At 62.0% G+C, this 56352-nt stretch carries 56 protein-coding genes, 1 tRNA gene and 1 pseudogene (1 of these 58 only partly in view); 32 read left to right on the plus strand and 26 right to left on the minus strand.

Annotated features, from left to right (window positions below):
• Positions 1-122, plus strand: a pseudogene (locus GR212_RS12795) (electron transfer flavoprotein subunit alpha/FixB family protein); the annotation flags it as partial.
• A 144-nt stretch (positions 123-266) separates the two neighbouring features.
• Entirely contained in the window at positions 267-1145 is an 879-nt protein-coding gene (locus GR212_RS12800) for a 3-hydroxybutyryl-CoA dehydrogenase (protein ID WP_163986956.1), read from the plus strand.
• 231 nt (positions 1146-1376) lie between these two features.
• On the opposite strand, the gene tlpA is transcribed toward GR212_RS12800, so the two are convergent.
• Entirely contained in the window at positions 1377-2042 is a 666-nt protein-coding gene (tlpA, locus tag GR212_RS12805; RefSeq protein ID WP_163986957.1) for a thiol:disulfide interchange protein TlpA, read from the minus strand.
• 23 nt (positions 2043-2065) lie between these two features.
• Between tlpA and argH the strand changes: the two genes are divergently transcribed.
• From argH to GR212_RS12825, 4 genes are all read left to right on the plus strand, one after another.
• A complete protein-coding gene (argH, locus tag GR212_RS12810) occupies positions 2066-3466 on the plus strand; it encodes an argininosuccinate lyase (protein WP_163986958.1) in 1401 nt (466 codons plus the stop codon).
• A 209-nt stretch (positions 3467-3675) separates the two neighbouring features.
• Entirely contained in the window at positions 3676-3870 is a 195-nt protein-coding gene (lptM, locus tag GR212_RS12815; RefSeq protein WP_163986959.1) for an LPS translocon maturation chaperone LptM, read from the plus strand.
• 13 nt (positions 3871-3883) lie between these two features.
• Positions 3884-5155, plus strand: a complete 1272-nt coding sequence (lysA, locus tag GR212_RS12820; protein WP_163986960.1) for a diaminopimelate decarboxylase — start codon at positions 3884-3886, stop codon at positions 5153-5155.
• Positions 5156-5515: 360 nt separating this feature from the next.
• The gene (locus GR212_RS12825; RefSeq protein WP_163986961.1) at positions 5516-8260 is read left to right on the plus strand and encodes a TIGR02302 family protein; all 2745 of its coding nucleotides are present in this window, start codon (positions 5516-5518) and stop codon (positions 8258-8260) included.
• Between the two features lie 75 nt (positions 8261-8335).
• Here GR212_RS12825 and GR212_RS12830 read toward each other — a convergent pair whose 3' ends face one another.
• The 3 genes from GR212_RS12830 to GR212_RS12840 all read right to left on the minus strand — a co-directional run bounded on the left by GR212_RS12830 (position 8336) and on the right by GR212_RS12840 (position 10154).
• Positions 8336-8695 carry a response regulator gene (locus tag GR212_RS12830; protein WP_163986962.1) on the minus strand — a complete coding sequence of 120 codons (360 nt, stop codon included), beginning with the start codon at positions 8693-8695 and terminating at the stop codon, positions 8336-8338.
• A gap of 159 nt (positions 8696-8854) precedes the next feature.
• A complete protein-coding gene (gene hpt, locus GR212_RS12835; protein WP_163986963.1) occupies positions 8855-9403 on the minus strand; it encodes a hypoxanthine phosphoribosyltransferase in 549 nt (182 codons plus the stop codon).
• 85 nt (positions 9404-9488) lie between these two features.
• On the minus strand, positions 9489-10154 hold the full coding sequence (locus GR212_RS12840; RefSeq protein WP_163986964.1) for a hypothetical protein: 666 nt from the start codon (positions 10152-10154) through the stop codon (positions 9489-9491).
• A 210-nt stretch (positions 10155-10364) separates the two neighbouring features.
• Between GR212_RS12840 and ftsE the strand changes: the two genes are divergently transcribed.
• From ftsE to GR212_RS12860, 4 genes are all read left to right on the plus strand, one after another.
• Positions 10365-11024 (plus strand): cell division ATP-binding protein FtsE, encoded by a 660-nt coding sequence (ftsE, locus tag GR212_RS12845; protein ID WP_075853762.1) that lies wholly within the window; start codon positions 10365-10367, stop codon positions 11022-11024.
• Positions 11017-12060, plus strand: coding sequence for a cell division protein FtsX (locus GR212_RS12850; protein WP_204326561.1), 1044 nt, complete (start codon positions 11017-11019; stop codon positions 12058-12060). Before ftsE ends, GR212_RS12850 begins: the two co-directional genes overlap by 8 nt.
• A gap of 69 nt (positions 12061-12129) precedes the next feature.
• Positions 12130-12852: a YdcF family protein gene (locus tag GR212_RS12855; RefSeq protein ID WP_163986965.1), complete on the plus strand. Its 723-nt coding sequence runs from the start codon at positions 12130-12132 to the stop codon at positions 12850-12852.
• 98 nt (positions 12853-12950) lie between these two features.
• Positions 12951-13754 (plus strand): lysophospholipid acyltransferase family protein, encoded by an 804-nt coding sequence (locus tag GR212_RS12860; protein WP_163986966.1) that lies wholly within the window; start codon positions 12951-12953, stop codon positions 13752-13754.
• Positions 13755-13789: 35 nt separating this feature from the next.
• Here the strand turns inward: GR212_RS12860 and GR212_RS12865 are convergent, their stop codons facing one another.
• Positions 13790-14323, minus strand: coding sequence for a gamma-glutamylcyclotransferase (locus GR212_RS12865; RefSeq protein ID WP_163986967.1), 534 nt, complete (start codon positions 14321-14323; stop codon positions 13790-13792).
• 50 nt (positions 14324-14373) lie between these two features.
• Between GR212_RS12865 and GR212_RS12870 the strand changes: the two genes are divergently transcribed.
• Positions 14374-15387 (plus strand): DUF2125 domain-containing protein, encoded by a 1014-nt coding sequence (locus GR212_RS12870; RefSeq protein WP_163986968.1) that lies wholly within the window; start codon positions 14374-14376, stop codon positions 15385-15387.
• Between the two features lie 4 nt (positions 15388-15391).
• On the opposite strand, the gene GR212_RS12875 is transcribed toward GR212_RS12870, so the two are convergent.
• From GR212_RS12875 to GR212_RS12890, 4 genes are all read right to left on the minus strand, one after another.
• Positions 15392-15820 carry a GNAT family N-acetyltransferase gene (locus GR212_RS12875; RefSeq protein WP_163986969.1) on the minus strand — a complete coding sequence of 143 codons (429 nt, stop codon included), beginning with the start codon at positions 15818-15820 and terminating at the stop codon, positions 15392-15394.
• Positions 15821-15846: 26 nt separating this feature from the next.
• Complete coding sequence (locus GR212_RS12880) at positions 15847-16776, minus strand: prephenate/arogenate dehydrogenase family protein (RefSeq protein ID WP_163986970.1); 930 nt, start codon at positions 16774-16776, stop codon at positions 15847-15849.
• Positions 16773-17882 (minus strand): histidinol-phosphate transaminase, encoded by a 1110-nt coding sequence (gene hisC, locus GR212_RS12885; RefSeq protein ID WP_163986971.1) that lies wholly within the window; start codon positions 17880-17882, stop codon positions 16773-16775. Before hisC ends, GR212_RS12880 begins: the two co-directional genes overlap by 4 nt.
• A 102-nt stretch (positions 17883-17984) precedes the next feature.
• A complete protein-coding gene (locus GR212_RS12890) occupies positions 17985-18764 on the minus strand; it encodes a class I SAM-dependent methyltransferase (protein WP_163986972.1) in 780 nt (259 codons plus the stop codon).
• Between the two features lie 53 nt (positions 18765-18817).
• On the opposite strand from GR212_RS12890, the gene gloB reads away from it, so the two are divergent.
• From gloB to GR212_RS12905, 3 genes are all read left to right on the plus strand, one after another.
• Entirely contained in the window at positions 18818-19588 is a 771-nt protein-coding gene (gloB, locus tag GR212_RS12895) for a hydroxyacylglutathione hydrolase (RefSeq protein WP_163986973.1), read from the plus strand.
• Positions 19588-20013 carry a cupin domain-containing protein gene (locus GR212_RS12900; protein ID WP_163986974.1) on the plus strand — a complete coding sequence of 142 codons (426 nt, stop codon included), beginning with the start codon at positions 19588-19590 and terminating at the stop codon, positions 20011-20013. Before gloB ends, GR212_RS12900 begins: the two co-directional genes overlap by 1 nt.
• 175 nt (positions 20014-20188) lie before the next feature.
• Entirely contained in the window at positions 20189-21304 is a 1116-nt protein-coding gene (locus tag GR212_RS12905; RefSeq protein WP_204326562.1) for an esterase, read from the plus strand.
• Positions 21305-21337: 33 nt separating this feature from the next.
• Here GR212_RS12905 and yddG read toward each other — a convergent pair whose 3' ends face one another.
• Positions 21338-22237: an aromatic amino acid exporter YddG gene (yddG, locus tag GR212_RS12910; protein ID WP_163987353.1), complete on the minus strand. Its 900-nt coding sequence runs from the start codon at positions 22235-22237 to the stop codon at positions 21338-21340.
• A 39-nt stretch (positions 22238-22276) separates the two neighbouring features.
• The gene (locus tag GR212_RS12915; protein WP_163986976.1) at positions 22277-23053 is read right to left on the minus strand and encodes a DUF3108 domain-containing protein; all 777 of its coding nucleotides are present in this window, start codon (positions 23051-23053) and stop codon (positions 22277-22279) included.
• A 236-nt stretch (positions 23054-23289) separates the two neighbouring features.
• Between GR212_RS12915 and rpmB the strand changes: the two genes are divergently transcribed.
• Together rpmB and GR212_RS12925 are read left to right on the plus strand one after the other, a co-directional pair.
• Positions 23290-23592: a 50S ribosomal protein L28 gene (rpmB, locus tag GR212_RS12920; protein ID WP_163986977.1), complete on the plus strand. Its 303-nt coding sequence runs from the start codon at positions 23290-23292 to the stop codon at positions 23590-23592.
• Between the two features lie 115 nt (positions 23593-23707).
• Entirely contained in the window at positions 23708-24343 is a 636-nt protein-coding gene (locus GR212_RS12925; protein WP_163986978.1) for a queuosine precursor transporter, read from the plus strand.
• 90 nt (positions 24344-24433) lie between these two features.
• Here GR212_RS12925 and GR212_RS12930 read toward each other — a convergent pair whose 3' ends face one another.
• The 4 genes from GR212_RS12930 to GR212_RS12945 form a co-directional block, all read right to left on the minus strand.
• Complete coding sequence (locus tag GR212_RS12930; protein WP_432444367.1) at positions 24434-25438, minus strand: esterase-like activity of phytase family protein; 1005 nt, start codon at positions 25436-25438, stop codon at positions 24434-24436.
• Between the two features lie 101 nt (positions 25439-25539).
• Positions 25540-27441, minus strand: a complete 1902-nt coding sequence (cobT, locus tag GR212_RS12935; protein WP_163986979.1) for a cobaltochelatase subunit CobT — start codon at positions 27439-27441, stop codon at positions 25540-25542.
• Between the two features lie 17 nt (positions 27442-27458).
• Complete coding sequence (gene cobS, locus GR212_RS12940; RefSeq protein WP_163987355.1) at positions 27459-28448, minus strand: cobaltochelatase subunit CobS; 990 nt, start codon at positions 28446-28448, stop codon at positions 27459-27461.
• 308 nt (positions 28449-28756) lie between these two features.
• Entirely contained in the window at positions 28757-29377 is a 621-nt protein-coding gene (locus GR212_RS12945) for a J domain-containing protein (RefSeq protein WP_163986980.1), read from the minus strand.
• Between the two features lie 108 nt (positions 29378-29485).
• Here GR212_RS12945 and GR212_RS12950 point away from each other — a divergent pair, with 108 nt between their 5' ends.
• The gene (locus GR212_RS12950; protein ID WP_163986981.1) at positions 29486-29773 is read left to right on the plus strand and encodes a BolA family protein; all 288 of its coding nucleotides are present in this window, start codon (positions 29486-29488) and stop codon (positions 29771-29773) included.
• 18 nt (positions 29774-29791) lie between these two features.
• Here GR212_RS12950 and GR212_RS12955 read toward each other — a convergent pair whose 3' ends face one another.
• The 3 genes from GR212_RS12955 to GR212_RS12965 are packed head-to-tail and all read right to left on the minus strand — an operon-like array spanning position 29792 to position 32822.
• Positions 29792-31102: an HlyC/CorC family transporter gene (locus GR212_RS12955; protein ID WP_163986982.1), complete on the minus strand. Its 1311-nt coding sequence runs from the start codon at positions 31100-31102 to the stop codon at positions 29792-29794.
• Positions 31102-32232, minus strand: coding sequence for a 3-dehydroquinate synthase (gene aroB / locus GR212_RS12960; RefSeq protein WP_163986983.1), 1131 nt, complete (start codon positions 32230-32232; stop codon positions 31102-31104). The genes GR212_RS12955 and aroB overlap by 1 nt, the downstream gene beginning before the upstream one ends.
• Positions 32229-32822, minus strand: a complete 594-nt coding sequence (locus tag GR212_RS12965; RefSeq protein WP_163986984.1) for a shikimate kinase — start codon at positions 32820-32822, stop codon at positions 32229-32231. Before GR212_RS12965 ends, aroB begins: the two co-directional genes overlap by 4 nt.
• A gap of 160 nt (positions 32823-32982) precedes the next feature.
• On the opposite strand from GR212_RS12965, the gene GR212_RS36815 reads away from it, so the two are divergent.
• The 6 genes from GR212_RS36815 (at position 32983) to GR212_RS12990 (ending at position 37347) form a co-directional block, all read left to right on the plus strand.
• Positions 32983-33150 (plus strand): hypothetical protein, encoded by a 168-nt coding sequence (locus GR212_RS36815; protein WP_204326564.1) that lies wholly within the window; start codon positions 32983-32985, stop codon positions 33148-33150.
• On the plus strand, positions 33147-34136 hold the full coding sequence (xerD, locus tag GR212_RS12970) for a site-specific tyrosine recombinase XerD (protein WP_163986985.1): 990 nt from the start codon (positions 33147-33149) through the stop codon (positions 34134-34136). The genes GR212_RS36815 and xerD overlap by 4 nt, the downstream gene beginning before the upstream one ends.
• A 63-nt stretch (positions 34137-34199) precedes the next feature.
• The gene (locus GR212_RS12975; RefSeq protein ID WP_163986986.1) at positions 34200-35153 is read left to right on the plus strand and encodes an acetyl-CoA carboxylase carboxyltransferase subunit alpha; all 954 of its coding nucleotides are present in this window, start codon (positions 34200-34202) and stop codon (positions 35151-35153) included.
• A gap of 332 nt (positions 35154-35485) precedes the next feature.
• Positions 35486-36811, plus strand: coding sequence for a L,D-transpeptidase family protein (locus tag GR212_RS12980; RefSeq protein WP_163986987.1), 1326 nt, complete (start codon positions 35486-35488; stop codon positions 36809-36811).
• The gene (locus GR212_RS12985; RefSeq protein ID WP_163986988.1) at positions 36804-37037 is read left to right on the plus strand and encodes a sulfurtransferase TusA family protein; all 234 of its coding nucleotides are present in this window, start codon (positions 36804-36806) and stop codon (positions 37035-37037) included. The genes GR212_RS12980 and GR212_RS12985 overlap by 8 nt, the downstream gene beginning before the upstream one ends.
• 157 nt (positions 37038-37194) lie before the next feature.
• Positions 37195-37347, plus strand: coding sequence for a hypothetical protein (locus tag GR212_RS12990; RefSeq protein WP_163986989.1), 153 nt, complete (start codon positions 37195-37197; stop codon positions 37345-37347).
• Here the strand turns inward: GR212_RS12990 and GR212_RS12995 are convergent.
• Both GR212_RS12995 and GR212_RS13000 read right to left on the minus strand, forming a co-directional pair.
• Complete coding sequence (locus GR212_RS12995) at positions 37344-38525, minus strand: CobW family GTP-binding protein (RefSeq protein ID WP_163986990.1); 1182 nt, start codon at positions 38523-38525, stop codon at positions 37344-37346. The two genes, GR212_RS12990 and GR212_RS12995, sit on opposite strands and share 4 nt — an antisense overlap.
• Before the next feature lie 15 nt (positions 38526-38540).
• A complete protein-coding gene (locus GR212_RS13000) occupies positions 38541-39707 on the minus strand; it encodes a D-alanyl-D-alanine carboxypeptidase family protein (RefSeq protein ID WP_163986991.1) in 1167 nt (388 codons plus the stop codon).
• Positions 39708-39900: 193 nt separating this feature from the next.
• Here GR212_RS13000 and GR212_RS13005 point away from each other — a divergent pair, with 193 nt between their 5' ends.
• The 4 genes from GR212_RS13005 to GR212_RS13020 all read left to right on the plus strand — a co-directional run bounded on the left by GR212_RS13005 (position 39901) and on the right by GR212_RS13020 (position 43047).
• The gene (locus GR212_RS13005; protein ID WP_163986992.1) at positions 39901-41061 is read left to right on the plus strand and encodes a M20 aminoacylase family protein; all 1161 of its coding nucleotides are present in this window, start codon (positions 39901-39903) and stop codon (positions 41059-41061) included.
• Positions 41062-41183: 122 nt separating this feature from the next.
• Positions 41184-41260 (plus strand) — tRNA-Arg (locus tag GR212_RS13010).
• Between the two features lie 255 nt (positions 41261-41515).
• The gene (locus GR212_RS13015) at positions 41516-42091 is read left to right on the plus strand and encodes a DUF6932 family protein (protein WP_246725751.1); all 576 of its coding nucleotides are present in this window, start codon (positions 41516-41518) and stop codon (positions 42089-42091) included.
• 62 nt (positions 42092-42153) lie between these two features.
• The gene (locus GR212_RS13020) at positions 42154-43047 is read left to right on the plus strand and encodes a hypothetical protein (protein WP_246725752.1); all 894 of its coding nucleotides are present in this window, start codon (positions 42154-42156) and stop codon (positions 43045-43047) included.
• 48 nt (positions 43048-43095) lie between these two features.
• Here the strand turns inward: GR212_RS13020 and GR212_RS13025 are convergent, their stop codons facing one another.
• A complete protein-coding gene (locus GR212_RS13025) occupies positions 43096-43557 on the minus strand; it encodes an Ivy family c-type lysozyme inhibitor (protein WP_163986994.1) in 462 nt (153 codons plus the stop codon).
• 76 nt (positions 43558-43633) lie between these two features.
• Positions 43634-43900, minus strand: a complete 267-nt coding sequence (locus tag GR212_RS13030) for a BON domain-containing protein (RefSeq protein ID WP_163986995.1) — start codon at positions 43898-43900, stop codon at positions 43634-43636.
• A 202-nt stretch (positions 43901-44102) separates the two neighbouring features.
• On the opposite strand from GR212_RS13030, the gene dxr reads away from it, so the two are divergent.
• Together dxr and GR212_RS13040 are read left to right on the plus strand one after the other, a co-directional pair.
• Positions 44103-45296, plus strand: a complete 1194-nt coding sequence (gene dxr, locus GR212_RS13035; RefSeq protein ID WP_163986996.1) for a 1-deoxy-D-xylulose-5-phosphate reductoisomerase — start codon at positions 44103-44105, stop codon at positions 45294-45296.
• 121 nt (positions 45297-45417) lie between these two features.
• Positions 45418-46050, plus strand: coding sequence for a LysE family translocator (locus tag GR212_RS13040; protein WP_163986997.1), 633 nt, complete (start codon positions 45418-45420; stop codon positions 46048-46050).
• A gap of 129 nt (positions 46051-46179) precedes the next feature.
• On the opposite strand, the gene hemA is transcribed toward GR212_RS13040, so the two are convergent.
• The 4 genes from hemA to GR212_RS13060 all read right to left on the minus strand — a co-directional run bounded on the left by hemA (position 46180) and on the right by GR212_RS13060 (position 51345).
• The gene (hemA, locus tag GR212_RS13045) at positions 46180-47391 is read right to left on the minus strand and encodes a 5-aminolevulinate synthase (protein WP_163987357.1); all 1212 of its coding nucleotides are present in this window, start codon (positions 47389-47391) and stop codon (positions 46180-46182) included.
• Positions 47392-47611: 220 nt separating this feature from the next.
• Entirely contained in the window at positions 47612-48406 is a 795-nt protein-coding gene (locus GR212_RS13050; RefSeq protein WP_163986998.1) for an FAD binding domain-containing protein, read from the minus strand.
• A gap of 20 nt (positions 48407-48426) precedes the next feature.
• Positions 48427-50772: a xanthine dehydrogenase family protein molybdopterin-binding subunit gene (locus GR212_RS13055; RefSeq protein WP_163986999.1), complete on the minus strand. Its 2346-nt coding sequence runs from the start codon at positions 50770-50772 to the stop codon at positions 48427-48429.
• A gap of 84 nt (positions 50773-50856) precedes the next feature.
• A complete protein-coding gene (locus GR212_RS13060) occupies positions 50857-51345 on the minus strand; it encodes a (2Fe-2S)-binding protein (protein ID WP_163987000.1) in 489 nt (162 codons plus the stop codon).
• A 294-nt stretch (positions 51346-51639) separates the two neighbouring features.
• Here GR212_RS13060 and GR212_RS13065 point away from each other — a divergent pair, with 294 nt between their 5' ends.
• The 3 genes from GR212_RS13065 to GR212_RS13075 form a co-directional block, all read left to right on the plus strand.
• Positions 51640-51915, plus strand: a complete 276-nt coding sequence (locus tag GR212_RS13065; RefSeq protein WP_163987001.1) for a glycine zipper domain-containing protein — start codon at positions 51640-51642, stop codon at positions 51913-51915.
• Between the two features lie 321 nt (positions 51916-52236).
• Complete coding sequence (locus GR212_RS13070; protein WP_163987002.1) at positions 52237-54162, plus strand: autotransporter assembly complex protein TamA; 1926 nt, start codon at positions 52237-52239, stop codon at positions 54160-54162.
• A 65-nt stretch (positions 54163-54227) separates the two neighbouring features.
• Positions 54228-56352, plus strand: partial view of a translocation/assembly module TamB domain-containing protein gene (locus tag GR212_RS13075; protein WP_163987003.1) — the 5' portion only. 2066 nt of this gene lie beyond the right edge of the window; the window shows 2125 of its 4191 coding nt (coding positions 1-2125); its start codon is at positions 54228-54230; the stop codon falls past the right edge of the window.

The raw sequence follows: 56352 nt of genomic DNA on the forward strand, positions 1-56352 counted from the left end.
AGGACTCGAAGGTCATCGTCGCCATCAACAAGGACGAGGAAGCCCCGATCTTCCAGATCGCCGACTACGGCCTCGTCGCAGACCTCTTCGAAGCATTGCCCGAACTGCAAAAGGCGCTCTGAGCGCCACGATTAAGTTTCTCGCAGTTGCGAGAGACTGGAAAATCGTCTCTTATAGGTCTATCAATCTTTGCCGGGCTAGAAATGGCCCGGCAAATTTGAATTAAGAGCATAGCGCATCGCCAGGAGCGCGCCGGGGAGTTGGCAATGAGTTCGCTTAAGACGATCGGTATTATCGGCGCGGGCCAGATGGGCTGCGGGATAGCCCATGTATCCGCGATGGCCGGTTACAAGGTTCATATCTACGATCTCGCGCAGGACCGCATCGAAAGCGGTCTTGCCACCATCAACGGCAATCTTGCCCGCCAGGTCGCCTCCGGCAAGATGACGGATGAGGAGCGCAAGGCCGCTCTTGGCCGCATCACCGGCTCGAATGATCTCAACGATCTCGCGCAGGTCGATCTCGCCATCGAGGCCGCGACGGAAGACGAAAGCGTCAAGCGCAAGATCTATGCGCAGGTTTGTCCGGTCTTGAAGCCGGAGGCCATTCTCGCCACCAACACGTCGTCGCTGTCGATCACCCGCCTCGCCTCCGCCACCGACCGGCCGGAACGCTTCATGGGCATCCACTTCATGAATCCGGTCCCGGTCATGAAGCTGGTGGAGCTGGTGCGTGGCATCGCCACCGAGGAATCGACCTTCAGCGCCGCCAAGGCCTATGTCACCTCGCTGGAAAAGACTATCACCGTCGCCGAGGACTTCCCCGCCTTCATCGTCAACCGCATCCTGCTGCCGATGATCAACGAGGCGATCTACACGCTTTATGAAGGCGTCGGCACCGTCGATGCCATCGACACCGCCATGAAGCTCGGCGCCAACCACCCGATGGGACCGCTGCAGCTTGCCGATTTCATCGGCCTCGATACCTGCCTGTCGATCATGCAGGTGCTGCACGACGGGCTTGCCGATTCGAAGTACCGTCCCTGCCCGCTGCTGGTGAAATATGTCGAAGCCGGCTGGCTCGGCCGCAAATCTGGCCGCGGCTTCTACGACTACCGCGGCGAAGTGCCGGTTCCGACCCGGTAATTTTTGCGGCGGCCTCCGGGCCGACCCTCCTGGTTCGAGCCCTACCGCCGCCCCTACGCTCCGGCGCCAGCGCACCTCACCATGGGGGCGGGACAAAGCCACCCGCCAACCGAACGGATGGTGTTGAAAATAGCGGAAGTTTCATCAAGCGTAATAGGTTAGCCCTCACCCAGAGGTGGGAGCGCAGCGACCCTCGAAGGGCGAGGGCGGGTGATCGAGCAAAGAGACCGCTCAGATCCCCACCGCCGCCTTGATCAGGTTCTTCGCATCGTCGCTATCCCATGCGGCGGGCCCGTTCATGGCCGACAGCAGGCAACCCTTGTCGTCGATGAGAAGCGTCACGGGCAGGCCGAAGGCCAGCCCCTGCTTCTTCAACACGTTGAACACGCCCATGGTGTTGTCGCGATAATAGCCGAGCTTGTCGATCGCATATTCCGTGCGGAAGGCCTTGGGCTTCTCTTCGTCGCCGGTGTCGATGTTGATGGCGACCACCTCGAACTTATCGTTGCCGGTGCTCTTCTCGAGCGCGTTCAGCGCCGGCATTTCCTCGCGGCACGGCACGCACCACGTCGCCCACACGTTCAGCAGCACGGTCTTGCCGGCGAAATTGCCGATCGACAGCGGCTGCCCCTCGGCTCCCTTGAAGGAAACATCCTTGAGCGAGATCGGCGCCGGCGGCAGGCTCATGGCGGCAACCTGCCCCTTGGTGAAGGGCGTCAGCGCCGCGGCGCGATCCTTTGCCGCTCCGCATTGATCGGCCGAGGCGGTTTCACCAACGCCATTGCCATACCCCGCCTCCTTCACGTATACCGCTGCCGCGCCGGCAATTACCCCTGCGACGGCGGCAAGCAGAACGAGTTTCATGGACGGCAGACCGAACGGCTTCTTTGCTGTCATTACATTCTCCAGGTGGGCATCTCATGACTGACGGCACGGACACCAAATCCTCCAACCAGATGTGGGGCGGGCGTTTCGCTTCCGGCCCCGCGGCAATCATGGAGGAGATAAATGCATCGATCGGTTTCGACAAGAAGCTGTTTGCACAGGATATCCGCGGCTCAATCGCGCATGCAAGCATGCTCGCCCATCAAGGCATCATTTCAACCGAGGATAAAGACAAGATCGTTCACGGGCTGAACACGATCCTGTCAGAGATCGAGAGCGGCAATTTCGAGTTCTCCCGCCGCCTCGAAGACATCCACATGAACATCGAGGCGCGGCTTGCGACCCTGATCGGCCCGGCCGCCGGACGCCTGCACACCGCCCGCTCGCGCAACGACCAGGTGGCGCTCGACTTCCGCCTCTGGGTGAAGGAAGAGCTGCAGAAGTGCGAGCAGGCGCTGACCGAGCTGATCGCAGCCTTCCTCGACCGCGCCGAGGAACACGCCGAAACCGTCATGCCGGGCTTCACGCATCTGCAGACGGCGCAACCCGTTACCTTCGGTCATCATTGCATGGCCTATGTCGAGATGTTCGGCCGCGACCGTTCGCGCGTGCGCCACGCCATCGAGCACATGGACGAATCACCGATCGGCGCCGCCGCCCTTGCCGGGACCGGCTTCCCGATCGACCGTCACATGACGGCGAAGGCGCTCGGCTTCCGCGAGCCGACCCGCAACTCGATCGACACCGTCTCCGACCGCGACTTCGCTCTCGAATTCCTGTCGATCGCCGCCATATCAGGCATGCACCTGTCGCGGCTGGCCGAAGAAATCGTCATCTGGTCGACGCCGCAATTCGGCTTCGTGCGCCTGTCCGACTCCTTCTCCACAGGCTCCTCCATCATGCCGCAGAAGAAGAACCCGGATGCCGCCGAGCTCGTGCGCGCCAAGACCGGCCGCATCAACGGCTCGCTGGTGGCGCTGCTGACCATCATGAAGGGCCTGCCGCTCGCCTATTCCAAGGACATGCAGGAAGACAAGGAACAGGTCTTCGACGCAGCCGAAAGCCTGGAACTGGCGATTGCCGCCATGACCGGCATGATGCGCGACATGACGATCAACACCGCCCGCATGAAGGCTGCCGCCGGCTCCGGCTACTCCACCGCCACCGATCTTGCCGACTGGCTGGTGCGTGAAGCCGGCCTGCCGTTCCGCGATGCCCATCACGTAACGGGACGCGCCGTGGCGCTTGCCGAAAGCAAGTCCTGCGAGCTGGCGGAACTGTCGCTGGAAGACCTGCAGGGGATCCATCCTTCCATTACCGAAAAGATCTTCGACGTGCTGACGGTCGAGGCCTCGGTTGCCAGCCGCAAGAGCTTTGGCGGCACGGCGCCTTCGGAAGTGCGCAAGCAGATCGCCTTCTGGCGCGGCCGCAACTGAGACGACGACGAAACCGCACTCAAACAATCGGGGTGCACAAGCGCGGGAAACTTCGCTAAGAAGAGTGACTTTCGCGCGTGAGCTGGACGATTTTCGGTCGCTTCGACCGAAAATCATCCAGCTCTACAATCAAAGACGTAGAGCATGATGTTATCCGAAAACCGCTCACACTTTTCGGCATCATGCTCAAATCGCCCAAGAGGATTTCGATGCAGATCAACATGCCGCATATCATCCGCCTGACCGTCGTGCTTTCGGTCGTCGGCCTTGCCGTTGTCGGATGTGGCCGCAAAGGCGATCTCGACCCGCCGAGCGCATCGGCGACCAAGGGCGGCGACGTCAGCAAGCCGACCAAGCAGCCAGGCACCGAAGACAAGAAGTTCTTCCTCGATCCTATTCTTTGATTAGGCAGCGACCGTGAACCATTTTCAGTATCGCGACGGCATCCTCTACGCCGAGGACGTTCCGGTTCCCGAGATCGCCAAGGCGGTCGGCACGCCCTTCTACGTCTATTCGACGGCAACGCTGGAGCGCCACTATCGCGTCTTCGCGGAAGCCTTCGGCGATGTCGATGCCATGGTCTGCTATGCGATGAAGGCCAACTCCAATCAGGCGGTGCTGAAGACGCTCGGCCGGCTCGGCGCCGGCGTCGATGTCGTCTCCGTGGGCGAGTTGCGCCGCGCGCTGGCCGCGGGAATCCCCGCAAGCCGCATCATGTTCTCCGGCGTCGGCAAGACGGCGCAGGAAATGGACGTGGCGCTCGAAGCCGGCATCTACTGCTTTAATGTCGAATCCGAGCCGGAACTGGAAGTGCTGAACCAGCGCGCGGTGCGCGCCGGCAAGGTGGCGCCCGTTTCCTTCCGCATCAATCCGGACGTCGATGCCCGCACCCATGCAAAGATTTCGACCGGCAAGAAGGAAAACAAGTTCGGCATTTCCTGGGAGCGCGCCCGCACCGTCTACAACCGCGCCGCCAGCCTGCCGGGCATCAAGGTCACCGGCATCGACATGCATATCGGCAGCCAGATCACCGAGCTGCAGCCCTTCGACGACGCCTTCAAGCTGCTGCGCGACCTCGTGGACACGCTGCGCGGCGATGGCCACGACATTCATCACGTCGATATCGGCGGCGGCCTCGGTATTCCCTATCGCGACGACAACAATCCGCCGCCGCTGCCGGATGCCTATGCGCAAATCGTCAAGAACCAGCTGCGCGGCCTCAACTGCAAGATCGTCACCGAACCGGGCCGCCTGATCGTCGGCAATGCCGGCATCCTCGTGACCGAGGTCATCTATGTGAAGGATGGCGGCAACAAGACCTTCGTCATCGTTGACGGCGCCATGAACGACCTGATCCGCCCGACGCTCTACGAGGCCTATCACGAGATCCGGCCGGTTGCGATCGGCGATGCCCACGCCCAGCGCATCAAGGCCGATGTCGTCGGCCCGGTCTGCGAGACGGGCGACTATCTGGCGCTCGATCGCGAAATGGCGATGCCGCAGCCGGGCGACCTTCTCGCCGTCAGCTCGGGTGGCGCTTATGGCGCCGTGCAGGCCGGCACCTACAACAGCCGGCTTCTGGTTCCGGAAGTGCTGGTCAAGGGCAACGAGTTCCATGTCATCCGCCCGCGCGGTAGCTATGAGGAGCTGATTGCACTGGATTCTCTTCCGACATGGCTCGAGGGATGATGGGTTTCCATCCATGAACTTCAGACGGGACGGGCAGAATATCCGTCCTGTCCGGACGATCACGTTTCGGCGAACTCCGATGAAAAAACAGCCTTTCGCGCCGCTTGCCCTCGTCTTCGCCACAAAGAATGTTATCTTTGATCGGCAGGCGTCTAGCCGGGCGCTGCGTGCGTGGGCGTGTGGGACGCTCCCGCCATCCCCAACGGGCCGCTAGAGCCGGATGATTTCAGATCAAACCGATCTAAAATCTGAATCCGCTCTGGAATCAAAGAAGTAGGGCATGATGTCGTCCGAAAACCGCTTACATTTTTCGGCATCGTGCTCCAGCCATCAACGTCAGATCGGGAGAAGACCGGACCGATGACCAGCCCCAGCAACCCTAAGAAGGGCGCTTTTGCCACCCGTCCGGCGCTGGCGCGCATGGTTGCGGTCAAGCGCCTCTTTGCCAGGTTCGTGCTGGTTTCCGAACAGCTTCTGCCGCGTCTGCTGCTGCCGGCGTCCATTCTGGCCCTGTTCCTGTCTGCTGCCTGGTTTGGCATCTTCCGCATCGCGCCGGATATCCTGCGCTTTTTGCTGCTCGCCGTCTTCCTCGCCGGCCTCGCGGTGACCCTCTATCCGTTGCGCCGCCTGCGCTGGCCGAGCGTTGCCGAGGCCGATCGGTTGCTGGAGGAGCGTAACGGCCTCGCGCACCAGCCCGTGACGGTGCAGGAGGATGAGCCGGCGCTCGACACGCCTTTTGCCCGTGCGCTCTGGCGCGAGCACCAGACGCGCATGGCCGAGCGCATCGCCGCCCTGGATGCGGGCCTTCCACGGCCGGATATCGCGCGTTACGACCGCTTTGCCCTGCGCGCCATTCCGGCATTGCTTCTGGCGACGGCCTTCAGCTTTTCGATGTCCAACAGCGGCGGCTCGCTGAGCGATGCCTTCACCGCTCCCGCTTCCACGTCGAGCAACCCGGATGTCCGTGTGGATGCCTGGGTCACCCCGCCCTATTACACCGGCGAGGCGCCGGTCTATCTGACCGGCAATGCTCCCAATCCCGGCAACGGCCTCAACGTACCGCAATTCTCCGAACTTACGGTGCGGGTCTCGGGTGCTGCGACGGATGAGAAAGTGCTGTTCAAGGCAACCGGTGCCGACACGGCCGCCGAAGTCCCCGAACAAACCGTCGATACCGACAAGCAGGGCCAGGGTGGTGCAAACCCCGCAGCCATTCCCGTTGCGGCGCCCGTGGCAAACGGCAGTGCCAATACGCCCGCCGCGGATGGAATGATCGCCCGCACCCACGTCCTCAAGCTCGACAAGGGCGGCGAACTGACCGTCAACGGTCGGTCCTGGTCCGTCAACGTCGTCGTCGACAAGCCGCCGGAGATCACCTTTGACGGCATTCCGCACGCGGCAACCAGCGGCGCGCTCGAACTCGGTTTCCGGGTCAAGGACGACTACGGCGTCGAGGAAGCTCATGCCGAGATCGTGCCGGTCGAATCCGATCCCGCCGCAACGCCGCTCTACGGCCTGCCGGAATACAAGCTGGAGATTCCGCGTCGCGACCGCCGCAACGGCAAGGGGCTGGCGAGCCACGATCTGACGCAGGATCCGCTTGCCGGCAAGCGCGTCCGCATCACTCTGGTCGCCAAGGACGGCGCCGGCCAGACCGGGCGTAGCGCGCCCTACGAGATGGTGCTTCCGTCACGCAACTTCACCCAGCCGCTCGCCGCCGCCGTGGCGGAAGAGCGCCAGGTCTTCGCGCTCGATACCCGCAAGATGCCGGAGGCAATCGAGCTCAACAAGTCGCTCACCATCCGGCCGGAAGAAGCCATTCCCGATCTCGGCAATTTTCTCGCGATCAAATCGGCTTTGACGCGGATGAAGCTTGCGAGCAGCGAAGCCTCGCTGAAGGATACGGCCGACTACCTCTGGCAGATCGCGCTCGGCATGGAAGACGCACAGCTGACCGATGCGGAAAAGGCCCTGCGCGATGCCCAGCAGAAGCTTTCCGACGCCTTGCAACGCAACGCTTCCGACGATGAGATCAAGAAGCTGACCGACGAGCTTCGCAAGGCGATGAACGCCTATATGAAGGAGTTGGCCGAGCGCATGCGCAACATGCCGGCCCAGCCCAACCAGCGCTCCGCCAACATCCTGCGCCAGCAGGACCTGCAGCGCATGATGGACCAGATCGAAAACCTCGCCCGCTCCGGCAACCGCGAAGCCGCGCAGCAGATGCTGTCCGAGTTGCAGCAGTTGATGAACAGCCTGCAGGCCGGCAAGCCGCAACCTGGGCAGCAGCAGCAGAACCAGGCGAATGACAAGATGCGCGAGCAGATGGACAAGCTCGGGCGCATCATGCGCGATCAGCAGAAACTGATGGATCAAACCTTCAAGCTCGATCAGGCCATGCGCGACCGCATGCAGCGCGGCGATCCCAACGAGGATGGCGACGGCCTGATGGATCAGCCGCTGCCCGGCCTCAACGACCAGATGCGCCCGGATATGGGGCAGCGCAATCAAGGCCAGCAGGATCAGCAGCAGGGCCAGAACCAACAGGGTCAGAAGGGCAACGACCCAACCGACGGGATGACGGCCGATCAGCTGCGCGATGCCCTCAAGCAGCTGCGCCAGCAGCAGGAGGACCTCGGCAAGCAGCTTGGCGAACTCCAGAAAAACCTGGGCTCGCTGGGCATGAAGCCGAACCAGAATTACGGCAAGGCACAGCAGGAGATGAAGGGCGCCTCAGGCCAGCTCGCCGAAGGCAACGGCGAAGGCGCCGTGCAGGGACAGGGACGTGCGCTGGACGCCCTGCGCAAGGGCACCCGCGAGATGATGAACCAGCTCATGGCACAGATGCAGCAGGGTCAAGGCCAGGGTCAGGGGCAAATGCCGGGACAGATGGGCCAGGGAGGCCCGAACGGGCGCGATCCGCTCGGCCGTTCGCGCAATGAAGGCGGCTTCTCGGACAACCCCAACAATAATATGGTTCCGGACATCATCAAAGCAGAGCGCGCGCGCCAAATTCTCGACGCCATTCGCGAGCGGCTGAGCAACAATCCTACATTTACCGAGGAACGACGCTATCTGGAGCGCCTGCTCAATCTGGCCCAGTAAGGCCGCTTCCGGCCTATCCGCACATGACCAGGATGGAGTCAGCACGGCAACAACCGTGCTGAGCAAGGATAAATCTCAGGCGGCCAGCGCGCGGGCGACGGCCTTGCGGATATCGGGCAGTGCGAAAGGCTTGGCGACGACGTCGACGATCTTTTCCATAAGGTCGTCTGCACGCTCGCGCTGCTCGGCATAGCCGGTCATCAGCAGGATCTTCATGCCCGGGCATGTCGAATGCGCCTGATGGGCAAGCTCGATGCCGTCCATAACAGGCATGCGAATGTCAGACAGCAGCAGGTCGTAGCCGCCTTGCTTCAGCTTCTCCAGGCCTTCCGCGCCGTCGGCCGCCTCCTCGGTCTCGTGACCGTCCAGGCGCAACGCGCGCGCGACGAAGATGCGAAGCGAATCTTCGTCTTCCGTGATCAGAATTTTTGCCATGGTCCTTGCTCCGTGGTCCGTCATGTTCCGCGACCGAAATCACCAGAATTCCGTTTGCGATAGGTAAACGGCGGGCAGGTGATTAGGCTCCGTGGTTAACGAGTCGTCATCGCTGGAGCAGAATGGGACAGGCGGCGCGCCGCCTGTATTAACCCGGATTTAAGACTTGGCGTCCCCGGTGACGACCCCGACGAAAGGCAGCTCGCGGAAGGCGTAAGCCACATCCATGCCGTAGCCGACGACGAAATAATCGGGGCATTCGAAGCCGACATAGTCGGCCTCCAGTTCTTCCTGACGCTTGACGCTCTTGTCGAGCAGGACAGCCAGCGTAACGTTGCGGGCGCCGCGCTCATAGAGCAGCTCCTTGGCGAACCGCAGCGTGCGGCCCGATTCCAGGATATCGTCGACCAAAAGGACGTCGCGGCCCCTGACGTCGCTGTCGATGTCCTTGACGATGCGAACGCCCTGGGAAACCGTGCCGGCGCCGTAGCTGGAAAGAGTGATGAATTCGACCTCGGGCGCGAGCCCGGTCTCATGCAGCGCGCGCAACAGGTCCGCCGCGAAAATGAACGAGCCCTTGAGAACTGCGATGACGAGGAGATCTTTCGTCGGCCCGCCGGCAATTTCCTTCGCCAGGGCGTGATTGCGCTCGGCAATCTGCTCGGCAGTGAAAAGCGGCTCGATGTTCTTCCCGCGTACGACAGGCATTGATTGGCATGCTCCATGGCTTCGCGGCCCGTGGCCGCCGATCAAGCCTTAGCCCGTAGCACAATCAGCAAGCCCGACACACCCCCTAAGGCATGAAGGAAAGCCGAACATCCGGCGTTTTTCCACCGGGATGCTGCAATCGCGTCGAGAATCCGCGGCTTTGGTGCGGCCCGAGACGATCGATCGGCGTGTCCACGACGACGCTTCTGACCAGCTGGTCGCCGGCAAAGAGATCGGCACGCACCTGCGGAATGGAAAGCGTGGCGCCGCTGACATTCTCGATGATGCCGTTCAGCTTCAGCACGCGCAGACCGTTCTCGTCGCGCGGCGTCAGCGTCACATGCGAGAATTGCAGCGGTTCGCCCGTCGCCTCGGCCGGTGCGCCGGACAGGGTGGAGAATCCGCCGGAGAGACCAAAGATCAATATTGCGAGGGAAACGATCAGCGCTACGAAACTGCGCCGCGATGCCTGCTGCAAAATCCCCTCGACGCCGCGCAGGACCGAGAGGAGGCGCGACACGGCTGTCTTCCGCGGCGTTGGCTGCGGTCTTGGTTGCTGATGACCGCCATAGCGCATGCTGACGCCCGATGCGGGTCTCCCGCGCGCGCCGGAGACGGTCACGAATTCGGCATCGACGATATCGGGCTTCGGCATGAAGCGATGCGGCTGGCTCGCGCCTGATCCCCGCTCGGGCGGAATGAGGTCGTAAACCAGTCCCGCCTGCTGCTGGCGGTGGCGAAAAGCGCCCATGATGACCTCCCGTTTCGGTGATCCACATGGTTTCGACGCCCATTACCAAACTGGGCATTGAAACGAATCCTGCCCAGTCGTAAATTTTAATGGTTAATGCTTCGCAAAGATCGCCATGAATGGGGCGTCTTTCCAGAAAAATTTACCGGCTGTTAACGCCATTGGTTAACAAGTCGCCTGATTGAACACTGCGGAAGACTGGACTGCCCGTTGATTCACTTTGAGAACGTCGGTTTGCGCTACGGCATGGGTCCGGAAATCCTCCGTGACCTGAGCTTCGACATACCGAAAAAATCGTTCCAGTTCCTGACCGGGCCCTCCGGCGCCGGCAAGACGACCCTGCTGCGGCTGCTCTTCATGTCGCTGCAGCCGACGCGCGGACTGATTCGCATGTTCGACCGGGAAATCTCCTCGATCCCCCGCAACGAGCTGCCGCTGCTGCGCCGCCGCGTCGGCATCGTCTTTCAGGATTTCCGACTGCTCGAGCATCTCACGACCTACGAAAACGTCGCCTTGCCCCTGCGCGTGCGCGGCAAGGACGAAAGCTCCTATCGCACCGACGTCTTGGAGCTGCTGAAATGGGTCGGCCTCGGGGAGCGCATCAACGTGCTGCCACCGGTGCTTTCGGGCGGCGAGAAGCAGCGCGCGGCGATCGCCCGCGCCCTCATCGATCGCCCCGAAATCCTGCTTGCCGACGAGCCCACGGGCAACGTCGACCCGCCGATGGCGCGCCGCCTGCTAAACCTGTTTCTGGAGCTCAATCGCCTCGGCACCGCCGTCGTCATCGCCACGCACGACCTTGCCCTGATGGACCAGATCGAAGCCAGGCGCATGATTCTATCGGGGGGGCACCTCGATATCTATGACTGAGCCCGGCCCCCGCAGGAACACCCAGAACGCCAAGGCACCGCAGGCACGACAAGCGCCGGCAGCCCCCGCGGAGCGCAAGCGCCCGGAAATGCGCGTGCGCCCGACCGGGCCGATCGTGCCCTCCTCCAACATTCAGGGCAATGCGCTGATCGTCGTCATTGCCATCATGGCCTTTCTCGCCTGCCTGACGCTCGGCGCGGTCAGCATGGTGCGCTCGACGGCGGCAAGCTGGGAGAGCCAGATTTCCCGCGAGATCACCATCCAGATCAAGCCGGACGACAATCTCGACATGGAAAAGACGCTGGCGAGCGCCCGCGATATCGCGCTGAGCTTCGTCGGCACCAAGTCCGGCCAGATCGTCGACGAGGCGGCCACGGCCCGCCTGCTGGAGCCCTGGCTCGGCGCCGGTCTCGACATCAAGGAACTGCCCGTCCCGCGCCTCGTCATCATCACCATCGACGAGACGCATCCTCCGGATTTCGAGGCGATGCGCAGCCTGCTCAAGGCGCAGATCCCGCAGGCGACGCTGGACGACCACCGCACATGGGTCGACCGGCTCGTCTCCATGGCGCATACGACCGTTCTCATCGGCACCGGCGTCCTGCTGCTGGTCTTTACCGCCATGGTCCTGACGGTGGTCTTCGCCACGCGCGGCGCGCTCTCGGGCAACCGCCACATCGTCGAAGTGCTGCATTTCGTCGGAGCCGAAAGCACCTTCGTCGCCAATGAATTCCAGAAGCATTTCCTGAAGATCAGCCTGAAAGGGTCGGCCGCCGGCAGCGCGCTCGCCGCGCTGTTCTTCGCCACCGCCGGCGTCCTCCAGAGCCGCACGATCGCCACGCCGCAGACCGATCAGGCAACCGCGCTTTTCGGCACCTTCTCCGTCGGCGCCCTCGGCTATGTCGGCATCCTCGCGACCATGATCATCATTGCCCTGCTGACGACGCTCACCGCGCGCTTCACGGTCATGCGCACGATCTACGAAATCGATCTGATCCGCTCCGATCCCGGGCGGACGGATACCGTACAGAATTGACGCGTCGGTGATGTTTTTTTACCGTTCGACAGCCCGTTCCTTGCCGCAATTGTCGTATAATAGCGAATCATGAGCATGGATCTGACGACTCGCAAGACCGTGAGTTCGCATGCGCTGCGGGCGCGAACCCGCGGCGACGGACCCGTGCGCCGCAGTCTTTTCCGGCGTTTCCTGCGCTGGGGCGGCTTCGGTTTCATCATCTTCGTCGCCATCGTTTTCGGCGGCTTTCTGCATTTCGCCGATTCGATCACCACCTTGAAGCCGCCTCTGGACCCGAAGGCCGATGCCATCGTCGTGCTGACCGGCGGCTATCAGCGCATCGACCAGGCCGTCGAGCTGCTGCGCACCGGCGCCGGCAACCGCCTGCTGATATCGGGCGTGCATCCGACCACGACGCCATCGCAGATCCGCAAGCTCACGCAGAGCCCCGCCAATCTGTTCAACTGCTGCGTCGACGTCGGCTATGACGCGCTCGATACCATCGGCAATGCCCGCGAAGCGGCGAAATGGATTCATGCCCGGGGCTACAAGAGCGTTCTCGTGGTGACGAACAACTACCACATGCCCCGAAGCCTGGCGGAACTGAAATATGTCGATCCCGCGACCGATTTCATTCCCTACCCGGTCGTCAACTCCGACCTGAAGACCAAGAACTGGTTCACGGATCCGAATGCGCTGCGCACGATGATCTATGAATACGCCAAGGTGCTTCTCGCCGGAGCCCGCAACATCACGGGCCTTGGACGCCCGACCGGCCTGCGCTCGCGCCAACCGCTCGATGACGACGAGTAAGACGCAAAACCACGCACGCGCCGACTTTTTATTGACGCTGTAATCGTGTAGGCAAACCTTCGGATGCCGGTGCAAGCCGGTGCACTGGGAAAGCCTCGATGATTATCCTGCGTTCGATCCTGTTCAATACAGCCTTCTATGCCAATCTGATCATTCGCATGATCGTGTTGACGCCGATCTATTTCCTGATGCCGCGCAAGGCTGCCTACGCGATCCCCAAGGCATGGGCGAAATCCAGCACCTGGCTGATGGCAAAGATCGTCGGCACCACCTTCGAGGTTGAAGGCCTGGAGAATATCCCCAAGGGCAGCTTCATCTTTGCCCCCAAGCATCAGTCCTTCTGGGATACGTTCGCGCTGCTGCCCTATCTCGACGATCCGGTCTACATCCTGAAGCGCGAGCTTCTGTGGATCCCGCTGTTCGGCTGGTATGCGAAGAAGCAGCGCATGATTCCGGTGGATCGAAGCGCCCGCGGCAAGGTCATGTTCGACGTCCTGAAGCGTACGCGCGAAGAACTCTCCACGGGCCGCCAGCTCATCATCTACCCCGAGGGCACGCGCCGTCCGCCGGGAGCGGAGCCCGTCTACAAATACGGCATCGCGCGCATGTATCGCGATCTCGGGATTCCCGTCGTCTCGGTCGCCATGCATCCCGGCCTCTTCTGGCCGCGCCGCACCTTCCGCAAATATCCCGGCCATATCAAGGTGCGCATCCTGCCGCCGATCGAGCCCGGCATGGATCCCGACGCCTTCTTCGCGCGCCTGATCGAGCAGACGGAAAAGGCCAGCGACGAACTGCTGGTCGAGACGATCGCCGACAACCCGAACCTGCCCATTCCTCCGACGGCGGCACAGCGCCTGGCCGAAATCAGCAAGGCGAAGCCGGTCACCGCCGCGGTCTGAGACGGCGCATCCGCCTCCAAACGTGCGAACGGGACTCAGGACGCCTTGCGCATCCGCTCCACTTCACCGGCGACCTGCTCCAGCCAGTGGTCGCGAATGCCCATGTCGCGCAGATGCGTAAGCGTATTGAAGACATAGGCATCGTTCGGGCCGGACCGCCCGCTGGCGGCTTCCACCACATGGGCTGCCTCGATCGCATCCAGCGCGCCGGCATATTGCCTGTGGGCGCGGTCGACGACATAGGCGACGGCGGTGACGCGCCGTCCGTCGGCAAGCCGGATCGGCAGCGTCTTTTCCAGGTAGACGTTGGTGACGAGTTCGCGCTCGCGCAGATAAGTCAGCACCTCGTCCCAGGTGGACACCGGCACGCGAAATGCGATGCCGCGGCAGGAGCCGCCGCGATCGAGACCGAGCACCAGACCGGGACTCTCCTCTGTGCCGCGATGGACCCAGGAACGGACGCAGAGCGAGCGGCGATAGCCGAAAATGTGGGCCTCGGCCCGTTCCTCATAACCAAAGCCCGGATTCCACATAAGCGATCCGTAGCCAAACACCCAAAATTCGTCCATATCCAACGCCAAATCACTGTGAAGCTTCAGTCCAACCATTGGAGAACATCATGGCAGCGTCAAGCCAGAGCGTAACGACCGGTCGAGGCAAGCGTCTGTGGCTCATCCTGCTGGGGCTGGTGGTGGTCCTGGCCGGTCTCTACACCGGTGGATGGTATTACGCGACCGGTTTCGTCAGGGCCAATGTCCTGAAGGCGCTCGGCCAGCAGAACAGCGCCGGCGTTGCCGGCAAGTGCGAGAACATGGCCTTCAACGGCTTTCCCTTCTCCATCGGCCTGACCTGCGACACGGTGACGGTCGACAATCAGACACAGGGCGTCTCCGCCAATTTCGACATGCTCAGCGCCTCGGCGCCGGTCTTCCAGCCCAACCACGTCAGCTGGAGCCTGAAATCTCCGGCCGAATTGCGGACGGCGGCGGGCCTGTCGGTGTCGGCGGAGTGGACCGATCTGCAATCGAACCTCGTCGCCAAGGGCCGCGGCGTCGCGCAGAGCGAGACCGCCATCGACGGGCTGAAAGCGGGCATCGTCTCCTCCTTCACCGGCCAGAGCATTAATGTGACGGCCGCCCATACCGAAATGCATGCCAGCCAGAACGGCAGCGATCTGGATTTCGCCATCGGCATCGAAAATGCCAATGCCGTAATCAAGGATTTTCCGCAGACCCTGCCGACGGCGTCGAGCAGTGCCAGCGTGACTTTATCAGGCAAGGCCGGCCTGCTCGATGGCAGCGATCGCGAGGGGCTTCGCGGCGCTGCGGGCGTGCTGCACCAGGCCGTCATCGATATCGGCGATGGCCGCATCATGACGCTTTCCGGTCCGTTCAATTTCGACGATGAGGGTTTTCTGTCCGGCCAGTTCAAACTGGAGATCAATCAGATCGGCCCCTGGGGCGATAGCCTGACCGCCACGCTTCCCGCCGCCAAGAGCATCATCAAGACAGCCACGAAAATGCTGAAGGCGCTTGCCGGAGGCGCGGACAAGGTCTCCGTCGACCTGACCGCCGATCGCGGCCGCCTCTCGCTCAGCGGCTTCATTCCGCTCGGCAAGATTCCGCCGATCTGACAGCCTATCCTTTGCGCGCGCCGGAGATGTCCTTCAGGAAGAATATCTCCGGGCTCGGCTGGACAATGCGAAAATCGATGCTGCCGGCGGCCTGGAAGCCATTGCGGCGATGCCAGGCTTGAGGCTCGGCTTCCGCCCATTCGCTTGATGTCATCAAGTGCTGCGCACCCTCTTCGATCATGGCGCTCTCCCAGGCTCGAAAAAGGGTCGTTCCCACGCCGGCGCACTGATGGGAAGGCAGCACGCGGATCATGTCCATATAGGGTATCTTGCCCCAGAAGCGGCTGAACCGCAGGAAGCCGACGCATTCGCCATCCCGCTCGGCGACGAAATATTCGCCGTGCTGGATGCAGCGTGCGATCCAGCCCTCGCCTGCGTCATCGTGCTCAACGAGCCACGGCAAGTCCTCGAAGCGCCCGCGTCTGACGGTCATCGGCGCCCTCCGTCGCGCAGGAATGCCTATTCCTTCGTATCCAGGGCATGACGGCCGAAATCCGGCGCATCGACGTCCTGGCCGGCCTCGACGATCGAGCGGCGGATGGCGCGGGTACGGGTGAACAGTTCGAAGATCTTGTCGCCTTCGCCCCAGCGGATGGCACGCTGCAGCGATGCAAGGTCTTCCGAGAAACGCGCCAGCATCTCCAGTATGGCATCGCGATTGTGCAGGCACACGTCGCGCCACATGGTCGGATCGGAGGCGGCGAGGCGAGTGAAATCGCGGAAACCGGACGCGGAATATTTGATGACTTCCGACTCGGTCACCGTCTCCAGGTCGTCGGCGGTGCCGACGATGTTGTAGGCGATGAGATGCGGCAGGTGCGAGACGATCGCCAGCACCTTGTCGTGGTGCTCCGGATCCATCTCGTCGACGCGGGAGCCCAGGGTTTCCCAGAAAGCGCGCAGCGTCTTGATCGCGGCCTGGTCGGTGCCGGGAACCGGCGTGAAGATGCACCAGCGTCCCTTGAACAGCCCCGGAAAGCCCGCATCCGGGCCGGACTTTTCCGTACCCGCCAGCGGGTGGCCTGGAATAAAATGCACGTTGGACGGCATATGCGGCTGCATCTGCGCGATGACCGAGGCTTTCGTCGATCCGACGTCGGTGACGATGACGCCCGGTTTCAGATGAGCGGCGATTTCCCTGGCGACGCTCTCCGAGGCACCCACGGGCACAGAGACGATGACGAGATCGGCGTCCTTGACCGCTTCGGCCGACGATGGCGTATAGCGGTCGCCGAGCTGCAGCTCTTCGGCCCGCTTCAGCGTTTCGGCGCTGCGCGTCGAGATCACCACGTCCTTGGCAAGGCCCAACCGCTTGATGTCGTAGGCAATGGAGGAGCCGATGAGGCCGATGCCGATCAGTGCGATACGGTCGAACTGGATGGTGCTCATGCCTTGCGCCCCATAAATTCCGTCAGGGCGTCGATGAAGCCGAGATTGGCCTCTTCGGTGCCGATGCTCATGCGCAGCGAATTCGCGAAGCCATAGGCCCGCACGGCCCGGACGATATAGCCCCGGCTTGTGAGGAAATCATCGGCCTCGGCCGCGCGCTTGCCGTCGCTATCGGGGAAATGGATCAGAACGAAGTTCGCGACCGACGGCGTCACCGTGAGGCCGATGGCTTCGAGCGCAGCCGTCATCCTGTCGATCCAGAGCGTGTTGTAGGCAACGGCCTTTTCCGTAAAGGCCTGATCGCGAATGGCGGCCGCTCCGGCAACGATGGCCGCCGAGTTCATGTTGAACGGGCCACGGATGCGGTTGATCGCATCGATGATGTCGACCGGGCCATACATCCAGCCGATGCGAAGGGCGGCAAGACCATAGACCTTCGAGAAGGTGCGGGTCATGACGACGTTCTGGTTGGCGGAAACAAGCTCCAGGCCGGCCTCGTAGTCGTTGCGGCGGACATATTCGGCATAGGCGGCGTCGAGCACGAGGATGACGTGCTTCGGCAGGCTCGCATGCAGGCGGCGGATCTCGCTGACCGGCACATAGGTCCCCGTCGGATTGCCGGGATTGGCGATGAAGACCATCCTGGTCTTCTCGGTGACGGCGGCGAGGATGGCGTCGACATCGACGGTGCAATCCTTTTCCTTGACCGTCACCGGCGTCGCGCCGGCGGCCATGATCTGGATCTTGTAGACCAGGAAGCCGTGCTCGGTGATGATGCCTTCGTCACCGGCGCCGAGATAGGTGTGGCAAAGAAGGCCCAGCAGCTCGTCCGAGCCGTTGCCGCACAGGATGTTGGCGACGTTCAGCCCATGCACGTCGGCGATCGCCTGGCGCAGCTCCTTGGCCTGCCCGTCCGGATAGCGCTCGAGCTGTCCGGCGGCATTGCGGAAGGCTTCGATGGCCTTGGGGCTGGCGCCGAGGGGCGTCTCGTTCGAGGAGAGCTTGAACACGCGCGCAACGCCCGGCGCATGCTCCTTGCCCGGCACATAGGCAGCGATATCGAGAATGCCGGGACGCGGGACGGGCTTGCTCATTTCCATGCTCATGGGATCGACCTTGCGAAGGGCCGGAAAATTCCGGCTTGAAACACCCCGTCGCATTAATGCGGATTGACAAATTTGTCGAGTGTCAGGGCCTTGCCGATCGCATCAGGCGCCATCGCGCGTCGTCGGTATGCCGCGCGGCGCAAGCACCGGCACGAAGACGCGGCGCGAGGCGCGAACGGCAACGGGCAGCCCCTGATAGAGCCGCTTCTGCGCCTCGACGATGATGACGCCCGAGAAGGCCGGCCACAGGGTGCGGCCGACCCGCTCGAAGGCGCGGCGCAAGCGCAGCACCGTGCGCAGCTTCGAGGGCGGAAAGAACAGCGCCTCGGCCGTTGCGCCCGGCGTGAAATTGGTCTCCCGCAGCAGCGAGGTCAGCTGGCCGCGCGAATAGGGCCGGCCGGAACCGAACGGCGTATGCTCCATGCGCGCCCAGACGCCGCGTCGGTTCGGCACGGCGATGACGAGCCGCCCACCCGGCGCCAGCACGCGCCAAAGCTCCTTCAGCGTCTCGCGCGGGCTTTCAGCGAATTCCAGCGAATGCACCATCAGCACACGGTCGATCGAACTGTCCGGCAAAGGCAGCTCCTCGTCGAAGATCAGGGCCGTCGACGATGCCGAGCCCAGCGGCCAATTCACCGCGCCCTGCCCCGCCGGCATGAAGGCGAAGGTGCGTTCGGTATCGGCGCGGAAGCGATCGAGATAGGGAACGGCATAGCCGAGGCCGACAAGACGCTCCTCCGGCATGCGCGCCCAAATCGAGGAAAGCGCCATGGCAATCGACTGCTCCGCCAAGCGACCGAGCTCGGAATGATAGAACTGACGGAGATCGACAATATCGGCGTGCATCGAAACAAATGTTATCAGCCGAGCGTTGGACTTCAAGGCCGAACGGCTTACATTCTGTACCAACCCAAAAGACGAGGACGATTTCGATCATGAAACCATTGGAATTAGAGATATTTATCTGCCGTTCCGACAACTACGGCGTCTTGGTCCATGATCCCGAGACCGGGTTGACGGCATCGATCGACGCACCGGATGCGGATGCGATCCTGAAGGCGGCAGATCGTCGCGGCTGGACGCTCAGCCACATCCTGACGACCCATCATCACACCGATCACGTCGAGGGCAATCTGGCGCTGAAGGAACAGTTCGGCTGCGAGATCATCGGCCCCATCAATGAGGCCGTCGCCATTCCCGGCCTCGATCGCGCCGTCGGCGACGGCGATACCTTCGAATTCGCCGGCCATACGGTCAACGTCATCGAGACGCCCGGCCACACCGCCGGCCATGTCTGCTACCACTTCGTCGACGACAAGCTGCTCTTCGCCGCCGACACCCTGTTTGCGCTCGGCTGCGGCCGCCTGTTCGAGCGCACGCCGGCGGATATGTGGGCCTCGCTGCAGAAGCTTGCCGTCCTGCCGGACGAAACGGCCGTCTACTTCGGCCACGAATATACGCTCTCCAACGCCCGCTTCGCGCTGACCATCGATCCCGACAATGAGCGGCTGAAGGCACGCGCCGCCGATATCGAGGCGCTGAGGGCGGCAGGCAAGTTCACCATCCCGACGACGCTGGCGCTTGAGAAGGAGACCAATCCGTTCCTGCGCGCCGCCGATCCCGCGATCCGCCGCCACCTGCTGATGGAAAGCCGCGGCAATGACGAGGTCTTCGCCGAGATCCGCAAGCGCAAGGACAATTTCTGATGCAGGCGAAAGAGATTATCGAAACGCTTTCCATGCAGCGGCATCCGGAAGGCGGCTGGTACGTGCAGACCTTTCGCGATGAGAATGGCGGAGCACGCGGCAATTCCACCGCGATCTACTATCTGCTCGAGGCCGGCGAGCGCTCGCATTGGCACCGGGTACACGACGCAGCCGAGGTCTGGCATTACTATGCCGGCGCACCCCTCGCCTTGCATCGCTCGGCCGATGGCACGGCCAGCGAAAGGCTCGTTCTCGGCACGGATCTGGCAAGGGGTGAGCGCCCGCAGGCCGTCATTCCGGCTAACTGGTGGCAATCGGCCGAAAGCCTCGGCGAGTTCACGCTCGTCGGCTGCACGGTCGCGCCCGGCTTTGAATTTTCGAGCTTCGAAATGGCCCCGCCGGACTGGAAGCCTGCTTCCGGCTGAGCCTCCTTACCTTTCATTGACATCGCGCATGATGCGGCCAGACGGCGCGGAGCGGCAGCCTTGAAAAAGCTCTGCGCTGTCTCAGCTTTACAGGGGGAGAGAGAGAATTGATTCAACTGGAGGAGGTTTCTTCGTGCGTGTGTTGTTTCCTTTGCTCGTCGCGGCAGGCTGTGTCATGAGCGCCCCTGTCCTCGCCCTTGACGCACCGGCCTCGCCGCCGGCAGACCGGCCCTTGAAAAACTTCGTAACGTCGGTCGAAAAGGACAGGTCGATCACATTCCGCCTTTATGCGCCGACGGCAAAGGCGGTCTCCGTCGCTCTCGGCTCGCGTGATCCCATGGCCATGCAAAAGGGTGACGATGGCACCTGGAGCGTCAGGACAGAGGTGTTGAAGCCCGATCTCTACGAGTATTACTTCAACGTCGACGGCTTCCGCAGCATCGACACCGGCACCAACGCACCCAAACCGCAGCGGCAGGTCAACACCAGTCTCGTCCTCGTGCCCGGCGGCATTCTCGATATCCGCAATGTGCCGCATGGCGACCTGCGGCTGGTGACCCTGCATTCCAAGGCGCTCGCTTCGGAGCGGCAGATGTATGTCTACACCCCGCCCGGCTACACCGATTCCTCCAAGCCGCTGCCCGTACTCTATCTCTACCACGGCTTCGGCGACACGGTCGGTTCCTGGGTCGGGCAGGGCCGCGCGCCGCAGATCCTCGACAATCTCCTTGCCGAGAAGAAGATCGAGCCGATGATCGTCGTCATCCCCGATACGGAGACCGATGTGCCGGACGCGATCGCCGAGAACTTCCCCGCCGCCGATCGCCGTGCGAATTTCTATCCCGCGAATGCCGAAGCGGCCGATCGCGAGCTGACCGATGATCTCATCCCGTACATGAAGAAGCATTACCGGGTGCGGAACGACGCCGAGGGCCGGGCCGTCGCCGGCCTGTCGCAGGGCGGGTATCAGGCCCTGGTCTCCGGTCTTTCGCATCTGGATACCTTCGGCTGGGTCGCAACCTTCAGCGGCGTCAGCACGACGACCGTACCCAACAAGACCGTGGACGCCGTGCTGAACGAGCCAGCCAAGATCAACAAGGCACTCCACAACTTCACGGTAACGGTCGGGAGCAACGACCAGGTAGTCGGCAAGGACGTGGCAGGCCTCAAGGCGACGCTCGAAGAGAAGAAGATCAAGCACGAATATCACGAATATCCGGATCTCCAGCACGAGATGGATGTCTGGAGGCCATCGCTCGCGGCCTTCCTGGAGAAGGTCTTCAAGAAATAACGTCGGGAATGGCTGGCATCGATGGCGGCGGAGCTATTCCGCCGCTTCGGCCTGCGCCTGTTCGGTATTGCCCCGGCGCAGGATCATGCGGTGCGCGGCCAGCACGGCGCCGCCGGTGACGAGCAGGCAGGCAAGCGCGATGCCCCAGCTCGGCTCGGCAAATCCGAACAGCGTCAGGATCAATGTCGACAACAGCGGTGCGGCATAGCTCGCCGCGCCGAGAATCTGAATGTCGCCGTTCTTGACGCCGTAATCCCACGCATAGAAGGCGGCGCCAACGGGGAAGAGGCCGAGACCGAGTACGGCGATCCATTGCGTCAGGCTCTCCGGCCAGATCGTTTCTTCCAGCCCAAGGTGGCAGAAGAGGGAGAGAATGGCCGTGACGAGGCAGAATATGGTGACGACGTCGGTGGAAACGGCCTCGAAGCGGCGCGTGATCAGCGAGTAGCCGGACCAGGTGAAGGCGCAGAGGAAAGCCGCGCCGTAACCGACGGCATAGGCGCCCTCGAAATGGAAGCCGTTGCGGCCGACGATCAGAACCGTACCCGCCAGCCCCATCAAGGCGCCGAGGATATGATACCAGCGCAGCCGCTCGCCGGGCAGGAGCGCCGAGCCGACGACGATCAGCAACGGCCAGAGATAGGCGATCAGCCCCGCTTCCACCGCCGGCGCATGGCGCAGCGCCGTGAAATAGAGGAAGTGATAGCCGAACAGGCCGACAATGCCTGTTATCCAGACCTTTGCGGGCTGGCGCAGCAGCTGTAAGCGCTCCGGCCTCAGCAGGAGCACGACGATGCCGGGAATGCTGCCGATCGCGAAGCAGATGGCAAGCAGCTGAAACGGCTGCATCCGGCCGGACGCCACCGTCAGGAGCGCCAGAAACGACCACATCACGATGGCCGAGAAGCCCGTCAATGTCGCGCGAAATTTCACCCCTGCCCCCAGCGTATCGCTGCGGACGCCCTCCATCCGCTAGCTGCCGTATTTTACGGCCGTGATCGTCACCGTCCCGTATTGCGTGGGAATGCGGACGTAGACCGGAGCATATACATTCATGGCATCGGCCTTGGCAAACCAGATCTCCATGTTGTCGCTCTTGGCGAGATAGAGATAATCCTTGCGCGTGCCCTTGTAGCCGCTCTTCGGCGTGAAGCGCACCGCGCAGGCAATGGTCTTGCCCTTGAAGCCATCGGTCGAGAACGGGTGCGATCCCTTCGGCGACAATTTCAGATCCATGCGCATCTCGCCATCGAAGACGGCCAGCGTCTGGTTGCAGAGGTTGAGGTTGGGCGTGATCGGAAAGATCATGCCCGAAATCGGATCGAGCACCGACTTCAGGTCCCCTTCGGAAAGCGGGATCCAGCTGTCCGGCCGCTTCGGCTCCGGCGTGATCGTATTCGACGTCACATTGCCGTTGGTATAGGCGACATCGTAGGTGCGTTCTTTCTTGCCGCTCTTGTAGAACAGCGAGTAGTGAGTCGCCTGCAGCCTGTTTTCATCGACGACGCCGGTCACGTCAGTCCTGGCATCGATGGAGGTGACAAGATCGGCAAGACCCGCGGAGGTGATATCGCCTCGGATGGTGAATTGCTTGCCGGTGACCTCTGTCTTGAAATCCGCTCTGGCGATCGGCAGGCCAGCCAGCGAAACGCGGTAGCGCGTTTCATGCCGCAGCACGTCGGCCAATGCCACCGACGGCATCGACGCAACGATCGCTGAAATAACAAGCCACTTGCGAATTTGAACCATGATCAAGGCCTTCAACGAGGATCAGGCAAGATATATAGTGCTTTACTCGCCCGCTGCGAGCGCCAGAGAACAGCAGCTTTTTGACGGAATTGCGGGAAAACACAAGGTTTGGCTTGACGTGGCCGGCCGCTCTGACTATAGAACCGCAACTTTCCAATTATGGCCTGTTGGATTGCACGCCGGGTTTTGCTCGGGATGCTTATTCAGTGGCCGAGAAAAACAAAAGTAGGTGTACCATGTCCCGCATGTGCGAATTGACCGGCAAGGCCGTCCTCGTGGGCAACAACGTTAGCCACGCCAACAACAAGACCAAGCGTCGGTTCCTGCCGAACCTCTGCCAGGTCACGCTGATCTCCGACGTTCTCGGCCAGCGCTATCGTCTGCGCGTTTCCGCTGCAGCGCTTCGCTCGGTCGAACATCGCGGCGGTCTCGACGCTTTCCTTATCAAGGCAAGCGAAAACGAACTCAGCATGCGCGCTCGCCTGCTGCGTCGTCAGATCGTCAAGAAGTCTGCTGAAGCTGCCGTCGTCGCTGCTTAAGCGATAGCACTTAGCGACGTCATACGGGCTTAAGAGGCTTGCACGGATCGTATCCGGACAAGCCTTTTTCCATGTCCGGTTTCTTCAACTGGTGGCATCTCCCAGGATAAAAAAAATGCTGACAGCACGTCATACCCTTATCTACGTCTTGCTGATGACGCTGGTCGTCGTCGCCTCCAATATCCTCGTGCAGTATCCGCTGCAGGCGACAATCGCCGGCATCAATCTCGCGGATATTCTCACCTGGGGCGCCTTCACCTACCCGGTCGCCTTCCTCATCACCGATCTGACAAACCGCCAATTCGGCCCGAAGGCCGCGCGCAAGGTGGTGTTTGCCGGCTTCGTCGTCGGCGTCGCGCTGTCCTTCTATACGGCACAGCCGCGCATCGCGATCGCCTCCGGTTCCGCCTATCTCGCCGGCCAGCTCCTCGATATCTCGGTCTTCAACCGCCTGCGCCGCATGGCCTGGTGGCGCGCGCCGCTGTTCGGCTCGCTGATCGGCTCGATGCTGGACACGCTGATCTTCTTCTCCTTCGCCTTCGCGCCCCTCTTCGTCTTCTTCGGGCCGAACGATCCCTTCGCGATCGAATGGGCTCCAATCCTTGGTGTGTTCTCGACGACGGCACCGCGCTGGATTTCCTGGGCAATCGGCGATTTCTCGGTCAAGGTGACCGTCGGCCTTGTCATGCTGCTGCCCTATGGCGCGTTGATGAACATGCTGAAGCCGATGTCGCAGGCACCCACGGCCTGAGAAGCCGGTGATCCGTAGCCCGCCTACGACGGCGGCGCGCATTCCTGAATACGAGAGAACGGCGGCAGGCGGAATCGACCCCTGCCGCTTCTAATTCTGGCTCACGACGCTCTCATCGTGCAGCTTGAATTCCAGCATCAGGCTGCGCTGCAGGATCGAGTGATTGTCATCCGAGACCAGGACGAGGTGAAGGGAGCCATCGCCGGCCCGGAAGACATCTATGCCTTCCATATTGTCGATCTGGTCCCTGGAGCTGGCCTCGAAGATCACCTTGCCGTCCACGACCGCGTCCGGCTTGATATCCGCGCCGGCTATTCGGCGGATACGTACGCCAAGGCCGTGCATCAGCCCGAAACGGCGCTCCAGCAGCAGCAGGTCCCCGTCTGGCAGAAAAACGCCGTCGCTGACATCGAAACCGCCATAGTGCCGAACGGTGAAGCGACCCTGTAGCGGCCCGTCCAGAACAGCGGCGAGCATATTGCCATCATCGTCCAGGCTGTCTTCCGCGACGATGACGGCGCCCCCTGCAAGCGGGCTCGATTGCGGCGCGATCATCAGCGCCTCGAGGCTGCGATTGGCGCGCAGCTGCCATCTCGGGATCGGCAGGGGCATGGTGCCGTCCGGCGGTGAAATCTCGAAGCCGGGATCGGGATAGACATCGACGCGATGATATTGCTCGTAGCTGACAAGGACATGATCGCCGCGCAGCGCCAGCCCCTCCGCATCCATCGATCCCTTGCCGGCGTCGGTGCTGCCGTTGCGGTCGATCATCGGCATGATTCGCGCATCGCTGATGCCCTTCAGCCGGCCATTGTCGTCACGTTCGATCGCGCCTGTCAGCCAGTGGCCGGTATCCAGCACGGAGATGAAATGCCGCTGGTCAGGGCGAAACCGGACCGCGGAGATGGCGCCAAGAAGCGAATTGTCCGAACTGAGCTCCAGGCCACCGAGAAACTCCAGCGCACCGAAGCGCGTCTGATCGGAGCCCGGTCTGAAGGTGGAAATGATCCTGGCCTGGATAGCTGCCGGACCGCCCGCATCCACGTCATTTCCGGAGTTGCAGCCGGTCAGCAGGCCGGCGAACACGGCCAGCAGGCACGCATAGTTCCCGGCAATCGGCAGGACCCGACGACCCGGGCCTCCAGGCGAAGAAGGCACCGGCCGCGGGACCGATGCCGAAAAGAGCCGCGGCGGGCTCAGCTCGCGCGGCGCATGCGCGAGCGCGGCATGCTCGTCTGATCCTCGAAAAGCGAGGCGAGCTGCTCCGTCATCGCTCCGGCCAATTCGTCGGCATCGACGATGGTGACGGCGCGGCGATAGTAGCGCGTCACGTCATGGCCGATACCGATGGCCAGCAGTTCGACGGGCGAGCGGGTCTCGATCTGATCGATCACGGCGCGCAGGTGCCGCTCCAGATAGTTGCCCGGATTGACCGACAGCGTGGAGTCATCGACCGGAGCACCGTCCGAGATCATCATCAGGATACGGCGTTGCTCGCGGCGTCCAAGGAGACGGTTGTGCGCCCAGATGAGCGCCTCGCCGTCGATATTCTCCTTGAGCAGGCCTTCGCGCATCATCAGTCCGAGGTTGCTGCGAGACCGTCTGTAGGGCTCGTCTGCGGACTTGTAGATGATGTGACGCAGGTCGTTCAGCCGGCCCGGCGTTTGCGGCTTGCCGCTGGCAAGCCACTTCTCGCGCGCCTGCCCGCCCTTCCAGGCCTTGGTGGTGAAGCCGAGGATTTCGACTTTCACGCCACAACGCTCCAGCGTACGCGCCAGGATATCGGCGCAGGAAGCGGCAACCGTAATCGGCCGTCCGCGCATCGAGCCGGAATTGTCGATCAGCAGCGTCACGACCGTATCGCGGAACTGCGTGTCGCGCTCCATCTTGAAGGACAACGCCTGCGTCGGGTCGATGATCAGGCGCGGCAGGCGTGCCGGATCGAGATAGCCCTCTTCCAGGTCGAAGTCCCAGGAGCGGTTCTGCTGCGCCATCAGGCGGCGTTGCAAACGGTTGGCAAGTCGTCCCACCGCCCCCTGCAGATGCGCGAGCTGCTTGTCGAGGAAGGCGCGCAGGCGTTCGAGCTCGGCCACGTCGCACAGTTCCTGCGCCGTCGTGGTCTCGTCGAACTCCTCCGTATAGACGTGATAATCGACCTTCTCGTTGAAATCGGCGAAAGGCGTATTCGGACGGCGGGTCTCGCCCGGCGTTTCCGAGTCCTCCTCGCCTTCCTCGCTCATATCCTCGTCGGAGATCTCGCCGCCGTCTTCGGTCGCGCCATCCTCCATCTGCTCGTCGGAGGCTTCGCTGTCTTCGGCAGGAGCGGCATCGGAGCCTTCGTCCTGGTTGGCCTCGTCGTTATCCTGATCTTCGCCGTTCGGCTTGTCCTCTTCGCTCGGCTGTTCCTCGCTATCGGGCTCGGATTGCTCGTCGCCATATTCCTCGGCCATTTCCATGGCCGTCAGCATATTGCGCACGACGCGGGCAAAGCTCTGCTGGTCGTTGATGGTCGAAAGCAGGTTGTCGAGGTCGCCGCCAGCCTTTTCCTCGATGAAGGGACGCCACAGGTCCAGCACCTTGCCGGCGCTTTCCGGCGGCTTCTGGCCGGTCAGCTTCTCGCGCACGATCATGGCCATGGCTTCACCGATCGGCGCGTCTTCACGCCGTTCGATGCCGGAGAAATTTGCCTTGGCATATTTTTCCGTATTCATCGAGCTGATGTTGGCGGCAACGCCGCTCATGCGCAGCGAACCGATCGATTCGACGCGCGCCTGCTCGACGGCATCGAAGATGCTGCGGGCATCGGCGCCCTGAGGCGCCATGACGGCATGGACACGGGCGTCGTGACAGGCCAGCCGCAGCGCCATCGAATCGCCGAGGCCGCGCGTCACCGCCAGCTCATGCATCGTCGGCCGCTTCGAAAGCTCCGGCAAGCGGATGCGCTCGCCGGTCATTCCCGGGCGTTCGTTGGCGAAGGCCACCTCGACCTCGGCATCGCCGGCGATCGAGCGGACACAGCCGGTGATCGCCCGGCGCAACGGCTCCATGTCCACCGGGGCACCCGGCTTCGCTCTGGAATTATCTCCGCGACCTGACATGATGTGTCGGCTCTTCCTTAGGCTTCGAGCACGATGTTGGCGGCACTTTCCTTCAGCTCGACACCGAAGGCGCGCTGATAGTGCTCGGCGACCAGCGGCCGCTCCAGCTCGTCACACTTGTTGAGGAAGGTGACGCGGAAAGCAAAGGCGACATCGCCGAAGATCTCCGCATTCTCGGCCCAGGTGATGACGGTACGCGGGCTCATGACGGTCGACAGATCGCCGTTCATGAAGGCCGCGCGCGTCAGGTCGGCAACGCGCACCATCTTCGAGACCGTGTCGCGGCCCTTGTCGGTGCGGAAGGACTTCACCTTCGCCAGAACGATATCGACTTCGTTGTTGTGCGGCAGGTAGTTCAGCGTCGTCACGATCGACCAGCGGTCCATCTGGGCCTGGTTGATCTGCTGCGTGCCGTGGTAGAGGCCCGTGGTATCGCCGAGACCGATGGTGTTGGCGGTCGCGAACAGGCGGAAAGCCGGGTGAGGACGGATGACGCGGCTCTGGTCGAGCAGGGTCAGGCGGCCCGAGGATTCCAGCACGCGCTGGATGACGAACATCACGTCCGGGCGGCCGGCGTCGTATTCGTCGAAGACGAGCGCGACATTGTGCTGGTAGGCCCAGGGCAGGATGCCGTCCTTGAACTCGGTGACCTGCAGGCCGTCCTTGACGACGATCGCGTCCTTGCCGACGAGATCGATACGGCTGACATGGCTGTCGAGGTTGATACGAACGCAGGGCCAGTTGAGGCGTGCGGCCACCTGCTCGATGTGAGAGGATTTGCCGGTGCCGTGATAGCCCGAGATCATCACGCGGCGGTTATGCGCAAAGCCGGCGAGGATGGCGAGCGTGGTCTCGCGGTCGAAGAGATAGTCCGTATCCAGGTCTGGTACGTAAGCGCCGCCCTGGCTGTAGGCGGGAACGCGAATGTCGGAATCAATGCCGAAAACGTCACGGACCGAAACGGTGGTGTCGGGAACTTCGGAAATATCAAGGTCAATCTTGCTCATCATGTCTCCAGGGCGGGTGCTCTCACCCAGCCATATCAATCTCAGCCGTGTTATCCGAAACGCCGCAGCTTTGTTGCCCGCATCCGTTCGGTCGGAACAGCGGCGATACTTCTCCGGGACTAAAGCAAAATCTCGGCGCGATGAAATGATCGCTTGCGAGCATCCTTGAACAGAGTCCCGGACAAGAAACGCCGCGTCCGGAAAGTTGGCCGAGGTGCAGCCAGCCAAATGCGCACCCTGCCGCGGTTGCCCGCGGCTTCAGCCGATTTGGACCATACCTGATTGAAGGCGGAGAGCAAGGACAGGAATTAACAAAAACCGTTCTGTTTCAATAATTGATAGGCCTGGATGACCGCGCGGAAGCGCTCCTCGGAGCCGCGATCGCCGCCATTGGCGTCAGGATGGTGCATTTTGACCAATTCCTTGTACCGCCGCTTGATTTCGGGCGCCGTGGCGGCAGCGCCAAGCCCCATGGTGTCGAACGCCTTCGCTTCGAGCGTTTTCAGCTTGCGCTGCTGCGGGAAACGCGGTCCCCGACCCTGTCCCTCCCCTTCCTTGACGAAGCCGAAGGGATCGCGGACGCGGGAATAGGCGCCGGAGCGGACATCGGAATGGAGCGGGCTGTTCTTGGCGGCCTTGTTGACACCGACAGTCCAGGTCGGACGATGGCCGGTGATGGCTTCCTTCTGGTAGCGCGCAATCTCTCCGTCCGAGAGGCCGGAGAAATAATTGTAGCCCTTGTTGTATTCCTTGACGTGCTCGAAGCAGAACAAAAAGAACTGCCCTTCCGCATTGCGCCCGACAGGAGCGCGATGCGTACCGTGCTTGTCGCAGCCGTCCCATTGGCACGTCGGCGGCCCCTGCTCGGGCTCCTGCGGGCGTTTGCGGCGGGTACGGATGCGATCGAAATATTTTGAATCAAGTCCCATGATGGCCTAATTATGGGGCCTCGATTGGCCCACAACAAGAATTGACAAATGGGAATGTTGCAGGCTTTGTGAGAACCTTTTTTTCGCAACGGAGATCGACGCGGGAACATGGAAACGACACTTAAATCCCGCATCGAGACGAAGCTCAACCAGGCTTTCGCGCCCGAGCGCCTCGCCGTCATCAATGAAAGCCACCTGCATGCCGGCCATCAGCCCGACATGACCGGAACCGGCGAGACCCATATAAGAATTCGCATCGTCTCCGCCAAATTTACTGGCATGCCGCGCCTTGCGCGCCATCGGGCAATCAACGAGTTGCTGAAGCCGGAGCTGGATGCCGGCCTGCATGCGCTTGCCGTGGAGCCTGCGGCGCCGGGCGAAGCGGTGCGCTGGTGACCCTGCAGAAGACGGAGCTTATTCGGGCTTGATCTCTTCCGCCTCGGCGGGGCGAATGCGCAGCTTGGTGATGCGGTTCTTTTCCCGCTTCATGACGATGAAGCGTTTCCCATAGAAGGTGAATGCCTGACGCTCTTCCGGGATGGTCATCGATTCGTGGATGACGAGACCGGCAATCGTCGTCGCCTCCTCGTCGGGCAGATCCCAGTCGAGCGCGCGGTTGAGGTCGCGAATCGGTACGACGCCGTCGACGACGATCGAACCATCGGCCTCCTGCCGAACGCCCTGGATATCGAGGTCGTGTTCGTCGGCGATGTCTCCGACGATCTCCTCCAGAATGTCTTCCAGCGTGACGATACCCTGCACTTCGCCATATTCGTCGACGACGACGGCAAAATGCTGCTTGCGGCGCAGGAAGGCATTGAGTTGGTCTTCCAGATTGGTGCTGTCGGGCACGAACCATGGTTTCTGCGCGATCTTGACGATATCGAGATTTTCCGGCTCGACATCGGGCTCCGCCAGCGCTCTCAGCAGATCCTTGGCATGGACGACGCCGATGATGTTGTCGATCGAGCCGCGCCAGAGCGGCATGCGCGTATAGGGGCTGTCGAGGATGGCGCGCACCACCACTTCGGGCGGATCGTCGGCATTGATGGCGCGCATCGCCGTGCGATGAACCATGATGTCGGACAGCTCCAGCTCGCCGAGGTCGAGCACGCCGCCCAGACGGTCGCGGTCGGCCTTGACCACCGATCCCTCGCGGTGAAGCAGGTCCACGGCGCCGCGAAGCTCCTCGTGCGCCGACAGCATCGACACCTCCTTGGAGAGGTTGATGCCGAACAGGCCGAGGATCCAGCGGACGATGGCGTTGACGAAGCTCGATACCGGCCCGACGATGGCGACAAACAGCCGCACCGGCGCAGCCACGTTGAGCGCAAAGCGATCCGGCGTCGAAATCGCCCAGCTTTTCGGCAGCACTTCGGCGAAGATGACGAGGATGACCGTCATCGCAGCCGTCGCCACCACCACGCCGGAATTGCCGAACAGGCCGAGGAACACGCTGGTCGCAAGCGAAGAGGCAAGGATGTTCGCGAGGTTGTTGCCGATGAGCAAGGTGCCGATCAGCCTGTCCCGGCGCTCGATCAGCCGGCGCACGACCCCGGCATTTTCGTCGCCATTGGCCTCAAGCGTGTGAATTCGGGTTCGGGAAACCGCGGTCAGCGCCGTTTCCGAACCGGAGAAGAATGCCGACAGCAGCACGAGCACGACGATCGAGGCGATCTCGGGCCAATATTCGAACAATACAGCCAGCGTGCCCTCGACCGTCATCAGGGATGCTTTTCCTTCAGGAAGCTCAAGACTTCGGAAGACGGCACATCGTCCGCGACGAAGGACTGGCCGATACCGTGCGTGAGGATGAAGGTGAGCTTGCCGCTCTTGACCTTCTTGTCCTGGGCAATGGCGTCCATCAGCGTCTCGGCCGGCGGCAGATCGCCGGGGATGTCGCCCATTCGCGTCGGCAGGCCCACGGCTTTCAGATGCGCCTCGACGCGCTTCGCATCATCCGGGCTTGCGAGATTGAGGCGCGCCGAGAATTCATGCGCCAGCACCATGCCGATAGCCACGCCTTCGCCATGCACCAGCCTGCGGCTGTCGTAAGCGGTGGCCGCTTCCAGCGCGTGGCCGAAGGTGTGGCCGAGATTGAGGAGCGCCCGCGGCCCGTTTTCACGCTCATCGGCAACGACCACATCGGATTTTGCCTGGCAGCTTGCCGCGATCGCCTCGATGCGCGCCGCGCCGCCGGCAAAGACTTGCCTCCAGTTGGCCTCGAGCCAGGCGAAAAAATCCGGCTTGTCGATCAGGCCGTATTTGGCGACTTCGGCGTAACCGGCGCGGAACTCCCGCTCGCTGAGCGTATTCAGCACATCGATATCGGCGAGCACGAGATCCGGCTGATGGAAGACGCCGACCAGGTTCTTGCCGTGATGGGTGTTGATGCCGGTCTTGCCGCCGACCGACGAATCCACCTGCGCCAGCAGCGATGTCGGAACCTGGACGAAACGAACGCCGCGGCGCACGATCCCGGCGGCAAAGCCGGCGAGATCGCCGATGACGCCGCCGCCGAGCGCGATCACCGCGTCGTTGCGCTCCACGCGCGCGGTCAGCACCGCATCGCAGACGGTCATGAGATGCTCGAAGCTCTTGGTCTTCTCGCCGGCCGGCAGCACGAGGCTGGATGCCTGGATACCCTCGGCTTCAAGGCTCGCGACCAGGGCGCCGAGATAAAGCGGGCCGACGTTTTCATCCGTGATGACGGCAGCCCTTCGCCCCTTCAGCCGCGCGGCGATCTCGCGCCCTGCGCGGGCGATCAGGCCGGGGCCGATCAGGATGTCGTAGGCGCGCTCGCCGAGAGGCACGCGCACGAGACGTTCCGCGGTGGCCGGTGTGATCGCATTCATGGTGCTTTGCTTTCTGCTGTATTTCCCTCGGCGATGGCGGCAAGGACTTCCTTGACCATGACCTCCTTGCCCACATCGCGGGAGAGGACCGTGAGATCGGCTTCCGCATAGATCGGATAGCGCGCATTCATCAGGTTCTCGAGGGTCTGCTTCGGATTCTCGGTCTTGAGCAGCGGACGCGTGTCGCGCTTGTTGACCCGGTCCCAGAGCACGTCGAGATCGGCCTTGAGCCAGACGGAAAGGCTGCCGCGCTTGACATGCATGCGCGTGCTGTCGTTGATGAAGGCGCCGCCGCCCGTCGAGACCACGCGCGGGCCGCCGCGCAGCAGCCGCTTGATAACGCGCGTTTCCAGCGCCCGGAACTCCTGCTCGCCATAGGCGGCGAACAATTCGGTGATCGTCATGCGCGAGACGCGCTCGATCTCGACATCCGTATCGACGAAGGGAATGCCGAGCTGCTGAGCGAGAAGCCGGCCGATCGAAGATTTTCCCGCACCCATCAGCCCGACCAGAACGAGATTGCGCTGACCCAGCGCGTCACGCGCCCGGTCTTTCAGGCTTTCGGCAAGAGTCAGAACGTGTTCACTCATCGGCCCATTCACAATTTCTTTGGAAACGGTATCGTCAAATGCGCCGGTAGCGTCAAGACGCCGCGGCGTAAACATGTCTGCAATATCCTTCAGCTAACCCTTGAAGAACATAATTGTAGCGCATCGCCGGGCCAACGGACGAGAGAAGGAGAGTTTTCGAATGCCGACACTGTTTCGCTTCCTTGTCATCTGCGCGGTCATCGCCGGATCGATATATGGAGCGATGTGGGCGCTCGTCCTCTTCGTCGATCCGCAGCCGCGCGACGTGACGATCCGCATTCCGCCCGAACGCATCAATCCGCCAACAACCGGCTCGCTGAAACCATGAGCGCACAAGCCACGACCGTAAAAGCCGCCGCGAGGGATCTGAGCCGAGCGCATCTGGAAGCCTTTCTGGAGATGATGAGCGCCGAGCGCGGCGCGGCGGTCAACACGCTGCAATCCTACGAGCGCGATCTCGACGATCTCCATTCCTTTCTGTCCGGGCGCGGCGTCCGCCTGACCGAAGCGGGACCGAACGATCTTGGCGCCTATCTTTCCAGCCTGTCGAGCCAGGGCTTTAAGCCATCGTCCCAGGCGCGGCGGCTTTCCGCCATGCGGCAGTTCTACAAGTTCCTCTATGCCGAAGGCCTGCGCACGGACGATCCCACCGGAATCCTCGACGCGCCCAAGAAAGGCCGTGCCCTTCCAAAGACCATGGGCGTCGAGGAAGTGACGAGGCTCCTGACCCAGGCCGAGCAGGAGGCCACGCCCGAAGGGCCGGATCGATTGCAGCGCCAGCGCATGCTGGTGCTTCTGGAAATGCTCTACGCCACGGGCATGCGTGTCAGCGAGCTCGTTTCGTTGCCGGCAAAGGTGCTGGATCAGGAAGGGCGTTTCCTGATTATCCGCGGCAAGGGAAACAAGGAACGGCTGGTGCCGCTATCGCAATCGGCCATTTCAGCCCTGAAAGCCTACGGACGGCTGCAGGCCGAGGCTGCTGCAAGTGCCAGGCATCCCGCCCCCGAAAGCCCATGGCTTTTCCCCGCCGCGTCCAAACAGGGCTACCTGCCGCGCCAGGTCTTCGCGCGCGACCTCAAGGATCTTGCGATCCGGGCCGGCCTGACGCCTTCGATGATCTCGCCGCATGTGATGCGCCATGCCTTCGCCAGCCATCTTCTCGCCAACGGGGCGGACTTGCGCGTGGTGCAGGAACTTCTCGGCCATTCGGACATTTCGACCACGCAAATCTACACACATGTACTGGAAGAACGCCTTCATCAGCTGGTCCAGACGCATCACCCCCTTGCCAAACAGGCAAAAAAACAGGATTAGGACCGGCATACAGGCTAAAGCCGCCGTCTCTCGTCACGGGCAAAAGGATCGGAAACGCACCTCATGCACAATTATCTGGACTTCGAAAAACCCATCTCGGATCTCGAAGGCAAGATTCACGAGCTCAAGAAACTGGCGAGCGAAGACGAAAGCATCGACACATCGGACGAAGTCAGCCGGCTTGAAGTCCGCGTGCGCGAGGCGACCGTCGATATCTATTCCAAGCTCAATGCCTGGCAGAAGACGCAGGTCGCGCGCCATCCGCAGCGCCCGCATTTCGTCGACTATGCCAGTACGCTGTTCACCGAATTCACGCCGCTCGCCGGCGACCGCACATTTTCCGAGGATGCCGCCATCCAGGCCGGCTTTGCCCGCTTCCGCGGCCAGCCCGTCGCCCTCATCGGCCAGGAAAAGGGCAACGACACCAAGAGCCGCCTGAAGCACAATTTCGGCAGCGCCCGGCCGGAAGGATATCGCAAGGCGATCCGCATCCTCGAAATGGCCGATCGCTTCCAGCTGCCGGTCATCACGCTGGTCGACACGGCCGGCGCCTATCCGGGCGTGGGTGCGGAAGAACGCGGTCAGGCGGAGGCGATCGCTCGCTCCACCGAAATGTGTCTCGGCGTGAAAGTGCCGATCGTCTCCATCGTCATCGGTGAAGGCGGTTCCGGCGGCGCTATCGCGATTGCCGTCGGCAACCGCGTCTACATGCTCGAACATTCGATCTACAGCGTGATTTCGCCCGAAGGTGCGGCCTCGATCCTGTGGCGCGATTCCACTCGCGCCAAGGAAGCCGCGACCAACATGAAGATAACGGCCGAAGACCTGAAGGGCCTCGGCATCATCGACGGCATCATCCCCGAGCCCCTGGGCGGCGCGCATCGCGATCCCGCGACGGTCATCGCTTCGGCCGGCGACACGATTGCCAACGCGCTCGGCGAGCTTTCCAGCCGTTCGGGCGAACAGCTGCGCAACGACCGGCGCCAGAAATTCCTTTCCATGGGCCGCAATCTCTAGGGTATCCGTCGGCCGGGCAGGCCGCCTCGCACCTTGCGACTGCGGTGAAAACTGAGACGATACGGCCGCAGTCCGGCTTCGGCCGGATAGCTGCTCCTCAGAGGCGCATTCAAAAAATGTGATCGCGAAAAACGGGAATGAGGCCAAACCTTGGCCACATTTCCGTTATCGAAGCTTTTATGGGAAAGAAAAGCTTGCCGACGCGCCGCGGGCACGTCATAGGCTGGTAAGGAATTTTCAAGTATAAACCGTCTATGATTCCGTTTCATGCTTCGAGGGGAGTGGCGAAACAGATCGAGCTGCCACTCTTCGCATTTATGGGCCAAGTCAGAATGCGCATCCGTCACCTTGCCTACGTCTCTTTGATGGCGCTGACCCTCGCCGGCTGCAACGACGCGCTGGATACAGCGTCGGTCGACCTGTCGACGGTCAAGAACAAGGTCGAGCAGCCGCTTCCGAGCCATATCCTGGCGGACATGGCCCAGAAAGGCATGGACCGCAATTCGCCGATCATGATCCGCATCTTCAAGGAAGAAGGTGCGATGGAGATCCTGAAGGCGAACCAGAGCAACCGCTTCGAAGTCATCGCGGATTACAAGATCTGCGCCTGGTCCGGCCGTCTCGGCCCGAAGGTCAAGGAAGGCGACCGGCAGGCACCGGAAGGCTTCTACATGCTGACGCCGGCCAACCTGAACCCGAATTCGAAATATTATCTCGCCATCAACACCGGTTTCCCGAACCGCTACGACGCCGCCAACGGCCGCTCCGGCGCCAATCTGATGATCCATGGCGCCTGCTCCTCGTCCGGCTGCTATTCGATGACCGACCAGCAGGTGCTGGAAATCTACGCCTTCGCCCGCGACGCCTTCAAGGGCGGCCAGAAGGCCATCCAGCTCGAGGCTTTTCCCTTCCGCATGACTGCGGAAAACATGTGGAAGCACCGCCTCAGCCCCAACATCGACTTCTGGAAGATGCTGAAGGTCGGCTACGACAATTTCGAAGTCACCAAGCGACCGCCCGAGGTCGAGGTCTGCGAGAAGAAATACGTCTTCAACCAGCAGGCCAGCGGGCCGTTCAACGCCGGCGGCAAATGCCCGGTGATGACCACGCCGCCCGCCCTGCAGGTGGCGCTTTCGACCTATGACAAACAATACCAGGCCGATTATGCCGTCGCCATGAAGAAGTACGACGACATGGCGTGGTACGACCCGACCGAAGCCGAGCGCAAGGCGGTCGTCGCCAAGCAGCGCAAGGGCCACGATCTTGCCTATGCGCCGACCGGCACCGCTCTTGCCGCCGGCAAGATGATGAAGGTCGCCGATCTCGAGGCGATGATGTCCAACCAGTCGGCACAGCAGATCGCGCGCGGCGGTACGGTGCTCAGCCCGAGCACCAATCCGTCGACGGCAAGCATTCGCCTGGCAACGGCGACCCCTGCGGCTGCCAATCCGGCAGCGGAAACTCCGGCAATGGCTGGACAGCAGCCCGCCGGCCCTGTCGTCGCCGCCAACATTCCGGCAAATGTGCCGATCCCGATGGCAAATCCGATGAATCCGGGCCTCAATCCGCTCGCCTATGCGCCGAGCCCGGCTGTCGAGACAGCACAGACCGAAGCCAAGAAGCCGCCTTTCTGGAAGTTCTGGGCCAAGAGTGAATAACGCAGATACCGAGATCTACGATCTGCGCGGGCTGAAGTGCCCCTATCCGGCGATCAAGACCGAAAAGCGCCTGCGCGGCATGACGAGCGGCGCGACCTTGGCGGTCGAGACGACCGACCCGCTTGCCGTCATCGACATCCCGCATCTCTGCAATGAAAAAGGCCATACGCTTCTCGCCAGCGAGAAGACGGAAAACGGCCATCGCTTCGTGATCCGCAAGGGATAAGAAAGCCCGCATTCCGCCTTCTCCCCTCGGGGAGAAGGTGTCCGAAGGGCGGATGAGGGTGAGGCGCGGCAAATTGAAATTCTTTGAAGGGCAAAATAGTCCGCGCTCGGCGTGAGCCCCCTCACCATGCCCTCTCCCCAAGGAGAGAGGATAATCCATGCCCGCCGGCCAGCTTCACGAAAAGCCGCCGATCATTCGTTTCTTCAAAACGGACAAGGCGGCCTACGGCGAATTGAAAGACCACGAGAAAATGACAGCATTTCTCCGGCAACGCTCATCGCCCGATGGCCAGGCATCCCCAAGCCCCTAAAACCTCATTCCCGGCACGGCGAGCGGATTGTCCTGCAGCGCCGCACGATCCGGCGTATCGACGCGCGGCTTGCTGAGGAAGGCGTCGAACAGGCCCTTTACGAAATCCTCCGTCAGATCCTTGGTGATGATCACCATGCGCGTGCGCCGGTCCTCGGGATCGGGCCAGGCCGGCAGCCGCACCGGCGGATGGAAGATGTTCTGCACGCCATGCAGCACGACGGGGCGCTCGGGCCGGTCGGACACGGCAACGATCGCCTTCATGCGCAGCAGCTTTTCGCCATGGGCCGAACGCAGCAGATCGATGAACATTTCCAGCGCCATCGGATCGATCGGCTGGGTTTCCACGATCGAGAACGATCGGATCGATCCGTCATGACGGTTCACGTCATGGGCATGCTGGTGCCGGTGGCCGTGGTGGTGTCCGTGATGATGATGGTGCCCGTGATCGCCATGATGGTGATGATCGTGGTCGTCATGGTGATGGTGGTGATCGTCGGCCTCCAGCTCGTCCCGCAGCCAGCGGCCGACATCGGCGATCTTCGACGCCGGGTCATAGAGACCGTTGATGAGAATGGCGGCGTGTCCGGCCTCGTCGCTGTCGGCATTCAGGATCTGCGCACGCGGATTGAGCGCCCTCAGCCGGCTTTCGAGCAGGCCCTCGGGCGCGGCGCCGGCAATCCCGGTCTTGGACACGATCAGCCGGTCGGCAACCGCCACCTGCTTGCGCGCCTCTTCATGATTGTCGAGCGTCTGCAGGCCGTTGACCGCGTCGACCACCGTGACGACGCCATCCAGGTCGAAATTGCTGGCGATGATCGGATTGCCCATGATCGACTGCATGACGGGCGCGGGATCGGCAAGGCCGGTCGTTTCGATGACGACGCGCTTCAGCGGCCGGATACGGCCGGTCTGCATGGCGTCCATCAGGTTCGCCAGCGTATCCACCAGTTCGCCGCGCACCGTGCAGCACAGGCAGCCATCGGAAAGCTCGATGATGGAATCGCCGGAGCTTTCCACCAGCAGATGGTCTATGCCGACATCGCCGAACTCGTTGATGATGACGGCCGCCTCGCGCATGGCCTCGTCCTTGAGGATGCGGTTGAGCAGGGTCGATTTTCCCGCCCCGAGAAAGCCGGTCAGGATGGCAACCGGAACTCTTTGCTGCGAAACGCTCATGGGTAAGATCCGATATCAGAAAGTGGGACGCGGCATCGGGATCGGCACATTGGAGGCGCCGCCGGACACGGCGATCTTGTCGCCCTTGATCGCCTTGTCGCCCTTGGCCGCGGCATCGTCCTTGTCGCCCTTGGCGGCAGTCGCGATATCCTGGCCGCCGATCAGGCCGGCATAGACGAAATTCGGTTCGTGATCCATTTCATGAATATAGGGCGACTGCACCTTGGTGCGGCCGAAGGGATCGCGGGTCTCGCTGCGCGCCTGCGCGCCCTTGGCGCTGCAGATGTCGGCGGTCACATCGGCGACATCGCTCGTGATCGGCGCATCGGGGCGAAGGGTCGCCAGCGTGTCGCGGCCGGAAAGCTGGTTCTGGAAGCCCTTTTCCAGGAAATTGGCGGAATCGTCGGCGCGCGCCGCGAGGCTGTCGGTCCCGAGGACGACCGAGATCAGCGTGCGGCCGTTACGGGTTGCCGAGGCGATCTGATTGAAGCCGGCCGCGCAGATGAAGCCGGTCTTCATGCCGTCGGCGCCGTCGAAGCGGCCGATGAGCATGTTGATGTTCGGCACCTGCTTCACGCCGTTGGTGAAGCCTTCCAGCGAGAAGTAGCCGGCATATTGCGGAAATTCGCGGCGGAGTGCCACGCTCAGAATGGCGAGATCGCGCGCGGTCGTATACTGCCCCTTGCCGGGCAAGCCGTTCGGATTGATGAAATGCGAATCGCGCATGCCGAGACGGGCGGCTTCCGCATTCATCCGCGCCACGAAGCTCTGTTGCGAACCGCCGACGGTTTCGCCGACGGCCATGGCGAGATCGTTTGCCGATTTGACCAGCATCATCTTGAGCGCGTTGTCGAGCGTCATCTTCTGGCCCGGCTTGAAGTACATCTTCGCCGGCGGCTGGGCCGATGCAAGCTTCGACATCACGACGGGCGTGTCGAGCGTGATCTGGCCGGACTGGATGGCCCGGAACGTCACATAGGTCGTCATCAGCTTGGTCAGCGAGGCGGGATACCAGCGGCGAAACGCCTCCTGCTGGTCGAGCACGCGCCCGGTGCTGACATCGACGAGAATATGCGGATTGGCTCCGGCCGTCTGCGCGGTCGACAGGAAAAGCATGGATGCTGCTGCGGCCATAGGAACGAGCCGCAGGGCGGCATACAAACGATTCTGCTTCGTCGGCACGATCTATCCTTCAGAAGTCCGGAATTTTCTCGAAAGCTTCGTCTATTTAACCTATATGGCTAGGAGAAGGCAAAGGCGATTGACGACTTTATTTCCCGACGGCACGCCGCAAAGGCCGCATTGAGCTGGCCGAAGCCGTGCGACGGATCCGTGAGTTGAACCAGAACCGATATTGAGCAGCAGGAACATCAGCATGCCGATCTTGAACAGAGCCGCAGAACTCCAGGGCGAAGTGACCGAGTGGCGCCGCCATATCCATGCGCATCCCGAACTTCTCTATGCGGTTGAGAATACCGCCGCCTTCGTGGCCGAGAAATTGCGCTCCTTCGGCGTCGACGAGGTGGTGACCGGCATCGGCCGCACCGGCGTCGTCGGCCTGATCCGCGGCAAGGGCGAAGGTCGCACGGTCGGCCTGCGCGCCGACATGGACGCCCTGCCGCTGACCGAGATCACCGGCAAGCCCTATGCTTCCGAAACGCCCGGCAAGATGCATGCCTGCGGCCATGACGGCCACACGGCCATGCTTTTGGGCGCCGCGAAATATCTCGCCGAGAACCGTAACTTCAACGGCAACATCGCCGTCATCTTCCAGCCGGCCGAAGAGGGCGGCGCCGGCGGCGACGCCATGGTCAAGGACGGCATGATGGAGCGCTTCCAGATCGCCGAGGTCTATGGCATGCACAATATGCCCGGCCTGCCCGTCGGCCATTTCGCCATCCGCAAGGGCCCGATCATGGCGGCGACGGACGAATTCACCGTCTCCATCAAGGGGCTCGGCGGCCATGCCGCCATGCCGCACAAGACGATCGACCCGATCGCCATCGGCGCGCAGATCATCTCCAACCTGCAGCTCGTCGCCTCGCGCAGCGCCAATCCGCTGAAATCGGTCGTCGTCTCCGTCACCAAGTTCAATGCCGGCAACGCGCACAACGTCATCCCCAACGATGCGAGCTTCGCCGGTACGGTGCGCACGCTCGATCCCGAAATGCGCGATCTGGCGGAACAGCGCTTCAAGCAGATCGTCTCCGGCATCGCCGCCAGCCACGGCGCGGAAGCCGAGATCGAATTCCAGCGGAACTACCCGGTCACCTTCAACCATGCCGACGAGACCGATCACGCGATCGCCGTCGCCGAGGAAATCGCCGGCGCTGGCAACGTCATTCCGGATATCGACCCGATGATGGGCGGCGAGGACTTCTCCTACATGCTGCTCGCCCGCCCCGGCGCCTTCATCTTCGTCGGCAACGGCGACACGGCCGGCCTGCACAACCCGGCCTACGACTTCAACGACGAAGCCATCGCCCACGGCATTTCCTACTGGGTGCGGCTCGCCGAACAGCGCCTCAACGCCTGAGGCCTCCGTACCCCATTTCCCGCGCACCTTGCCGGAGCGCGGGAAACGATGAAACCAGATTGTCACTGCAACGCAAAAAGGCTTGGCTTCCTGCCCGCGCTTTTGTATGGATCAACGCAAGTGGTCTCGTAGCTCAGCAGGATAGAGCACCAGATTCCTAATCTGGGGGTCACGCGTTCGAATCGCGTCGAGATCACCATTCAACCCCAGTCAAAACAATCTATTAGTCTATTTATCTGCTGGCTCGCGTCCCTACACGTTCCAGTGGCGTTCCTAGACGCCTGTTACTTAAGCTCTCGCGACATTGCTGCATGGGGCTTGAAGTTGGACGACATTGCGGGTTTTTTGAGCGTTTTCTCGATTTTTGGCTTGAAACAGCAGCCACACGCAAGCTTAAGTAAGCATTTTATTTACTGAAATACGCAATATGGTTGTATCGACATAGGGGGATCGATTGCCAATACCGACATTCAATGCGCAAGGCATGCTCCCGCCGACGATTGGCAATGATCCAACCACAGCAGATAGGTCGCCCTATCACGCCACTATGCCAGAGTTCGTTCAAGCATTCGCCACATCGATTGAACGAAAATCGCTTCTCAGGAACCTTATCGCCTATCGTGCCTTAATAGCGACGGACGGCTATGAACGCGGCTATCAGTTCTTCGACGGAAGTTTTGTCGAGAATGTTGAAGTTACCCGTGGTCGCGCGCCGAAAGACATTGATGTTTTCACAATGCTGCATGCCCCGCAGAAATATCTGGATAGTTTCGCTCTGTGGCAGGGCCCAGGTTTTCAGTTTTGGTCTTCTGAGATCGCAGATCAGAAACTAAACAAGGAACGCTTTTCGCTGGACACGTATGCTCTTTTGATCGAAGACGCCCCTCTTGATCGGATGCTGGAGCAGGTCATGTATTGGTATAGCTTGTTCTCTCATCAGAGAGACACGTTCGCCTGGAAAGGATTTGTTGCAGTGTCGTTCGATAGAGCGCAGGATGACGAGGCCCTAGCGTTGATAGAGGCAATGTGATGCCAACACTACTGTCGATAGAGGCTCTGGAGAACGACCGTCAGTTCGTCGAGAGACGACGAATGGCGGACGACAGTCCTTGGGGTACCGCGCGCCTTATGTGGGATCAGCGACTAAGAGCGATTGACGATAAGATTGCGGAGGCAAAGTCGCGTCGTTCTGCTTATGCCAGTGTAGCACTCATCTTTGACGGTCTGCCGGTAATAGGTCAGGGAGATATTCGTCTCGATTTTACGACAGATGCGCTCGCCTCTTACCAGAAGGTGATAGCAGCCTCCCTTGCATCCCAGGGCGATCAACCAGTCGCTGCCAAAGGAAAAATAAAGGGTGCGGATAAATCGAAGCTCTTTATCCGAGATATCGTGCGTGGCTCGATGGGTTTCATCTTGGAGGAACTCGCTGCCTCCCAAACCGATATGTTCGACACCCCCTTGAAATCCGCGGTAGAGCAAGCGACCGGCCTAATTGCCAAATTAAACGACGCCTCATCGGAAGAGTTCGGTGTTGTTATCGAAACCGCCTCTCCGCGATTGGTGGGCGCTCTTCAGAAATTCACCAAAGTGCTTCGCGATTCTGGAGCGACAACCAGAATCGTAGGAGATGAGAATCGAGTGATGCTTGGCTTGGAAGACATCAACCGCTTATCTGAACGTTTCAGCGATGTTGAGGTAACGGAAGAGGATGTGTTGCACGATGGAATCCTTCTTGGGATTTTGCCTGATTCTCACGAATTCGAACTTCAGCTTCCTGACAATCAAGGCACGCTGAAAGGCTCAGTCACAGATGATCTCACGTTCAAATATGTGACGGATCAAGCCTTCAAAGAGCAACTGCTGTTGAAACCAGTTAAGGCGCAGGTGAAGTATACACGTACGTCACGCAATGGCAGACTTATTAAACAGCAGGTGTCACTGGAGAACTTGGAGCTGCGCGCCGTAACTGATTTGTTGACGTAATCGTGGTCACGATTACCAATCTATAGCAGTCGTTCTCCGACCTTACAGTTACTTATAATCAAAGGCATCCGGATGGTTCTCCAGACTGCCCGTCAGCGCCGCATATAAAATCGTCCTGCCGTCGATCGATTCATTGCCGCCGCCGAGGTTCATCCAGGTGAGTGTTTCCGCCCTGGTGGCGGGATCGGCAGAGAGCAGCACGCCGTACATGATCTTCTTGCCGGGGTCGTACATCACGGCGATCTGCTCCGCGCCGCAATCATGCTGCTTGCAGGCGCTCATCACATAGACCTTCTGGCCGCCGAAGATGACCTCGTGGCCGGGGGATTCCACCGTTTTTCCGTAGATCCAGTCCGGCAGCCTGTGGCCTTCCGCCATCGTCTTGAAGGCAGCGGCGGCGGCCGGATCGGCGGCAATGTCGCGAAATGTCCCCAGATGGTCTCGCGCCAGCGCGCTCGTCGCGCCCATGAGGATGCCGGCAAGAGCGGCGGCCGCGATCATCTTTCTCATCTACTCCACCCTGAAAATGCGATCCGCCACGCATTGGTATCGCCTGCGGGATGAACATGGGCTGAAAACCGATAGATCACCCCACCGCGATCCTGTTTCTGACCAGCCTGACACCACGGATCGACTCGGCAACGGCGGTTGCCCGGATCACCTCCTGCTGGGTCGCCACCGAGCCATCCAGACGGATTTCCTGGCCGGCGGCGGTGACCTTGACGTCGGACGCATCGATTCCGCCGGCAACGGCAAGCGCATTGGCAACGGCGGATTCGAGCGCCGAGCGCCTGGTCTGCTCGCTTTCCAGATAAAGTTCCGCGCCGTGGAACGTCGCCGCCTTGAAAACCATCCGTCGCCCTCCGCATTCGAGTGGTCAGAAAACGCGGCACAGCGCATTTGGTTCAATAAAGACCGAAAATATCGTCAAATCAGTGAGTTCGCCTTTGGCGCGCAACGGCGGTGGAATGAGGTTGCACCAGCGGCGGACTTGCCGCTCCACGCAATCCCCTGTAGAGCCTTGGGGGAAAGCAGCAGCAAATGCGGATACCTGAATGAACACCGGCAGCACGGCGCGTCGTCGCCTGACGATATTGGGTTCGACCGGCTCTATCGGCCAGAATACGCTCGACGTCATTGCCCAACTGGGCGGACGTGACGCTTTCGATATCGCCGCGATCACCGGGCATGACAATATCCAGCTGTTGGCCGAGCAGGCCAGGGCCTGCGGTGCAACTTTGGCCGTCACCGCCAACGAAGAGCGCTATCAGGATCTGAAGGATGCCTTGGCCGGGTCGGGCATCGCGGTCGGCGCGGGCAAGAATGCCCTGATCGAAGCCGCCTCCCTGCCCTCGGAATGGGTGATGGCGGCGATCGTCGGCACGGCCGGCCTTGCGCCGACGCTGGCGGCCGCCCGCCGCGGCGCCGATATCGCCCTTGCCAACAAGGAATGCCTCGTTTCCGCGGGCGATCTCTTCGTGCGCGCCGTTGCCGAAGGCGGCGGCCGGCTGATCCCGGTCGACAGCGAACACAGCGCCATCTTCCAGGCGCTGGAAGACGACCAGCAGCATGCGGTTGAGCGCATCATCCTGACTGCCTCCGGCGGCCCCTTCCGCACCTGGACGCGCGAGCAGATGGCCAATGTCACGCCCGCCACCGCGCGCGCCCACCCCAACTGGTCGATGGGCTTCAAGATCTCCATCGGCAGCGCCTCGATGTTCAACAAGGCGCTTGAGATGATCGAGGCCAAGCACCTTTTCAACGTGCGGCCGGATCAGATCGAAGTCGTCGTCCACCCGCAATCCGTCATTCACTCCATGGTCGGCTATACGGACGGCTCGGTGCTGGCGCAGCTCGGCTGTCCCGACATGCGCACGGCGATCGGCTATGCGCTCACCTACCCCGCCCGCACCAGGCTCAGCGTCGACCGGCTGGATTTCGCCAAGCTCGCGCGGCTCGATTTCGAGGCGCCGGACGAGATCCGCTTCCCGGCATTGCGTCTCGCCCGCACCGCACTGGAGCGTGGCGGCCTGCAGGGCGCGATCATGAATGCCGCCGAAGAAATCGCTTTCCATGCCTTCGTGGATGGCCGCATCGGCTTCCTCGAAATGGCCGATATCGCCGAAGCCGTCATGGACGAGATGATCGCGACCGGCAGTGCCGAAAGCATGGATGCCGTCTTCGCCGCGGATGCCGAAGCGCGCAGCCGCGCGGCCGTCCTCATCGCCCAGCGCGACAAGGCAGCGTAAGCAATAACCGACATAAAGCGATCACCGATCGGCACGTCCGGCTCGCCCCGCGAATAGCCGGTTGCCATTTCCGGCGATCGTGATAGGGAGGAATTCCGGCCTCACTTTCAAGGGAATCACGATGCCGGACTTCTCCACCCTCATTCTTTTCGCCGCTGCGGCGCTGGTGCTCACCGCCACGCCCGGCCCCGACATGCTTCTCATCGCCTCGCGCAGCGTCAGCCAGGGCCGGTCCGCCGGTTTCCTCACCTATGCCGGCATTGCGCTTGGAACCTATTGCCATGCCATGGCCGCGGCACTCGGGCTGTCGCGGCTGTTCCTGACTGTTCCTGTTGCCTATGAAATCGTGCGTTGGGCCGGTTGCGCCTATCTGCTCTATCTGGCGGTCAAAACCCTGCGTTCGCAGGGCTCCGCCTTCGCGCCCTCGGCCGGGCTCAAGCGGCTTTCGGGCCGGCGTATCTTCACCGAGGGTCTTGCGACCAATTTGCTGAATCCGAAGATGGCCTTGTTCGTGCTCGCCCTCTTCCCGCAATTCGTCAATCCGAACGGCGGATCGATGATCCTGCAGATGGCGCTGCTCGCCACTATCCTGAACGGCATCGGCTTTCTGGTGAACGGTTCCGTCATCCTGCTCGGCAGCCACATCCGGGGTCGGCTTTCGGCGATCAAGCGCATTCCGAAGCTGCCGCAATATCTGCTGGCGACGGTCTTTGCCGGCCTCGCATGCCGCCTGGCTCTGGGAAGCCGCGGCTGACGGCACTGGCGTAAGAATCATTACGGAAGCGGGCTTATCACCAACGCTTCCGCAATGAATTGCATGTCGATTTTCGGGCGGAAGCCGTGCCCGTCGAATCCGGCACGGCAGACCTTGGAAAGCTGTCTCTTACGCGACGGCCCTAGCGAGCGCGCAACGCGACCAGAGGGCGTGCAGCGCGCCGACGAGCTGCTCGATATCGCCATCCGAATGCAGCGGCGTCGGCGTGATGCGCAGCCGCTCGGTCTTCTTCGGCACGGTCGGATAGTTGATCGGCTGCACATAGACGCCGGCATCCAGCAGCAGGTCCGATATCCACTTGCACTTGGCCGCATCGCCGACCATGACTGGCACGACATGGCTCGGGTTCGGCATGTGCGGAATGCCGTTGGCATCGAGCTGCGCCCGCAGCCGGCGCACCCGATCCTGATGGCGGGCGCGCTCGAACTGGCTGACCTTCAGATGCTGGATCGAGGCGACAGCGCCCGCCGCCAGCGCCGGCGGCAGCGACGTGGTGAAGATGAAGCCGGAGGCGAACGAGCGGATGAAATCGCAAAGCGCCGTCGACGCGGCGATATAGCCGCCCATGACGCCGAAGGCCTTGCCGAGCGTGCCTTCGATGACGGTCAGCCGATCCATCAGGCCCTCGCGCTCGGCAATGCCGCCGCCGCGCGGGCCGTACATGCCGACGGCATGCACTTCATCGAGATAGGTCATCGCGCCGTACTTATCGGCGAGATCGCAGATCTCCTTGATCGGGGCGATATCGCCATCCATCGAATAGACGGATTCAAACGCGATCAGCTTCGGCGCCTTCGGATCGGCGGCCTTCAGCTTGGCTTCGAGATCGTGCAGGTCGTTATGCTTCCAGATGACCTTGTCGCACTTGGCATAGCGGATGCCTTCGATCATCGATGCGTGGTTGAGCGCATCCGAGAAGATGATGAGGCCGGGAATGCGGGCGCCGAGCGTGCCGAGCGTCGCCCAGTTGGAGATATAGCCCGAGGTGAAGATCAGCGCGGATTCCTTGCCGTGCAGGTCGGCGAGTTCCTGCTCGAGCAGGACATGGTAGTGGTTGGTGCCAGAAATATTCCGGGTGCCTCCCGCACCCGCGCCACAGTGATCGATGGCCTGTTTCATCGCCTCGATCACCTTCGGGTGCTGGCCCATGCCGAGATAGTCGTTGGAGCACCAGACGGTCACCTCCTGCGGGCCGTTGGCCGTATGCCTGATAGCGCGGGGGAAATTGCCTCGGCGGCGTTCGAGATCGGCGAAGACCCGGTAACGGCCCTCACCGTGAAGTCCGTCAAGCTCGCCCTTAAAAAATGCTTCGAAATCCATCATCTGCTCCAGTACCGTGCAACCGTTTTCAAGAATGGCGGTTCACACGTCAACCCCTCCGCATTGCTTTCACGCCCGGCTGCGGCAAATGGCCCCTAATTTTGAACAATTCCAGACAAGAATACTGATTCACGCAAAATTGACAATCGAAACCATGGCGGAAACACTCTCTCCGGAACGGCGGGTAAACCCCGCCGTTCCGGGCTTACTCGCGGCGAATCTATGCCGCAGCCACGGCGCGTTTCGCCATGACCTTGATCAAATTGGCGCGGTATTCCGCCGTCGCATGCAGGTCCGAAAGCAACATGCCCGGATCGACGGTCACGCCCGCCACCGCCTCCGGCAGCCAGTTCGCCGCAAGCGCCTGCTCCAGATCTCCCTGCCGGAACACGCCGTCCGCACCCGCGCCGGTAACGGCGACGCGCACGCCACCCGCCCCCTTGGCGACGAAGACCCCGGTCATCGCATAACGCGAGGCCGGATTGGGGAACTTGGCATAGCCGGCCCTTTCCGGAGCATCGAAGGCGATGGAGGTAATCAGCTCGGCACCCTGCAGCGCGGTTTCGAACAGACCCCGAAAGAAGTCGTCGGCCGCGATCTGGCGCCGGTCGGTAACGATGGTGGCATTCAGCGCCAGCACCGCCGACGGATAATCCGCCGCCGGATCGTTGTTGGCGACGGACCCGCCGATCGTGCCCATATGCCGGACATGCGGATCGCCGATCATGCCGGCAAGTTCGCAAAGCGCCGGACAGACCGAGCGGATCGCCGCCGAGGAGGCGACCTCCGCATGGGTGGTCGCTGCCCCGATCGTGACCCTGCGGCCATCGACGCGGATGCCCTTGAGCGAGGGGATATGCCGGAGATCGACGAGATCGCTCGGCGAGGCCAGGCGCTGCTTCATGGTGGCGATCAGCGTCATGCCGCCGGAGACGTATTTGCCTTCGTCGGTGTCGGACAGAAGCTTCACGGCTTCGTCGACCGAGGAGGCGCGATGGTAATTGGTTGCGTACATTGTCCTATCCTCCTCTCGTTTCAGGCACCGGCCCGCGCCGCTTCCCACACCTTGAGCGGGGTCGCCGGCATGGTCAGCGTGTTGTTGCCGATCGCGTCGGTAATCGCATTCATCAGCGCCGGCGGCGAGCCGATGGCGCCCGCCTCGCCGCATCCCTTGATGCCGAGCGGATTGCTCGGACACGGCGTGTTCTGATGCGAAAGCTGGAAGGACGGCAGGTCGTCGGCGCGCGGCATGGTGTAGTCCATGAAGCTCGCCGTCAGAAGCTGGCCGTTCTCATCGTAATGCACGCCTTCCAGCAACGCCTGGCCGATGCCCTGCGCGATACCGCCATGCACCTGTCCCTCGACGATCATCGGGTTGATGATGTTGCCGAAGTCGTCTGCCGCGACGAACTGCACGATCTCGGTCTTGCCCGTCTCCGGGTCCACCTCGACCTCGCAGATGTAGCAGCCGGCCGGGAAGGTGAAGTTCGCCGGATCGTAGAAGGCGGTCTCCTTCAGGCCCGGCTCCATGCCGGCGGGCAGGTTGTGCGCCGTGTAGGACGCCAGCGCCACCTGGAACCACGGCAGCGCCTTGTCGGTGCCCGCCACCTTCACTTCACCGTTTTCGATGACGATATCGCTTTCGTCGGCCTCCATCAGGTGCGCGGCGATTTTCTTCGCCTTCGCTTCGACCTTGTCGAGCGCCTTGACGACGGCGGACATGCCGACGGCCCCGGAACGGGAGCCATAGGTGCCCATGCCCATCTGCACCTTGTCGGTATCGCCATGGACGATGGACACGCTGTCGATCGGCACGCCGAGACGATCCGCCACCAGCTGCGCGAAGGTGGTCTCATGCCCCTGCCCGTGGCTGTGCGAGCCGGTGAGCACTTCGATCGTTCCGACCGCGTTCACCCGCACCTCGGCCGATTCCCACAGGCCGACGCCGGCGCCGAGCGATCCCACCGCCTGCGACGGCGCAATGCCGCATGCCTCGATGTAGCAGCTCATGCCGATGCCGCGCTTCATGCCGCGGGCGGCTGCCTCCGCCTTGCGGGCAGGAAAACCATCCCAATCCGCCTGCTGCATGGCGGCGTTGAGGGAAGCCTCGTAGTCGCCGGCATCGTAGTTCATGATGACGGGCGTCTGGTAGGGGAAGGAGCGGACGAAGTTGATCCGCCGGAGTTCCGCCGGCGAAACGCCGAGCTCGCGCGCCGCCGTTTCCACCGTGCGCTCCAGAAGATAGGTCGCCTCCGGCCGCCCTGCCCCGCGATAGGCATCGACCGGCACGGTATTGGTGTAGACCGTGCGGACGTTGGCGTGGATTGCCGGAATGGCGTACTGGCCCGACAGCAATGTCGCATAGAGATAGGTCGGCACCGCCGAGGAGAACAGCGACATGTAAGCGCCGAGATTGGCTATCGTGTCGACCTTCAGCGCGGTGATGCGGTTCTGCGCATCGAAGGCCATCTTGACCTTGGAGAGATGATCGCGGCCGTGCGCATCGGTCAGGAAGGCTTCCGTGCGGTCGGCCGTCCATTTGACCGGCACGCCGGTCTTCTTCGACGCCCAGAGACAGACGATTTCCTCGGGATAGATGTAGATCTTCGAACCGAAGCCGCCGCCGACGTCAGGCGCGATGACGCGCAGCTTGTTTTCCGGCGCGACATTGTAGAAAGCGCTCATCACGAGACGCGCCACATGCGGGTTCTGGCTCGTCGTGTAGCAGGTATAGTGGTCTTCGGCCGCGTCGTAGATGCCGAGCGTGGCGCGCGGCTCCATGGCATTCGGCGAAAGCCGGTTGTTGTGGATCTCGATCTCGGTGACATGCGCCGCCTCGGCGATTGCCTTGTCGGTCGCCGCCGCATCGCCCAGCTCCCAGTCGAAGATCAGGTTGTCGGGTGCTTCGGGATGGATCTGCGGCGCGCCCGCTTTCAGCGCATTCACCGCCTCGACGACCGCGGGCAGTTCCTCGTAGTCGACGGCAACGGCTTCGGCCGCATCGCGCGCTTCGCCGATGCTGTCGGCAACGACGATGGCGACAGCATCGCCGACATAGCGCACCGTATCGACCGCCAGCGGCCGCCAGGCACCCATCTTCATCGGGGAACCGTCGCGCGAATGGATCATCCAGCCGCAGATCAGGTTGCCGATGCCATCGGCCAGCAGCTGCTTGCCGTCGAGGACGCCGATCACGCCCGGCATCGAAAGAGCCGCCGACACATCGATGCCGGTGATCTTCGCATGTGCATGCGGGCTGCGAACGAAATAGGCGTATTTCATTCCCGGCGTCACCATGTCGTCGGTGTATCGCCCCTTGCCCGTCAGAAATCGCTTGTCCTCTTTGCGCGCCACGCGCGCGCCAATGCCTTCCACGCCCATCACATCCTCCCATTGGGGTTGCGGGCCTGGCACCACGCCAAGACGACGATCATCGGCGTTTCGCCAGACGGTCTCGGTGAAACTCTATTCGGCCGCCTGGCTGGCGGCATTCATCTCGGCATTGGCTGAAAGCACCGCCTTGACGATATTGTGATAGCCGGTGCATCGACAGATATTGCCTTCGAGTTCGCTGCGCACCGTCTTTTCGTCCAGCGCTCCGCCATGACGGTTGATCATGTCGACCGCGGTCATCACCATGCCCGGCGTACAGAAGCCGCATTGCAGGCCATGATGCTCCTTGAAGGCGGCCTGAACCGGATGCAGTTCGCCGTTGGCGGCCAGACCCTCGATGGTTGTGATCCTGGAGCCGGAAGCCTGAACGGCCAGGATCGAACAGCTCTTCACCGACTTGCCGTCCATATGCACGACACAGGCGCCGCACTGGCTGGTGTCGCAGCCGACATGGGTTCCGGTCAGGCCGAGTTTTTCCCTGATGAAATGGACAAGCAGCGTGCGGTCCTCGCACTCGCCGCCGACCGAACGGCAATTCACCGTCAAAGTCACTTTTGCCATATTTTCCTCCTCGCCTCTCCTCCAGAGGCAAGGGCATCATTTGACTTTTTTGCAGTCCAATCAACCTCTACTTTAGAGAGATCATGGATTTTATGCTTGCCGCGGACGGTTTTATTCTGCGAACGCCAAGCCATCTTTCTTCAGCAAGAAAAAAACTGCCATCCACCGATAGACAATCATATTTTGCACGATATTTTCTATCATTGCAGGACTGCAAGACAGCCCATCGTGGTGGAGCTGAAGAATTGGGACGACGTTGGCCGGGGTTCGGCTTAACTAACGTTGGAGAGATAAATGAAGAAAGTTCTTATGCTCGCATTGGTCGGCTTGTCTATCGCAAGCTGCACGCCGACCGAACAGGGCGCAGGCATCGGCGCGGCATCCGGCGCGATCATCGGCGGCGCAGTCACGGGCAACGTCCGTGGTGCGGCAGTCGGCGCAGCGATCGGCGGCGTCTCCGGCGCCCTCATCGGCAGCGTCCAGGAGCAGCCCGGCCAGTGCTATTACCGCGACCGCTATGGCCGCCGCTACATCGACGATTGCCCGCGCGGCGGCTATCGCGGTTACTGATCGATCCCAGATCGAGATTTCAGAGTCCCGGATCGCAAGTCCGGGACTTTTTGATTTAAGGCCGGGCACAATAACCCGCACCAAGGCGGCGACCTCGACTATCGGCCGGATGACGGCAACCTTTACGGGTCGCGACACAGGTCGCCCGAACATTCCGAACCCTCGCCAAGATCCGCGCGTTTTGCGCTTTGGTAGTCATATTTTCCGGGTTTTTGACTCCAAAACGGTACACCTCGGGGACTTTTGCCTCTATGGTGGCCGCGCGTTAACCTGGGGGAAACGTCAAGCTGAGTAAGTTCTCATGTAACCGTAAAGCGGCGTATGCATAAAAGAACTGTACCGAAGAAGAGTATTGCGTATCGGCAGGCAGGAACCGTGGCAGCGGTTGCGGCAGCGCTTGCGCTCGGTCCGCTATGCGCCGGAAATGCCTTTGCATTCAAACTCTTCGGCATCAAGCTCTGGGGTGAGGACGAAACGGCCGACCAGGTTTCCGATCCCGTCCGCTACACGGTCGATTTCAAGGCCGACAATCTCGACAAGGATCTCAAGGAAGCGCTGAGCGAAAGCTCGATGCTGGTGTCCGACGAAAAGAAGCCGGTATCCGGCGACCTCGGCGTCGTGGTGAAGGCGCGCGACGATCGCGACCGGCTGATCGCCTCCCTCTACGAAAAAGCGCGCTACGGCGGCGTGGTCACCATCACCATCAACGGCACCCCGCTCGATGCCCTGCCGCCGACGCCGACCTTCAGCCGCGCCAAGCCGGTCGCGGTGACCATCAGCGTCAACCCCGGCCCCGTCTTCAAGCTCGGCAAGGTCAGCCTGCTCGGCGATGCCGCCAGGCTGGATCCGGCGAATTACGGGCTCGTGCGTGGCGGCGATGCCGGCTCGCTGACTATCCTGAAGGCAGGCGACAAGATGGTTGCCGACTTCAAGAACGGGGGACATCCGCTCGCCAAGCTCGACAATCGCGACGTCGTCGCCGACCACGCCACCAATACGGTCGATGTTACGCTGAAGGTCGACAGCGGTCCCATAGCACCTTTCGGCAACGTCGGCGTCACCGGCCAGAAATCGGTCGATCCGGATTTCATCAAGCGCTATGCCCGCATCAACGAAGGCAAGCCTTACTCGCCCGACGAATTGAAGAAGGCGTCGGATCGCTTGCGGAAGCTCGGGGTCTTTTCCAGCGTCACCATCCGCGAGGCCGACAAGCTGGCACCGGACGGCAGCATCCCGACGACCATCGAAGTGTCGGAAGGCAAGCAGCGCTTCTTCGGCGTCGGCGCGCAATATTCCACCATCGATGGCTTCGGCCTGCAGGGCTATTGGGGACACCGCAATCTGACGGGCCGCGCGGACTCGCTGCGCATCGACGGATCCGTGTCCCGCATCGGCGAGACGACCGATGTCGGCCAGCTCGATTATACGGCCGGCATCACCTATGTCAGGCCTGCGACATTCTACCCTTCGGCGACCTTCACCACGGCCCTGAAGATGCAGAGCCTGCATCCGGACGCCTACGACGCCAATACGGTGACGGGAAGCGGCGGCCTTGCCTATGAAATCAACGATCAGGATACCGTCTCCGCCGGCGGAGAAGTGTCCTATGAATCCGACACGACCGACGCCTTCGGAAAGCACAATTATCTGACGGTCGCGATCCCGCTCGAATATATTCGCGACACGCGCGACAACAAGCTGGACCCGACGGAAGGCTATCGCGCTTCGATCAGCGCCAAGCCGAGCTATGAGGCGATAGGCGGCTCGATCTTCAGCTCCGTCGAGGGTTCGATCTCCGGCTACAAGGGGATCGGCGCCAACAACAACGTCGTCTTCGCCGGCAAGCTCGCCCTGGGCTCGCTGATCGGCGCGAACAGCATCGAGGATATCCCCGCCACCCGACGCTTCTATGCCGGCGGCGGCGGCTCGGTGCGCGGTTACAGCTATCAGGAAATTTCGCCTTACAACTCCAACGGCGACGAAACCGGCGGCCGCTCCTATGCCACCGCCTCGTTCGAGGCCCGCGTGAAGATCACCGATACGATCGGGGTCGTTCCCTTCGTCGATATGGGCAGCGTCACCGATACTGCCTTTCCGGACTTTTCCGATCTGCGCATTGGCGCTGGCGTCGGCCTGCGTTACGCTACGCCCTTCGGCCCGATCAGGCTCGATGTCGCCGTTCCGTTGAAGAAATACGACGGCGGCACATCTTATGGCATCTATGCCGGCATCGGCCAGGCCTTCTGACAAACCGTATAGTTGTCGCAGACGTTTCAGCACACGGTTACAAAATTGAGGTTACTGTCGCTTTCATGAGCATGTTGATTCGAATTCTCGGGAAACTGGTGCGCTGGATCGCCTATGCGGTCGTGGCGATCCTTTTGCTCGTGATCGCGGCTGTGCTCGTCGTCGGCATGGTGCCTTCCGCAACGGGTTATGCGGTCGATCAGGTGGCCAGGCTCGCCTCGACGCCGGACCGCACCATTGCCATCGCAGCGCCTTCCGGTCTGCTGAGCGGCAGTCTGCGGGTCGGTGCCATTACCGTGGCCGACACGAAGGGCGTCTACGCCAAGGTGCAAAACCTCGCCGTCGATTGGTCTCCTTTGTCTTTGCTGACCGGCACCTTCCACGCCGATCGCATTGCGGCCGATGTGATCGACTTCCAGCGCCTGCCGGTCTCGACGGCGAGCCTGACGCAGGCGCCGGAGACGCAGACGGCAGGCAGCACCGGCTTCTCCTTGCCCATCGCCATCGATATCGGCGCCATCGCCCTGCCTGACCTTCGCATCGGGCAGGCCGTCGCCGGGCAGGATTTCATTCTCGCCGCCGATGGCAGCGTCAAGGCCAACAGCAGCAGCATGGGCCTGACGCTCAGCGCCAGCCGTCACGATGTGCCGGACGCCAAGCTCTCCGCCGATATCGCTTTCGCCCCGGCCGAAAACCAGCTGAAGCTGAAGACGCAGATCTCCGAGCCGCGCGACGGCATGCTCGCCGGCCTGCTGCACCTGCCGGGCGGCCCGGCCGTCAGCATCGACCTTTCCGGCGAAGGCCCGCTGTCCAACTGGGCCGGCAAACTGCAGGCAGCCCTCGACGGCAAGCCAACAGTTGCCATCGACGGCCATCACAGCCTCTCCGCCGATGGCCTGCATCATATAGACGTCAAGGGCGGCGGCGATGTCGATTCGCTCCTGCCGCCGACCATGCGGCCGCTCTTTGCCGGGCAGACGACCATCGATGTCTCGGCAACGTTCGACGGCAAGGGCAAGATCGATATCCAGACCGGCAACCTTGCTACCGGCAGCGCCGTCCTTGCCGCATCCGGCACGCTCGATCCCGCCGGCAACAACAGCCTCAACGCCAATCTGCTCGGTACCTCCGGCCCCGTCGACTTCCGCTGGCCTATGGAGGACGGCGAAGTGCGCGCCATGATTTCGCGCGTCGATATCGCGCTGACCGGCGCGGCGCAATCGGTGAAGATCGATGCGAAGGCCGCGCTCGACAGCGCCAGCACGCCGCAGGGCCAGGTCGGACAGATCAATCTCAGCGCCAGAAGCGATGCCTTCAATCTTGCAGCCATGTCCGGTCCGCTGCAGCTTCGCCTCGTCGTCGGCCAGACGGCCTTCGTCAGCGCCGACCTCAATCGGCTGATCCGCGCGCCGATCGCGCTCACCGCGCCGCTGCAACTCTCGCCGGATACGATCGGCTTCAACAACACCACCCTTGAAAGCGCCAGCATCGGCGGCACCGTCAACGGCAAATACACGCTGTCGTCCAAGGCGCTGACGGGCAATTTCAAGCTGTTCGCTCTGCCCGGCGTCTTGCCGGACGGCGTGTCGAACAAGTTCGAAGGCACGATTTCGCTGGAAGGCCAGGTCGCCGGCACCGTGCCGACCAAGATGACGCTGTCCAACCTCGCGGTGAAATCCAACGTCGCCGAAATCAGCGGCAATGTCGCGCTCAACGACCAGTCCCTGACATCGGATCTCACCGGCAAGGTGCTCGATCTCTCCAAGTTCGTCCCGAATGCGGAAGGACAGGCCGATATCGGCCTCAAGGCCAAGGGGCCGCTCACCGCGCTCGGCATCGATGCGACGGTCAAGGCCGTCAACGTCAAGCTGGCGGGACGGCTGCTGGATACGCTCGACATCGGCGTGACCGGCATCGCCGATCCGAAGGCGCCGCAGGCGAACATCCAGGCAAGCGGCGCGATCGACGGCAAGCCGATCCGCATCACCGCCGACGCAGTTTCCAAGGACGGCCGCACGAGCATTCCATCGCTATCGGCGGAAATCGGCACGAACAAGCTGCAGGGCAAGCTCGACCTTTCCCCGAGCTTCGAGCCGAACGGCGCGCTCACCTTCAACCTGCCGGATCTCGGCCTGCTCGCAGCGCTCGCCGGACAGAAGGCCGAGGGCGATCTCAAGGGCTCGCTCGATA

Origin of the sequence: Martinezella lusitana (assembly GCF_010668395.1) — a bacterium.
Classification (GTDB): Bacteria; Pseudomonadota; Alphaproteobacteria; order Rhizobiales; family Rhizobiaceae; genus Rhizobium; species Rhizobium lusitanum_A.

What these genes read in the sequence shown, in the direction of transcription:
- tlpA (WP_163986957.1), bottom strand. Translation starts at nt 2,042, where the DNA reads ATGACAGCAAAGAAGCCGTTCGGTCTGCCGTCCATGAAACTCGTTCTG.
- GR212_RS12860 (WP_163986966.1), top strand. Translation starts at nt 12,951, where the DNA reads ATGATTATCCTGCGTTCGATCCTGTTCAATACAGCCTTCTATGCCAAT.
- GR212_RS12965 (WP_163986984.1), bottom strand. Translation starts at nt 32,822, where the DNA reads ATGAGTGAACACGTTCTGACTCTTGCCGAAAGCCTGAAAGACCGGGCG.
- GR212_RS13020 (WP_246725752.1), top strand. Translation starts at nt 42,154, where the DNA reads ATGGCGGACGACAGTCCTTGGGGTACCGCGCGCCTTATGTGGGATCAG.
- aroB (WP_163986983.1), bottom strand. Translation starts at nt 32,232, where the DNA reads ATGAATGCGATCACACCGGCCACCGCGGAACGTCTCGTGCGCGTGCCT.
- dxr (WP_163986996.1), top strand. Translation starts at nt 44,103, where the DNA reads ATGAACACCGGCAGCACGGCGCGTCGTCGCCTGACGATATTGGGTTCG.
- hisC (WP_163986971.1), bottom strand. Translation starts at nt 17,882, where the DNA reads ATGAGCATGGAAATGAGCAAGCCCGTCCCGCGTCCCGGCATTCTCGAT.
- GR212_RS12865 (WP_163986967.1), bottom strand. Translation starts at nt 14,323, where the DNA reads ATGGACGAATTTTGGGTGTTTGGCTACGGATCGCTTATGTGGAATCCG.
- gloB (WP_163986973.1), top strand. Translation starts at nt 18,818, where the DNA reads ATGAAACCATTGGAATTAGAGATATTTATCTGCCGTTCCGACAACTAC.
- GR212_RS12850 (WP_204326561.1), top strand. Translation starts at nt 11,017, where the DNA reads ATGACTGAGCCCGGCCCCCGCAGGAACACCCAGAACGCCAAGGCACCG.
- rpmB (WP_163986977.1), top strand. Translation starts at nt 23,290, where the DNA reads ATGTCCCGCATGTGCGAATTGACCGGCAAGGCCGTCCTCGTGGGCAAC.
- GR212_RS12880 (WP_163986970.1), bottom strand. Translation starts at nt 16,776, where the DNA reads ATGAGCACCATCCAGTTCGACCGTATCGCACTGATCGGCATCGGCCTC.
- GR212_RS12905 (WP_204326562.1), top strand. Translation starts at nt 20,189, where the DNA reads ATGAGCGCCCCTGTCCTCGCCCTTGACGCACCGGCCTCGCCGCCGGCA.
- GR212_RS12870 (WP_163986968.1), top strand. Translation starts at nt 14,374, where the DNA reads ATGGCAGCGTCAAGCCAGAGCGTAACGACCGGTCGAGGCAAGCGTCTG.
- GR212_RS13005 (WP_163986992.1), top strand. Translation starts at nt 39,901, where the DNA reads ATGCCGATCTTGAACAGAGCCGCAGAACTCCAGGGCGAAGTGACCGAG.
- GR212_RS12830 (WP_163986962.1), bottom strand. Translation starts at nt 8,695, where the DNA reads ATGGCAAAAATTCTGATCACGGAAGACGAAGATTCGCTTCGCATCTTC.
- GR212_RS12945 (WP_163986980.1), bottom strand. Translation starts at nt 29,377, where the DNA reads ATGGGACTTGATTCAAAATATTTCGATCGCATCCGTACCCGCCGCAAA.
- GR212_RS12980 (WP_163986987.1), top strand. Translation starts at nt 35,486, where the DNA reads ATGCGCATCCGTCACCTTGCCTACGTCTCTTTGATGGCGCTGACCCTC.
- GR212_RS12840 (WP_163986964.1), bottom strand. Translation starts at nt 10,154, where the DNA reads ATGGGCGCTTTTCGCCACCGCCAGCAGCAGGCGGGACTGGTTTACGAC.
- GR212_RS12800 (WP_163986956.1), top strand. Translation starts at nt 267, where the DNA reads ATGAGTTCGCTTAAGACGATCGGTATTATCGGCGCGGGCCAGATGGGC.
- GR212_RS12995 (WP_163986990.1), bottom strand. Translation starts at nt 38,525, where the DNA reads ATGAGCGTTTCGCAGCAAAGAGTTCCGGTTGCCATCCTGACCGGCTTT.
- argH (WP_163986958.1), top strand. Translation starts at nt 2,066, where the DNA reads ATGACTGACGGCACGGACACCAAATCCTCCAACCAGATGTGGGGCGGG.
- GR212_RS13025 (WP_163986994.1), bottom strand. Translation starts at nt 43,557, where the DNA reads ATGAGAAAGATGATCGCGGCCGCCGCTCTTGCCGGCATCCTCATGGGC.
- GR212_RS13070 (WP_163987002.1), top strand. Translation starts at nt 52,237, where the DNA reads ATGCATAAAAGAACTGTACCGAAGAAGAGTATTGCGTATCGGCAGGCA.
- GR212_RS13055 (WP_163986999.1), bottom strand. Translation starts at nt 50,772, where the DNA reads ATGGGCGTGGAAGGCATTGGCGCGCGCGTGGCGCGCAAAGAGGACAAG.
- GR212_RS12975 (WP_163986986.1), top strand. Translation starts at nt 34,200, where the DNA reads ATGCACAATTATCTGGACTTCGAAAAACCCATCTCGGATCTCGAAGGC.
- cobS (WP_163987355.1), bottom strand. Translation starts at nt 28,448, where the DNA reads ATGAGCAAGATTGACCTTGATATTTCCGAAGTTCCCGACACCACCGTT.
- GR212_RS13030 (WP_163986995.1), bottom strand. Translation starts at nt 43,900, where the DNA reads ATGGTTTTCAAGGCGGCGACGTTCCACGGCGCGGAACTTTATCTGGAA.
- GR212_RS13050 (WP_163986998.1), bottom strand. Translation starts at nt 48,406, where the DNA reads ATGTACGCAACCAATTACCATCGCGCCTCCTCGGTCGACGAAGCCGTG.
- GR212_RS12915 (WP_163986976.1), bottom strand. Translation starts at nt 23,053, where the DNA reads ATGGTTCAAATTCGCAAGTGGCTTGTTATTTCAGCGATCGTTGCGTCG.
- GR212_RS12855 (WP_163986965.1), top strand. Translation starts at nt 12,130, where the DNA reads ATGAGCATGGATCTGACGACTCGCAAGACCGTGAGTTCGCATGCGCTG.
- xerD (WP_163986985.1), top strand. Translation starts at nt 33,147, where the DNA reads ATGAGCGCACAAGCCACGACCGTAAAAGCCGCCGCGAGGGATCTGAGC.
- GR212_RS12825 (WP_163986961.1), top strand. Translation starts at nt 5,516, where the DNA reads ATGACCAGCCCCAGCAACCCTAAGAAGGGCGCTTTTGCCACCCGTCCG.
- GR212_RS13065 (WP_163987001.1), top strand. Translation starts at nt 51,640, where the DNA reads ATGAAGAAAGTTCTTATGCTCGCATTGGTCGGCTTGTCTATCGCAAGC.
- lptM (WP_163986959.1), top strand. Translation starts at nt 3,676, where the DNA reads ATGCAGATCAACATGCCGCATATCATCCGCCTGACCGTCGTGCTTTCG.
- GR212_RS36815 (WP_204326564.1), top strand. Translation starts at nt 32,983, where the DNA reads ATGCCGACACTGTTTCGCTTCCTTGTCATCTGCGCGGTCATCGCCGGA.
- GR212_RS13060 (WP_163987000.1), bottom strand. Translation starts at nt 51,345, where the DNA reads ATGGCAAAAGTGACTTTGACGGTGAATTGCCGTTCGGTCGGCGGCGAG.
- GR212_RS12925 (WP_163986978.1), top strand. Translation starts at nt 23,708, where the DNA reads ATGCTGACAGCACGTCATACCCTTATCTACGTCTTGCTGATGACGCTG.
- GR212_RS12875 (WP_163986969.1), bottom strand. Translation starts at nt 15,820, where the DNA reads ATGACCGTCAGACGCGGGCGCTTCGAGGACTTGCCGTGGCTCGTTGAG.
- cobT (WP_163986979.1), bottom strand. Translation starts at nt 27,441, where the DNA reads ATGTCAGGTCGCGGAGATAATTCCAGAGCGAAGCCGGGTGCCCCGGTG.
- GR212_RS13040 (WP_163986997.1), top strand. Translation starts at nt 45,418, where the DNA reads ATGCCGGACTTCTCCACCCTCATTCTTTTCGCCGCTGCGGCGCTGGTG.
- GR212_RS12900 (WP_163986974.1), top strand. Translation starts at nt 19,588, where the DNA reads ATGCAGGCGAAAGAGATTATCGAAACGCTTTCCATGCAGCGGCATCCG.
- GR212_RS12955 (WP_163986982.1), bottom strand. Translation starts at nt 31,102, where the DNA reads ATGACGGTCGAGGGCACGCTGGCTGTATTGTTCGAATATTGGCCCGAG.
- GR212_RS12950 (WP_163986981.1), top strand. Translation starts at nt 29,486, where the DNA reads ATGGAAACGACACTTAAATCCCGCATCGAGACGAAGCTCAACCAGGCT.
- hpt (WP_163986963.1), bottom strand. Translation starts at nt 9,403, where the DNA reads ATGCCTGTCGTACGCGGGAAGAACATCGAGCCGCTTTTCACTGCCGAG.
- GR212_RS12990 (WP_163986989.1), top strand. Translation starts at nt 37,195, where the DNA reads ATGCCCGCCGGCCAGCTTCACGAAAAGCCGCCGATCATTCGTTTCTTC.
- hemA (WP_163987357.1), bottom strand. Translation starts at nt 47,391, where the DNA reads ATGGATTTCGAAGCATTTTTTAAGGGCGAGCTTGACGGACTTCACGGT.